This window comes from Sphingobacterium sp. SRCM116780 (genome assembly GCF_021442025.1).
Taxonomy (GTDB): domain Bacteria; phylum Bacteroidota; class Bacteroidia; order Sphingobacteriales; family Sphingobacteriaceae; genus Sphingobacterium.
Genome location: NZ_CP090446.1, coordinates 4209360 through 4267030, shown reverse-complemented (window position 1 = coordinate 4267030; position 57671 = coordinate 4209360). Strand labels below are relative to the sequence as shown.

The 57671-nt window shown below is 35.9% G+C and carries 43 protein-coding genes (1 of these 43 only partly in view); 25 read left to right on the top strand and 18 right to left on the bottom strand.

The genetic code is table 11. The features are described 5' to 3' along the window. The 4 genes from leuB to LZQ00_RS18360 all read left to right on the top strand — a co-directional run. Nucleotides 1–129, top strand: the final stretch of a protein-coding gene (gene leuB, locus LZQ00_RS18375) for a 3-isopropylmalate dehydrogenase (RefSeq protein ID WP_234510713.1). The gene continues 945 nt to the left of window position 1, outside the view; the window shows 129 of its 1074 coding nt (coding positions 946–1074); its start codon lies off the left edge, out of view; its stop codon occupies nt 127–129. A 35-nt stretch (nt 130–164) separates the two neighbouring features. Further along, nucleotides 165–1328 (top strand): 2-isopropylmalate synthase, encoded by a 1164-nt coding sequence (locus tag LZQ00_RS18370; RefSeq protein ID WP_234510712.1) that lies wholly within the window; start codon nt 165–167, stop codon nt 1326–1328. A gap of 147 nt (nt 1329–1475) precedes the next feature. Continuing rightward, complete coding sequence (gene ilvA, locus LZQ00_RS18365; RefSeq protein WP_234510711.1) at nt 1476–2729, top strand: threonine ammonia-lyase IlvA; 1254 nt, start codon at nt 1476–1478, stop codon at nt 2727–2729. 246 nt (nt 2730–2975) lie between these two features. Beyond that, nucleotides 2976–3494, top strand: a complete 519-nt coding sequence (locus tag LZQ00_RS18360; protein WP_234510710.1) for a DUF2911 domain-containing protein — start codon at nt 2976–2978, stop codon at nt 3492–3494. 192 nt (nt 3495–3686) lie between these two features. On the opposite strand, the gene LZQ00_RS18355 is transcribed toward LZQ00_RS18360, so the two are convergent. Then, the gene (locus LZQ00_RS18355) at nt 3687–4373 is read right to left on the bottom strand and encodes a hypothetical protein (RefSeq protein ID WP_234510709.1); all 687 of its coding nucleotides are present in this window, start codon (nt 4371–4373) and stop codon (nt 3687–3689) included. 19 nt (nt 4374–4392) lie between these two features. Then, a complete protein-coding gene (locus LZQ00_RS18350; protein WP_234510708.1) occupies nt 4393–5115 on the bottom strand; it encodes an intradiol ring-cleavage dioxygenase in 723 nt (240 codons plus the stop codon). A 413-nt stretch (nt 5116–5528) separates the two neighbouring features. Here LZQ00_RS18350 and LZQ00_RS18345 point away from each other — a divergent pair, with 413 nt between their 5' ends. The 5 genes from LZQ00_RS18345 (at nt 5529) to nrdF (ending at nt 11700) form a co-directional block, all read left to right on the top strand. Then, nucleotides 5529–7298: a hypothetical protein gene (locus LZQ00_RS18345; protein ID WP_234510707.1), complete on the top strand. Its 1770-nt coding sequence runs from the start codon at nt 5529–5531 to the stop codon at nt 7296–7298. A 580-nt stretch (nt 7299–7878) separates the two neighbouring features. Next, a complete protein-coding gene (locus tag LZQ00_RS18340) occupies nt 7879–8112 on the top strand; it encodes a thioredoxin family protein (RefSeq protein WP_234510706.1) in 234 nt (77 codons plus the stop codon). Between the two features lie 30 nt (nt 8113–8142). Next, nucleotides 8143–8550: a class Ib ribonucleoside-diphosphate reductase assembly flavoprotein NrdI gene (gene nrdI, locus LZQ00_RS18335; RefSeq protein WP_234510705.1), complete on the top strand. Its 408-nt coding sequence runs from the start codon at nt 8143–8145 to the stop codon at nt 8548–8550. Then, a complete protein-coding gene (gene nrdE / locus LZQ00_RS18330; RefSeq protein ID WP_234510704.1) occupies nt 8510–10615 on the top strand; it encodes a class 1b ribonucleoside-diphosphate reductase subunit alpha in 2106 nt (701 codons plus the stop codon). The genes nrdI and nrdE overlap by 41 nt, the downstream gene beginning before the upstream one ends. Nucleotides 10616–10713: 98 nt before the next feature. Beyond that, a complete protein-coding gene (gene nrdF / locus LZQ00_RS18325; RefSeq protein WP_234510703.1) occupies nt 10714–11700 on the top strand; it encodes a class 1b ribonucleoside-diphosphate reductase subunit beta in 987 nt (328 codons plus the stop codon). 65 nt (nt 11701–11765) lie between these two features. Here nrdF and LZQ00_RS18320 read toward each other — a convergent pair whose 3' ends face one another. The 7 genes from LZQ00_RS18320 to LZQ00_RS18290 form a co-directional block, all read right to left on the bottom strand. After that, nucleotides 11766–12950, bottom strand: coding sequence for a glycoside hydrolase family 76 protein (locus LZQ00_RS18320; protein WP_234510702.1), 1185 nt, complete (start codon nt 12948–12950; stop codon nt 11766–11768). Nucleotides 12951–12994: 44 nt separating this feature from the next. Next, a complete protein-coding gene (locus LZQ00_RS18315) occupies nt 12995–14560 on the bottom strand; it encodes a RagB/SusD family nutrient uptake outer membrane protein (protein WP_234510701.1) in 1566 nt (521 codons plus the stop codon). 16 nt (nt 14561–14576) lie between these two features. Beyond that, on the bottom strand, nt 14577–17729 hold the full coding sequence (locus LZQ00_RS18310) for a SusC/RagA family TonB-linked outer membrane protein (RefSeq protein ID WP_234510700.1): 3153 nt from the start codon (nt 17727–17729) through the stop codon (nt 14577–14579). Nucleotides 17730–18086: 357 nt separating this feature from the next. Then, nucleotides 18087–19802: a GMC oxidoreductase gene (locus LZQ00_RS18305; protein WP_234510699.1), complete on the bottom strand. Its 1716-nt coding sequence runs from the start codon at nt 19800–19802 to the stop codon at nt 18087–18089. 1 nt (nt 19803) lies between these two features. After that, nucleotides 19804–20301, bottom strand: a complete 498-nt coding sequence (locus LZQ00_RS18300) for a gluconate 2-dehydrogenase subunit 3 family protein (RefSeq protein ID WP_234510698.1) — start codon at nt 20299–20301, stop codon at nt 19804–19806. 89 nt (nt 20302–20390) lie between these two features. Next, complete coding sequence (locus tag LZQ00_RS18295; protein ID WP_234510697.1) at nt 20391–21041, bottom strand: HAD family hydrolase; 651 nt, start codon at nt 21039–21041, stop codon at nt 20391–20393. 36 nt (nt 21042–21077) lie between these two features. Then, complete coding sequence (locus tag LZQ00_RS18290) at nt 21078–21713, bottom strand: DUF6266 family protein (RefSeq protein ID WP_234510696.1); 636 nt, start codon at nt 21711–21713, stop codon at nt 21078–21080. A gap of 298 nt (nt 21714–22011) precedes the next feature. Between LZQ00_RS18290 and LZQ00_RS18285 the strand changes: the two genes are divergently transcribed. The 4 genes from LZQ00_RS18285 to LZQ00_RS18270 all read left to right on the top strand — a co-directional run bounded on the left by LZQ00_RS18285 (nt 22012) and on the right by LZQ00_RS18270 (nt 26410). Then, nucleotides 22012–22623, top strand: a complete 612-nt coding sequence (locus tag LZQ00_RS18285) for a fumarylacetoacetate hydrolase family protein (RefSeq protein ID WP_234510695.1) — start codon at nt 22012–22014, stop codon at nt 22621–22623. 4 nt (nt 22624–22627) lie between these two features. Continuing rightward, the gene (locus LZQ00_RS18280) at nt 22628–24349 is read left to right on the top strand and encodes a M23 family metallopeptidase (protein ID WP_234510694.1); all 1722 of its coding nucleotides are present in this window, start codon (nt 22628–22630) and stop codon (nt 24347–24349) included. 35 nt (nt 24350–24384) lie between these two features. Beyond that, nucleotides 24385–24846 (top strand): thioredoxin-dependent thiol peroxidase, encoded by a 462-nt coding sequence (gene bcp, locus LZQ00_RS18275; protein ID WP_234510693.1) that lies wholly within the window; start codon nt 24385–24387, stop codon nt 24844–24846. 94 nt (nt 24847–24940) lie between these two features. Continuing rightward, nucleotides 24941–26410 (top strand): glycine--tRNA ligase, encoded by a 1470-nt coding sequence (locus LZQ00_RS18270; protein WP_234510692.1) that lies wholly within the window; start codon nt 24941–24943, stop codon nt 26408–26410. 93 nt (nt 26411–26503) lie between these two features. On the opposite strand, the gene LZQ00_RS18265 is transcribed toward LZQ00_RS18270, so the two are convergent. The 5 genes from LZQ00_RS18265 to LZQ00_RS18245 all read right to left on the bottom strand — a co-directional run bounded on the left by LZQ00_RS18265 (nt 26504) and on the right by LZQ00_RS18245 (nt 35156). Continuing rightward, nucleotides 26504–27952, bottom strand: a complete 1449-nt coding sequence (locus tag LZQ00_RS18265; RefSeq protein WP_234510691.1) for a hypothetical protein — start codon at nt 27950–27952, stop codon at nt 26504–26506. Between the two features lie 62 nt (nt 27953–28014). Next, on the bottom strand, nt 28015–29745 hold the full coding sequence (locus tag LZQ00_RS18260; RefSeq protein WP_234510690.1) for a M64 family metallopeptidase: 1731 nt from the start codon (nt 29743–29745) through the stop codon (nt 28015–28017). A 12-nt stretch (nt 29746–29757) separates the two neighbouring features. Beyond that, entirely contained in the window at nt 29758–30651 is an 894-nt protein-coding gene (locus tag LZQ00_RS18255; protein WP_234510689.1) for an AraC family transcriptional regulator, read from the bottom strand. 258 nt (nt 30652–30909) lie between these two features. Further along, entirely contained in the window at nt 30910–33258 is a 2349-nt protein-coding gene (locus LZQ00_RS18250) for a glycosyl hydrolase family 95 catalytic domain-containing protein (RefSeq protein ID WP_234510688.1), read from the bottom strand. A gap of 2 nt (nt 33259–33260) precedes the next feature. Then, nucleotides 33261–35156 (bottom strand): alpha-L-fucosidase, encoded by a 1896-nt coding sequence (locus LZQ00_RS18245; RefSeq protein ID WP_234510687.1) that lies wholly within the window; start codon nt 35154–35156, stop codon nt 33261–33263. Nucleotides 35157–35379: 223 nt separating this feature from the next. On the opposite strand from LZQ00_RS18245, the gene LZQ00_RS18240 reads away from it, so the two are divergent. Together LZQ00_RS18240 and LZQ00_RS18235 are read left to right on the top strand one after the other, a co-directional pair. After that, nucleotides 35380–36879: a catalase gene (locus LZQ00_RS18240; RefSeq protein ID WP_234510686.1), complete on the top strand. Its 1500-nt coding sequence runs from the start codon at nt 35380–35382 to the stop codon at nt 36877–36879. A gap of 247 nt (nt 36880–37126) precedes the next feature. After that, on the top strand, nt 37127–38299 hold the full coding sequence (locus tag LZQ00_RS18235; protein WP_234510685.1) for a trans-sulfuration enzyme family protein: 1173 nt from the start codon (nt 37127–37129) through the stop codon (nt 38297–38299). A 121-nt stretch (nt 38300–38420) separates the two neighbouring features. On the opposite strand, the gene tpx is transcribed toward LZQ00_RS18235, so the two are convergent. After that, nucleotides 38421–38921, bottom strand: a complete 501-nt coding sequence (tpx, locus tag LZQ00_RS18230; protein ID WP_234510684.1) for a thiol peroxidase — start codon at nt 38919–38921, stop codon at nt 38421–38423. A 185-nt stretch (nt 38922–39106) separates the two neighbouring features. Between tpx and LZQ00_RS18225 the strand changes: the two genes are divergently transcribed. The 3 genes from LZQ00_RS18225 to LZQ00_RS18215 all read left to right on the top strand — a co-directional run bounded on the left by LZQ00_RS18225 (nt 39107) and on the right by LZQ00_RS18215 (nt 42320). Continuing rightward, nucleotides 39107–40324, top strand: a complete 1218-nt coding sequence (locus LZQ00_RS18225; protein ID WP_234510683.1) for an OmpP1/FadL family transporter — start codon at nt 39107–39109, stop codon at nt 40322–40324. A gap of 26 nt (nt 40325–40350) precedes the next feature. Next, entirely contained in the window at nt 40351–41643 is a 1293-nt protein-coding gene (locus LZQ00_RS18220) for an SGNH/GDSL hydrolase family protein (protein ID WP_234510682.1), read from the top strand. A 260-nt stretch (nt 41644–41903) separates the two neighbouring features. After that, the gene (locus tag LZQ00_RS18215) at nt 41904–42320 is read left to right on the top strand and encodes an OsmC family protein (RefSeq protein WP_234510681.1); all 417 of its coding nucleotides are present in this window, start codon (nt 41904–41906) and stop codon (nt 42318–42320) included. 207 nt (nt 42321–42527) lie between these two features. Here LZQ00_RS18215 and LZQ00_RS18210 read toward each other — a convergent pair whose 3' ends face one another. Next, a complete protein-coding gene (locus tag LZQ00_RS18210; RefSeq protein ID WP_234510680.1) occupies nt 42528–44900 on the bottom strand; it encodes an outer membrane beta-barrel family protein in 2373 nt (790 codons plus the stop codon). A 115-nt stretch (nt 44901–45015) separates the two neighbouring features. Here LZQ00_RS18210 and LZQ00_RS18205 point away from each other — a divergent pair, with 115 nt between their 5' ends. After that, a complete protein-coding gene (locus LZQ00_RS18205) occupies nt 45016–46359 on the top strand; it encodes a sensor histidine kinase (RefSeq protein WP_234510679.1) in 1344 nt (447 codons plus the stop codon). Further along, complete coding sequence (locus LZQ00_RS18200) at nt 46334–47011, top strand: response regulator transcription factor (RefSeq protein WP_234510678.1); 678 nt, start codon at nt 46334–46336, stop codon at nt 47009–47011. Before LZQ00_RS18205 ends, LZQ00_RS18200 begins: the two co-directional genes overlap by 26 nt. Before the next feature lie 70 nt (nt 47012–47081). Here LZQ00_RS18200 and LZQ00_RS18195 read toward each other — a convergent pair whose 3' ends face one another. Next, nucleotides 47082–48137, bottom strand: a complete 1056-nt coding sequence (locus LZQ00_RS18195) for a DUF2157 domain-containing protein (protein WP_234510677.1) — start codon at nt 48135–48137, stop codon at nt 47082–47084. 164 nt (nt 48138–48301) lie between these two features. Between LZQ00_RS18195 and uvrA the strand changes: the two genes are divergently transcribed. The 5 genes from uvrA to LZQ00_RS18170 all read left to right on the top strand — a co-directional run bounded on the left by uvrA (nt 48302) and on the right by LZQ00_RS18170 (nt 56015). Beyond that, the gene (gene uvrA / locus LZQ00_RS18190) at nt 48302–51139 is read left to right on the top strand and encodes an excinuclease ABC subunit UvrA (protein WP_234510676.1); all 2838 of its coding nucleotides are present in this window, start codon (nt 48302–48304) and stop codon (nt 51137–51139) included. Nucleotides 51140–51401: 262 nt separating this feature from the next. Then, nucleotides 51402–53282, top strand: a complete 1881-nt coding sequence (gene mutL, locus LZQ00_RS18185; RefSeq protein WP_234510675.1) for a DNA mismatch repair endonuclease MutL — start codon at nt 51402–51404, stop codon at nt 53280–53282. Nucleotides 53283–53291: 9 nt separating this feature from the next. Beyond that, on the top strand, nt 53292–54014 hold the full coding sequence (locus LZQ00_RS18180; RefSeq protein ID WP_234510674.1) for a rhomboid family intramembrane serine protease: 723 nt from the start codon (nt 53292–53294) through the stop codon (nt 54012–54014). Between the two features lie 14 nt (nt 54015–54028). Then, nucleotides 54029–54910, top strand: coding sequence for a rhomboid family intramembrane serine protease (locus tag LZQ00_RS18175; RefSeq protein ID WP_234510673.1), 882 nt, complete (start codon nt 54029–54031; stop codon nt 54908–54910). Next, nucleotides 54903–56015, top strand: coding sequence for an endonuclease/exonuclease/phosphatase family protein (locus tag LZQ00_RS18170; protein ID WP_234510672.1), 1113 nt, complete (start codon nt 54903–54905; stop codon nt 56013–56015). The genes LZQ00_RS18175 and LZQ00_RS18170 overlap by 8 nt, the downstream gene beginning before the upstream one ends. A 3-nt stretch (nt 56016–56018) precedes the next feature. Here the strand turns inward: LZQ00_RS18170 and LZQ00_RS18165 are convergent, their stop codons facing one another. Next, a complete protein-coding gene (locus tag LZQ00_RS18165) occupies nt 56019–57626 on the bottom strand; it encodes a S41 family peptidase (protein ID WP_234510671.1) in 1608 nt (535 codons plus the stop codon). Between the last annotated feature and the right edge of the window lie 45 nt (nt 57627–57671).

The following is a 57671-nucleotide window of genomic DNA, read 5'->3' as shown; positions in this document are numbered from 1 at the left end:
ACTGAAGCAGTTGCTGAAACACTAAAAGCTGGTTGGAGAACAGGCGATATTGCTAATGCAAATACAGCTGCAGATAAAATACTGGGCACACGAGAAATGGGTGCTAAAGTATTAGAATTTATTAAATAGACTGAACAGAGTTTCAAAAATAAAAACATAAAGCTATGTTACACGATCCAAATCATTTATACATCTTCGATACCACACTTCGCGATGGAGAACAAGTACCAGGATGTCAATTAACTACTCCTGAAAAAATCGACATTGCGAAAGATTTGGAGAAACTAGGTGTCGATGTTATTGAAGCCGGTTTTCCTGTATCAAGTCCTGGAGATTTTCAATCGGTAGTAGAATTATCAAAAGCTGTAAATGATGTTATTATTTGTGCCTTAACACGTGCAAATCAAAATGACATCAAGGTAGCTGCTGAAGCATTACAATATGCTAAAAGACCTCGTATCCATACGGGTATTGGTTCTTCAGATATGCATATTAAATATAAGTTCAACTCGACACGTGAGGAGATTTTAGAGCGTGCTGCTGCTGCTGTAAAATATGCAAAGTCACATGTAGAAGATGTCGAATTCTATGCTGAAGATGCTGGTCGTGCAGATTTGACCTATTTAGCGCAGATGGTAGAAGCTGTAATCGCAGCAGGTGCAACGGTTGTTAATATTCCAGATACAAATGGATATTGTTTACCCGATCAATATGGCGCTAAAATCAAATTCTTAAAAGAAAATGTTAAAAACATTGATCAAGCCATTATATCAGCGCATTGTCATAACGATTTGGGATTAGCAACAGCAAATTCAATTGCTGCTATTCAAAATGGAGCACGTCAAGTAGAATGTACGATCAATGGTATCGGAGAGCGTGCTGGTAATACTTCTTTGGAAGAGGTGGCTATGATCTTAAAAGTTCACAAGCAATCTTTCGGTAATTTAACATCCAATATCGACAGTAAAATGTTTACTTATCTTTCACGCAAAGTCAGTGAAATGATGAACATGCCTGTTCAACCAAATAAAGCAATTGTAGGTCGCAATGCTTTTGCGCACAGTTCAGGAATTCATCAAGATGGCTTTCTAAAACATCGTGAAACTTATGAAATCATTCGTCCTGAAGATGTAGGTCTTGAAGAAGCAGGTATTATTTTGACTGCTCGTTCTGGCCGCCATGCCTTAAAGTATCATTTAGAGCGACTTGGTTACACACTAGAAAAAGATGACTTATCAGCAATATACGAGCGATTCTTGATCCTAGCAGATGCCAAAAAAGATATTTGTGACGATGATCTAAGAAGTTTATTCGCAGAAAGAGTTTAATAAAACATTCCTACTGAAACGTCATTGTGACAAAGAATAAATTTCACAAGTAAAAAAGTCAAAAAACTTAATTACTTTTATTCTTAGTCATGATGACGTTTTTTTATTGATAGTGTATCAACTCCCTATTCATAACAACCAAACAATATGAGTTTAGATTTTTCAAATTTACAAATCGACTCAGAAAGCACCTATCATCGTATCAAAGATGTTGTCAATCGTACAGCTTTGCAATACAATGCTTATCTTTCTGAGAAATATGGTGCCGAAGTCTACCTGAAGAGAGAAGATCTACAAATCGTTAGATCCTATAAATTAAGAGGTGCTTATAATAAAATAATTTCACTAACCGAAGAAGAAAAAAGCCGTGGAGTAGTCTGTGCAAGTGCTGGAAACCATGCTCAAGGTGTTGCCTTTTCTTGTAAGAAATTAAATATAAAAGGTGTTATTTTTATGCCAGGACCAACTCCGAAACAAAAAATATCTCAAACAGAGATGTGGGGTAATGGCAATATTGAAATCATATTGACAGGAGACACTTTTGATGATTGTCAAAAAGCAGCTCGCATCTACACAGAACAGAATAACATGACTTTTATCCCTCCCTTTGATGACCTAAAAGTAATCGAAGGACAAGGAACCGTAGCCGTAGAGATCCTTCAGGATTTACCTGATTTAGATGTTATTTTCATTCCTATTGGAGGAGGTGGATTATCCGCTGGAACAAGCTATTATTTAAAGAATAAAAATCCCAACATCAAATGCTTTGGTGTTGAACCGCAAGGAGCTGCTTCCATGCAAGCCGCATTTAATACAGGAAAACCAGTAGAACTTAAAAAGATCAATAAGTTTGTAGATGGTGCTGCGGTTCAAAAGGTTGGCGATCTAACATTTGAAATCAGTCGCCAATATCTAGACACTGTACGTTCTATCCCAGAAGGAAAGATCTGTACTTGTATTTTAGAACTTTACAATAAAGACGCTATCGTCGTAGAACCTGCCGGAGCTCTTTCTGTAGCAGCATTGGAATTCCATAAAGATGAAATAAAAGGCAAAAAAGTAGTTTGTATCATCTCTGGTGGTAATAACGATATCAACCGTATGAGTGAAATTCAAGAATTATCACTCCTATATGAAGGATATAAACATTATTTTATTGTCCGTTTCCCTAATCGTCCAGGAGCGCTGAAGCTATTCGTATCTGAAGTGTTGAGTCCTAAAGATGATATTACTCGTTTTGAATTTATCAAGAAAACAGAACGTGAACGAGGACCAGCACTGATTGGAATCGAGTTAAATAGTCCTGAAGATTACCAACCATTATTGCAAAGGATGACGGATAATAAATTTGAATATATTGAATTAAATAAGGATCAAACTTTATTTGAGTATTTAGTATAAGTTCATTTAATAACAAATGTAAAGAAGGGAATACGCATAATAGCTTATTCCCTTTTCTATTAAAACGTATAGCTGATTTTTAATGTAGAATTCTGGTATTCAACGATATTTGTATTTTATTTCCCTATTCTCGTCATCATATGGATCTATCAAAATATATGATCTGACACACATTTAAAATCTTAATCACCTTATTATCATTTGATTAATAAAAACATTTACGTATATTTAATAAAAAAATACATTATGAAAACAACAACCATTCTATTCATGCTTACACTCGTTTGTTCCATAGCATTTGGACAATCTGATAAAAGTAAAAGACTAAGTCCTCCCGATAGTGTTAAAGTCACGACCAATGATGGTGTAACAGTTGATATCCACTATAGCCGTCCCTCTTTAAAAGGACGTAAAATTGGAGTTGATATCGTTAAGATAGGAGAAGTATGGCGTACGGGTGCAAATGAAGCAACTACTGTAGATTTTGATAAAGATGTCCTCATCGAAGGCAAAAAGCTACCAAAAGGAAAATATAGCTTATATACCATTCCCGGAGAACAAGAAACAATTGTAATTTTCAATAAAACATGGGATCAATGGGGTACAAAATATGATCAAAATCAAGACGCGTTACGTGTTAATGTTTCTAGTGAAACAAGTAATTTAGCACAAGAGCAATTTAAAATTGATGTTGATAAATCTGGTAAAATTGGTTTAGCATGGGGCGATTATTTACTTCCTGTACAAGTCAAAGCGGCTCCCTAATTTGATAATTAGATAGCGCATCTCGTTTCACGAAACAAATTTCAAAACCATATCTTTTGGGGCTTTGTAGGTAAGTCACAAGTTGATTCATTATGAAAACCCTCAAGAGGATTAGTCGTTTTTAAATTTTAAAAAAATAACCATAATATTATTGTAGATAAAGGAAGTTACATCAGGTAACTTCCTTTATTTTTAGAAAGCTATTAAAAGAATTAAACCATTTATAGACAAACATTCCATCTCCACAACTTCAAGATCACTTAAAAATAAACCATCCCCAAAAAACAGAAGACGTTCTTCTACCTCAAAACTTCCATTCAATGGATATGCAAACAATTTGTTGCAATTTTCTGGCAGTAGCATATTCGTTTCTTCTTTTCCATAAAATGCACCAATAAACAGTTGGAATGAAAATTTATTATCCATTAGAATCGGAAGCATCTTATTTTTCTGTTCGAATTGACCTAATGGTAACGAATATTTATGTACGGCATCTGTGTCATTTGATGTTGCTTGAAACACGAATTGTTGAAAAATAAAGCCTTCTTCAAAATTTCCTATTTGATGAATACAAATTGGGAAAGATTGACGTATTGGAATAACGATTAGTTCACCTAGCCCTACAAGATATGATTGATCTCCAATTTGAATTTCAATCGCGTTGAGCAAAGGCAAGATTATCATAATAGTATCTGCTGATGCAGATACTGTAAGTTTACGTTTCGCGATTCCATGCCATTCATTCACATATAATAATTTGCCAATAGCTTCCTTATGTGAAGAATAATAATCTTCATAATTTAAAGTACTTCTTAGCAATCCATCTTCAAAATCAACTTCATTTCGTTGATCTGCGATATACATTCGTGCTTCTCCCATTTAACTTTCCTGTTCGTGATTATGCCTCAACTTTAATGGTGATTTTCATTTCAAATCCAGACGCTATACTTCCTGTAACAGTAGCCATTTCTTTATCTACACCGTCACTAAAAACATTATCTTTACTGTTATAGGTATAACCTGAGATTCCTTTTTTATAGCCATATTGAGAACCATTAGTATTCACATCATCACTTAAACTATCTTGAAAAGCAATTTGCGTCACTAATAGTGATTGACCACTAGCATCATAAATATGGACATGAATATGTGTTGCTCTTCCCATATACCATCCAGGAAAGATGGTTTGAAAATTAACTAAACCATTTTCATCTGTTACTAAGCGTCCGCGACACCAATTTACTGACTGATAATTGCTGGGTTGCATTTGAGTATCTCCATATTGAGAATAGTTACCATCGACATCACAGTGCCAAATATCAACCAAAGCACCCGCCAAGGGATTACAATTATCATTGACGTTTGCAACAGTGATCAAGGCCGCCATATTTACACCTAGATTGTCTCCTTTTCGTATATCAGAGCGTGTATAAGACGAGGGTGTTTTTGTTGGAAATGGGCCAGCAGTTTCAGAGGGTGTTACAGAACAAGAGTTATTAACTGTAACATCTTCCCCATTCTCAAGAATAGCAACACTCTCATTCTTACTACAGGCTGCCCATGCCATTGGACCAGAAAAGGCTAAAAAGGATAATGTTCTAATGAATTGTTTTCTTTCCATAATTTTCAAATTATAATCACAATATTAGAAAAGAGTAGTGTAAACAAATGTAAATAGATGCTAAAGTATGCTAAATAAAAAAACAGAGGCTTAAAATTTAAGACGAAGCTACTTGTACCAGCATCATTGGTATTGGTGAATTTAAAAAAAATGTAAATCGATCGTATAAATCAGTAAGGTGGATATTCCAGAAATAATAAAAACAGTAAACTGTAGAATAATTCTTTACATATCTATTCTTCATTTATAAAAAACAAAAGAATACGGTTGTCTAATTGATTATTAAACACATGAGCAATCTTATTCAATATAGAGAAATTATTTTAATAAAATTAACAAAAATTATCATAAGTTTTTTTTATTCAGTGTGTCTTTTATTATATTTGTTCCGTCATTTAAAAACCTAAACATTGATGAAAAAAATAATCTTGGCATTATGTTGCATGAGTGCATCTGTTACTTTTGCACAAAACGTAAAATCAGAGGATTTAGAATATTCTAAAATCGTTATGCCCACTATTCTAAATCTTGAAAAACCTGTAGATTTGAACATATTACGAGTTTCAAACTCCGATTTTATCAATAAATCAGGACTATTGAATCTTAATTTTGGAAAAACAAATTTTATTAGCTACAATACCAGCAATCCAAAATACATTGCCGTTTTAGAATACACCTACATTGACCCTTATCTATACCACCAAAAAAAGACGCTCAACGAGATCATCATTAAATCGAATATTGAAGCCAAACTTCATTTAATAGAAGCAGGAAAAGGTATTTTTGATACCGAGATAATTAAACTTCAAAATCAGCAAAACGAAAATACCATTGGAAGAGGCTACTATGAAGTTTCTTCTACCATCAACAAATCATTAATTTCTGATGCAGAAGCCGCACCTTTTCTTAAAGACGGCAAGTTTCCTAATCCGGAAAAAGTAATGGAAGTGGAAACAGAACAAATGTTGCGTATTTCAGAAATTGCTAACCGAAAAATAAAGGAAAAAATAACGAGCTCCGAAGAAGACGCTAAAATTGAATTCAATTATTTAAAGGAAGATAAAAATTTTAATTCTTCTGACTTCGATGCTATTTACAACACTGTTAAGCAGAGTTTAAAACCTATCAATGCCAGCCAACTGAGATCAGCTGTAAAAGGTTTAAAAACTGAATTTGACAACTATCAGACTTCTACTGATAAAAAGATTATAAAATACAAGGAAGCTCTTCTGGAAGATATTATCACATTATCTTATCTTACAGATGACTATGGAGATGCCACAACATACGAAGAATTGATGAATGGGGTAAACCCTAAAAATAGACAGATGAGCTGGTTTATGAGAACAAAAAAGAAATATGAAAACAGCAACAACAGACTTGGTCAACCTTTAGCATATAGCCCTATTCCCGATCATTTGTTATCAACATCATCAACTACTAAAGTTTTAACTCAAAGTACTGATGAGCAAGATTATAAGATTGAAAAGTTGAATAAGAATGAGTTTTCGAATTACATACAGTCAACTATCCAACTCAATAATTTGTCGTATCAACTTAAAGCAATTCAGAAAGGAGGATTATTGCCACAACACGAAAATGATATTTTTAATAAAATCATTTGGACAATAATCAATTATAACAACAATTTCAACACATTGCGAGGTTCTGAAAAAAGTATCATTAAAGATTTTGCTAATTTCAGTGGAGCATTTGCAAAAGAAATGAAAGAGAAGAAAATTTACAATTTTAACGACAGTAAAGATGTAATGCTGATGAAAATTAGAGCATACGTTTCTAAAAACATGAAGATTGAAGATTTCACAAAATACATCTCATCAATAGATCAGGCTATTTTAGAAAGAACCAACGAAAAGAAAGAGTATACAAGGGAGGCTTATCGCTCAGCAATTCACATGAATTCGATTGTACAAATGAGAGATCTTTTAGCTGACGATTTGTTTATGGAAAATGAAAGAAAGAGCTTTGAAGACAATCTTAATAAAATCTTGGAAGAACAGGTAAATATTCTTCTCGGTAAAGACGCCAGCTATCACGAGTTTAAAAAATCTATTCGGGTATTCGAAAGCATTAAAAATAAAAGACAATTGTCTAAAGAAGAATATGAGAACTACGAAATACTATTGAATAATGTGATTGCAAAATTCGTTTATAATTTCTAATTAATAATCCCCGAAGAAAAATTCTTTGGGGGTTATTAATTTATTTAAAAACAGTTATTTCATTTCAACAAAATTATCCACAAAATTCACATCAGCCATTCTCTGACTGAAATCTATTCCGAACAATGACAATTGAGGTTTTGTATAAAGAATCGTCGCTATATATTCTTTTTGTTTCCAAGATTAATTGATGCTACATGCAAGGCAGTTGTTATATATATTTTAGTATAATAACATGTCATAATATCGCAAACATTTAAACAAAAACTTAGAATTGTAGTTTGTTTTTGACACAAAAATTAGATTGAAAAAACAATCGTCAAACATGGACATTTTTTAATTTTTAAAGTTATCAACATTTATATATTACTGATCTACAACACAGTATACACATCAATATTGCACAAACGCGTTTTATGACAATCTTTTCCCCAATATGTGGAAAAGTCAAATTACAGCTTCAAATTAAATTTATGATATTTGTTAGAGCTGAGAGAAATATCTTCTCAAACGAGTTAATATCATTCATCCAAACCGGACTTCTTCGGGAAGTGCGATTTACAAATTAAAAGTTATAATCATGGCAAGAATTATCAAATTCGAGAAAAACGATTGTGCACCTTGTGCTCAAGTATCTGCATATCTAGATCAAAAAGGTATTCAATATGAGTCGATCAACCCGTTTGACCAACCTGATTTAGCCGCTAAATTTAAAGTGCGCACAGTACCAACTGTCATCGTTTTGGAGAATGAAGAAATTCAACATCGTATCATCGGTTTTAAACCTGAAGAATTAGCTGCTATCGCATTATAATGAAAATGTAGTATCAAATTTTTATAATCCATGATACATATTTATTACGATAGCAAAACTGGAAACGTGCAACGTTTTATGGACAAGCTTACCCAGATTACGGGCTGGAAAGCACATAAAATAACTACAGATCTTGTTGCTGAAGTATCAGGTCATCTGGTCACTTTTACAACTAATTTCGGACAAATCCCTGTGACTACACTAGCATTTATGAAAGCAAATGCTTCCAAAATCTATTCTGTATCATCAAGTGGTAACCGCAACTGGGGACAAAATTTCGGACTAGCCGCTGATAAAATTTCCGCTGACTTTGACATCCCATTGGCTTTCAAATTTGAATTGTCTGGTACAATGGAGGATATTAACCAATTTATTGACATCATAAAGAACAACTGCGATGGTAGCAAACGAGGTAGCAAAAAACTGGATATTGCTTAACAACGAAATCATGATCAAACATGATGACGAGTTTAGCTTACACAAAGATAAAGAGGCTGTACGTGCCTATTTTTTAGAGTATGTGAACAAGAATACGGTATTCTTCTATACACTAAAAGAAAAAATCGATTACTTAATTGAACAAAATTACTATATCAATTTCTACGAGTGGTTCACCTACGAAGAAATGGAAAAAGTATATAATTTTGTTTTCGCAAAAAAATTCCGCTTTGCATCTTTCATGGCTGCATTCAAGTTTTTTCAGAGTTATGCTTTAAGAGATGATTCTGGAGAAAAGTTCTTGGAACGTTATGAAGACCGCGTGGTTGCAGTGGCATTATTTTTAGCCCGCCAAGAAGGTGTGGAAAAAGCAATTGCATATGCTGAATTGTTTATCAATCAAGAATATCAACCTGCAACACCAACATTCCTGAATGCCGGTAAGAAACGTTCTGGCGAATTAGTTTCTTGTTTCTTAGATGAAATTGGAGATAACCTAAATGGTATTGGTTATGCTGTTGACTCTGCAATGAAGTTATCTTCTATCGGAGGTGGCGTTTCCTTCAACATTTCAAAAATTCGTGGACGTGGTGAAGCCATCAAGGGAGTAGAAGGTCGTGCAGGGGGTGTTCTTCCCATCATGAAAATCATGGAAGATACGTTCTCTTATGCGAACCAATTAGGTCAACGTCCTGGTGCTGGAGCGGTATATTTAAATATTTTCCACTCGGATATCGAAGAGTTTTTAGACTGTAAAAAGATCAATGCGGATGAGAAAGTACGTATCAAATCGCTTTCTATAGGCATCATTATTCCGGATAAATTCATGGAATTGGCGGAAAAAGATGAAACATGCTACTTGATCTATCCACATACGGTGATGCAAGAATATGGTCAGTTCTTAGATGAAATGGACATGGATGAGATGTACGAAGAGTTGATTACCAATCCGAATATTAAGAAGAAGAAGATCAACGCTCGTCACCTGTTAGTGAAAGTTGCACAAACACAAAAAGAGTCTGGCTACCCTTATATTTTCTACAAAGAAAACACCAATCGCGTTCACGCTTTGAATGGCATCGGGAAAGTAAAATTCTCCAACTTGTGTACAGAAATCATGCAAGTTTCAGAAGTCTCTGAAATCAATATTTATGGCGAAGAAGATAAGATCAGGTATGGCATTTCTTGCAACTTAGGTTCTTTGAACATCGCGACCATTATGGATAATAAACGTGTGAAAGAATCTGTAAAATTGGCTATGCGTGCATTAACAATGGTATCTGATGTAACCGATATTAAAATGGTTCCTTCCATCGCCAAAGCTAATAAAGAATTACATTCAGTAGGTCTTGGAGCAATGAATTTACATGGTTACCTAGCGAAAAGCTTTATCATGTATGAATCCGATGAGGCTTTAGATTTTGCGAATGCATTCTTTATGATGATGAACTTCTATTCTTTAGAAGCATCTATGGAGATCGCTCGTGAACGTAAAGAAACATTTGTAGGATTTGAAAAATCAGCTTATGCTGATGGTACTTACTTCGACAGATATACAGAAAGAGATTATTTACCAAAAACAGATAAGGTTAAAGAATTATTTGCAGGTGTACATATTCCAACAATCGAAGATTGGGAAAAATTAAAAGCAGAAGTAAAAGAACATGGTATTTATCATGCGTATCGCTTGGCGATTGCACCAAACCAATCTACTTCGTACATCATGAATGCAACCGCTTCGGTTATGCCAATTGTAGATATTATTGAAGTCCGCGAATATGGAGATAGTACAACTTATTATCCAATGCCTTATTTGACAAATGATAATTACTTCTATTTCAAATCGGCCTACGATATGGATCAATTCAAGGTATTAAAATTAGTATCCGTTATTCAACGTCATATTGACCAAGGTGTGAGTACTATTTTACATACCAATTCAAAAGATAACACTCGTGATTTGTCTAAATACTATATTTATGCACATAAATTAGGTTTAAAATCATTGTACTATACGCGTACACGGAAGTCTTCTATTGAAGATTGTGTATCTTGTTCTGCATAGTTCCACTCAAAGAAAATCAATAAGCTATTCGAAGGAAGATCAATCAACCTCGAATAGCTTTTTCAAAATAAATATCAATAACTCTCGCTGTAAAAATAATGAGCAAACAATATACCGCTGTAAACTGGAATACGCCAGATAATGACTATGCCTTAATGTTTTGGGAACAAAACATTAAACAATTCTGGATTGATACTGAATATATCCCTTCAAAAGACATTGATAGTTGGAAAGGATTAAGCTGGGAGATGAAAGAATGCTACAAAAAAGCATTAGGCGGATTAACGCTATTGGATACCTTACAGAGTCACACAGGAATGCCAAAAATCATCGATCACACCGATTCGCTTCAAAACAAAGCTGTATTGTCGTATATGTGTATGATGGAGGCTATTCATGCTAAATCATATTCCACTATTTTTACAACCGTATCAACAACGAATGAAATCAATGATATCTTTGGTTGGGTAGAGCAAAATAAATTTTTACAATTCAAAGCGTCTACAATTGATTCCTACTACCGCAACTTAGATAAGAAAAATCCTTCTAACGAAGAGCTATTCATGACTCTAGCCGCTTCTGTACTCTTGGAGTCATTCTTATTTTATTCAGGTTTCTTTTTACCGTTATGGTTATGTGGCCAAGGACAAATGGTAGCCTCAGCAGATATTATCAAAAAAATTGTTGCTGATGAATCTATCCATGGTGTTTTCGTTGGATTAATGGCACAAGAGGTTTTCAAAAAACTTAAAAATCAGGACGAAGTAAAACAAAGATTCTTGGTTCTTTTAAATGAATTGTACGAAAATGAATTGAAATACACGGAAGAGATTTATACAGAAGTTGGTTTAACGGCTGAAGTAAAAGAATATGTGCGTTACAATGGAAACAAAGCATTAATGAATCTTGGTTTTGATCCTATATTCGAAGTGAAACAAGTCAATCCAATTGTCTTAAACGGTTTGAATACAGAAACAACACAACATGATTTCTTTTCAAAAAAATCAACGAATTACGAAAAATCTATGGAAATCGTACATTTAAAAGATGATGATTTTAAAATGGATGCTACCGTAAATGTATAGTTAAGATAGCGAATCTATTATAAGTAAAATAGGCTGTTCATAATTTGAACAGCCTATTTTGTTAGTTAGTTATACCCTACCTTAGCTAAGCGGGCATACATTTCTATAAATGCACATTGATCAAGTAATCCTTTCGAATCTTTTCTCCCTTTAAGTGTCCAATCGGTATCGAATAATCCATTTTTATCACGCATATTAAGCCAAGCATAATCGAGGTTTTTCGCAAACATATCTAAATATGTTCGGTTATGATCTTGTTCAAACAAACTGATAAACCCACGCATCATGACTGCGTGGAACCAAAGATTACTATTTTTCAACAAGGGAAAATCATGATCAGCTATCGGATGAAAAAAATATGATTGGCATGCTTTTGCCAGTTGTTGTGCGTCTAATAAGTATTGTTTTTCTTTTGTTAATTGATACAATAAAGCAGCCGCTTGTAACATTTGCCCTGAATTATAGGAATATTTCGCTTTACCTATGTGACCATTCAAACCGATATTATCCCAATACAAACCATCCTTAGTATCTTGTAGCTTCTCTTTTGTCCAGTGGTACAGAAGTTCCCCTTCTTGTAAATATAAGCTATCCTGAGTCGCCCTATACAGTTTCAGCGCAAATACACTAGCAGGAGCATTCGCGCATGTATTCTTCGATTCCTTTTTCTGTTCACACCAGTAGATTCCTCCATCGAGCAGATCATCTTCTCCACTTTTCACAAACGTCCATACTTCTTTGGCTTTAGTAAGATAGGTTTGTTTTTTCGTCGTTAGATAAAGATCCGTTAAGTCGATACCCAACCAGATGTTATCGTCATAAAAGCGATCCGAAGCTGCTGCTGTATTCAAATAAGAAGCATACCCTATTGGAGAGCGCTTTTGATCACGATATTCTTCAAGGCCAACCAACACTTTTTTATCTACTATTTTTTGATATACCTTCTTTTGTTTAGGCAGCTCCATTAAGGCATTTACTGCTGAAAAGCTCCCTGAAAAAGGCCATAGATAAGCATATTTTTTTTGTTGATCAGCTTGTTGATTGTTGTTTAAATAATCAGCCTTAAACTTTTCATCAAAAGGATATTTTTCCAATAGCAATTGATTCTGATCATTACCAAAATAACGATAAACTTGCTGTAACGTTTGTGATGCTCGTTGTTTAAACTGCGATTTTTCTTGTGCACGTAACTGAGTGCAGAAAAATGGAGAAAAAAGCAGCATGTAAATAATAAGCAGTTTAGATTTCATATTCTGATGTAAAAAGGCTGCCCTATTGGACAGCCTATTGTATTTTATTTATAACCTTCGTTTTGAGTTAACTTTGGATTTCTTTGTATTTCATCTGGTGAAATAGGCCAAAGCAAGTCAGACTCTTTAAATACAGCTCCTGATGCATTTTTAGCACCAATAAGAGGTACAAAATCAATTTTTCCAGCTTCAGTAGTAGAAATCACAGGGAACATCTTCGTTCTTGCAATATCATCCCACATTTTAAACTCTAATGGAAATTCTCTTAAACGTTCTATCCAACATTCTTTTACAAAATTATCTGCTGATAAACCTTGAAGTTCGGTTGTAAACTGCGCAACAGTTTTTCCTTCTGTATTTGCACGCGCTTTAACTTGTGCCAAATAGCCCGCTGCTTCGGCAGTCACACCACCACTTTTTGCAATACCCTCAGCCGCAATTAATAAAGCCTCTGGATAACGGTAGAAATTCCAGTCTTTTGTTCCCTTACCCGTAGTCAATACAGCTTCTTCGTCATAATAATACCAAACACCTGCATCTGTAGATTCCCATTTCTTTCCTGTTTTCGGATTGGTATACGACCAATGGAAGAACTGATTCGGTTGAATACGCAAATCTTTTGGATTATACACATTCAAGAACTGTTTCGTAGGACCGAACACTCTTTCAAAGATGGAGTATTTGTCAAACATAGAAACTGCTGAAGAGTTAAAAGCATACGTCGGCCACCAACCACTATTGCTAATGGTACCATCGTATTCTTGGGCATAAATCACTTCATCCAAATCATCCGTTTTCCTTAATTTATTAAAAGCACTATTAGTTGTCAAATCCGTATTAACAGTCATACTATGTGGTGAATTGACCACTATTTTAGCTGTTTCTGCGGCTTCAGCATATTTACCCTGTTGTAAATACACGTTTGCTAACGTCATTGCAGCAACAAATTTTGTAATACGATGACCATTGCTGGCAAACTTAATCGCTGGCAAAGCATTAACAGCTTCTTTAAGATCTGTTTCAATTAAAGCATATACTTTTGATGCTTCAGATCTTTCTAGATACAAATCATCTTCTAAAGACTCATAAGCAGTTGTAGACAACGGAATAGCCCCAAAGGTCTTTACTAGATAAAAATAGTTATACGCTCTAAAGAACTTAGCCTCAGCCAAAAGAATATTTCTATCTGCGTCTGACATACTAATTTCAGGAATATATTTTAATCCCGCATTGGCAATATTGATCGCTTGAAAGGATTCATCCCAAATCGTATTCATGTTACCCGAAATCAAATTTGTATTATTTTGACGGGTTAATTCCCTCGAAAACAAACAAACTCGCTCTTGACCTTCATAACTATTGGTAAAGTAACCTGTTAACATGGTGTTGAAAGATGCTGTAGGCCCTGTATAAGCACTACCAGCATTCGAATAACGTTGTGGAGCACCTCTTCTATACAAACTATTCACAGTAGCCTCAGCTTGAGCCTCTGTTTTATAAAATGCGGACAACGCAACGGTTGACTTAGGCTCTTCTTCTAAAAACTTATTACAGGATGTTGTTAATGCCAATCCAGCTAATAACAACAAAAACAATCTATTTTTCTTCATTGGATTTTTTCAAAAATTAAAATGTAACATTAAGACCTAACGTAAAAGTTTTCGCTCTTGGATAAGCGAAAAAAGTCATATTTTGGCCAAATTTACTTTCCCCTTGTGAAGTACTTTCTGGGTCATACCCCTTAAATTCACTTGAGGTAAATAAGAATGGGTTATTAGCATTAGCATAAATGCGAAGACCAGATAATCCTATTCTTTTTACAGCATCAGGTTTGAATGTATAACCTAGCTGTATCATATTTACCCTTAAATACGAACCGTCAACTACCCAAGCATCATCCACATTCGTATCTTGACCAGCATGTCCACCATTGGTTAAATAAATTGCCTGTTGCATAGTATTTGGATTTGTTCCATTATAGGCATCTGTTAAGATCTCTTTTAAACCATTCGTGATGCCAAAACGGTCATACGTAGAATGGAAAAACTGTTGCATGACATCTACCCCTTTTACAAATTGCAAATCAAGTGTCAGATCAAAATTCTTATAGCTCAAATTATTGATAAAACTTCCGGTCCAATCAGGAAGACCCTTACCAATAATTTCTTTCTCTGTCGTACGTTTTGGACGACCAATTTGTGAGATTGTTGCATTACCAGCATCGACATCTGCTTGTGTGTAGATACCCAATCTTCTATAACCATAGAAGCTATTCAGGTTTTCTCCAACTCGGATGATACTGTTTGCACCACCAACCCAACTATTCATTAAAATATCGGCATTATTATCACCTAATTTTAACACTTCGTTTTTGTTATAATTCAGATTTATAGTTGATTTCCATGTGAAATCTTCATGATTAACGATAGTACCATTAATCATCACATCTAAACCTTGATTTTGAACCGATCCAATGTTTCTCATCACAGAACTAAAACCTGTTGCTGTTGGTAATGGTGCTTCAAGTAATAAATCTGTTGTCTTTTTCTTGTAATAAGAAACATCGAAACTCAATCTATTTTGAAACAGGCCTAATTCTACTCCAAAATCAAATTGTGCAGTTTTCTCCCATTTCAAATTAGGGTTTTCAATTGTGCTCACAAAAGAGTAAGGTTCTCGATTACCGTTTAATAAAATTGTTCCTGATTCCACATTTGCTAAAGATCTATAGGGATCAATTTCAGAATTACCTGTTAAGCCATAACTGGTATGTAATTTCAAATTACTGATCAAACTATTATCCTTCAAGAAATCTTCATTGGAAACATTCCAAGCAAAACCTGCTGATGGGAAAAAAGCATATTTGTTATTTCCCCCAAATTTAGAAGAACCATCGTAACGGCCTGTAACCGTTGCTGAATACCGATTGTCATAGGAATATGCTGCTCTTAAAAAATAAGAGTTCATTGCCCAAATCAAATTATTTGAATAAGGTGCAGAAGGTATTGTACCTATACCCATGTTATAATATTGGCTTAAATCATCTTGAAAGCCTTCTGTTCTTGAGCCATCATAATCATAGGTACGTCCTTGCCAAGACAATCCTGCCATCGCATTGATACGATGCTTATCAAATTGCTTATTATAAGTCAAATAGGTTTCTTCTTGCCAATATAATGTATTGGTGTGATTGATCTCTGCCCATCCGTTAGGAGCAGAAATATTATTCAATAAAACAGAAGAATATCCTCGATATGTTTTTTGATGATTATCAACCCCCAATTGCGTTTTTAAATCAAGTCCATCTAACAAATGAAATGTCAATGCCGCATTACCAAAGATCTGTGTATTATAACGCATCCGCTTTTGTAAATCCAAAATCATAGCAGGATTGGACATCCCTTCAAAACCAAACGTTTCTGATAATGTAGAAGAAGAAGATGTTGTATAATTTCCGTTTTTATCACGTACAGGATACCATGGCAACATCTCGATCATCGTTCTGCGGGCATCCTGTCCTCCACCATCTTCTGGTGTATATTGTCCCCAAGTATGATTCACGGTTAAATTTACTGCTGTTGAAAGCCAAGAAGTAGGTTTAGAATCATAAGCCATCTTTGCATTTACACGCTTATTCCAAGTATTATTCACTACACCTTGTTGGTCAGTATAATTTAAAAAAGCACCTACCGAAGATTTATCATCTCCTTGTTGAATATTCAACTGATGGTTGTGAGAGATAGCCGTCCGAGTTGCCTCTTTTTGCCAATCGGTATCATACAGCGGGTTACCTGATGCATCAAAATAATCGGGATCATTAAACCATTTCGAACGATCTAAACTCCAAGTTTTTCCCTGATATTTATTTTCATTCTCTAAACCGATCATAAAGGCATCCGTCCATTCTTGCGCATTCAAAACATCCATATAACGCTGTACAGAACTCACCCCAACCGATCCTTGATAACTGATTGTTTTTCTACCATCTTTATTACCACGTTTTGTTGTCACCAAAATAACACCGTTGGCACCACGTGCCCCATAAATAGCAGCAGAAGAAGCATCTTTCAACACTTCCATACTCTCAATATCATTTGGATTTAATAATTGAAAATCATCCATCACAACACCATCCACCACATACAATGGATTGGACGAAGAGTTGATCGTTGATACACCGCGGATAACAACACGGTTGCCATAGGCTCCAGGTTGACTGGAATTGGAAAAAATATTAACTCCAGAAGCCTTACCTCTTAAATTTTCTAAAGCACTGAAATTTTGAGCTTTGACCATATCGGCACCTTTAACCATAGCTATAGAGCCTGTGACATCAGATTTACGCATGGTACCATAACCAACTACGACCACCTCGTCCAACTGATCTTGAGCGGATTCCAGACTGATTGTTAATTCCGATGTGCCACTTACCTTAATTTCTGTAGATTTATAGCCAATAGAAGATATGGCAAGGACGTCTCCAGTCTTCGCATTTAAACTGAAATGACCATTCTCATCGGTCTGTGCAGCTGTTGTTGTTCCCTTTACGGATACCGTTACACCTGACACTGATTTTCCAGTGCTCGCATCTACTACTTTCCCCGTTACTTGTCCCTGCTTCTTAACAAATTCCTTTGTGTTTGAACGGTTCAAATGTGCTACAGAAATGACGGACGCTGCATTGGCCTGTTGCAACGATCCAGCAATAACAGCTAATGAAAAGAATAATTTTGATCTTTTCTTGAGCTGCAAAAATGTTCTTGCGTCAATTTTGTTCATGTTTAGTGGTTTTATAATTTATTTAATCGTTTTAGCTTGATAGATTAAACCTTCTATTATGAAAAGTGTCTTTTAGGTTAATAGGTTTTTGGTTTGATCTTCTTAATTATCTTATTTAATATATATGTGTTTTTGAGAGAAAAAACTAAATATAGTTTATAGAGCACTATAAGTCTTAAATCGTTTTAGCACAATAACTTAAAAACGATTTAACATATACGTATGTCGCTCAATTATATATTAGGAAACTTCCCTTTTGGTTTGGTATCTTAATTTAGTAAATTAATGATTGGTTTAAATTATGATTTTTATTTTGAAAGTTTAAATTTTTTATAAAAAAATTTAAACTTTCAACTACTATATATTTCCTTTTTTCATTTCCTGAATAGCATAATCAACTGCACGAACCGAAAAAGCCATATAAGTTAACGAAGGATTTTGTGTTGAGGTAGAAGTCATTGCGGCACCATCTGTAACAAAAACGTTAGGTACGGCATGCATTTGGTTCCATTTATTAAGTATAGATGTCTTCGGATCTAACCCCATACGAGCTCCTCCCATTTCGTGTATATCAAGACCAGGAGCTTGAGAGCCATCATCACGTCGAATATTGGTAAACCCAGCTGTTTTAAACATATCTTCCATCGTATCGAGATAATCTTTTTTCATTTTCGCATCATTATCATCATAATCTACGGCGATATGTAACAACGGAACACCCCAATCATCTTTTTTCTTAGTATCTAGAGTTATTTGACCAGATTCTTTAGGAATGGTTTCTCCCATCATATGCGAACCGACTTGCCAATTCCCTAATTTAGGGTTCAACAAATTATTTTTTAAAGATTCACCTGCTCCACTACGATCGGTATCTGAACCTCGATTGGCACCAAAACCAGCGGCATAACCGCGTAGAAAATCTGTTTCTTGTTTATGCAGATTTCTAAATCTTGGAATATAACCTCCTCCTGCAGGATTGCGCCCTTCAGTTGTGTAATCTAACAGGCCTTCATATTCGGCATAAATACGTGCACTATAGTTATGAAAAGCAACGTATTTACCCAATACACCCGAATCATTACCTAATCCATTTGGAAAACGATTAGAAGTTGAATTCAATAAAACTAAATTGGTATTGATCGCTGCCGCATTAACAAAAATAACACGTGCATAAAAATCAATTTCCTCTTTTGTATGCGTATCGATCACTCGAACACCAACCGCTTTTCCTTTTTGTTCATCATATAATATAGAGTGAACAACAGAAGAAGGACGTAAAGTCATCTTCCCAGTTTTAGCAGCCCAAGGCAGTGTCACTGCATTTGAACTAAAATAGCCTCCAAACGGACAACCACGCTGGCATAAAGTACGATTTTGACATTGCACACGCCCTTGATCAAAATGAATTTGATTAGGTTTAGAGAGATGTGCACATCGAGCCGATATTACTTTTCGTTCTGGATATTTGGAAGCTAAGGTTTGTTTGAAATACTTTTCAACCATATTTAAGGGATACCCCGGTAAAAACTCACCATCAGGTAATTCGGGCAATCCATCTTTATCTCCTGCAATACCAGCAAATCGTTCGACATAATCGTACCAAGGTTTTAAATCGGCATAACGAATAGGCCAATCCACAGCAAAGCCATCACGAGCAGGACCATCAAAATCAAAGTCAGACCAACGTTGTGTTTGTCTTGCCCATAACAAAGATTTCCCTCCTACTTGGTAGCCACGAATCCAGTCAAATGGTTTATCTTGCACATAAGGATGCTCCTTATCTTTTACAAAAAAATGTGCGGCATCTTCATGAAAAGCATAACATTTACTAACAATAGGGTTTTCTTGTTGAACCGCATAAGGCATCTCATTACGATGTTCAAATTCCCATGGATTCATATTAGTGGTTGGATAATCTTTAATATGCTTCACATCACGACCACGTTCCAAGACCAATGTTTTTAGTCCTTTTTCACACAGTTCTTTCGCAGCCCATCCACCACTAATTCCCGAACCAATAACAATCGCATCGTAGGTTCTGTCTTTTTGACTATCTATATTTAAATTTGCCATTTTATGCCTTTAACTTCACTGCTGCCTCGTACTTACCAGGAATCAATTTATAAATCAATTTGTTTTTCATCACATATTCAGAATTTAGGTAACCTTGAATAGCACGTTTTTTGAATATATTGAAAAAAGCTACCTCATCTCCTTCTTTCTGACTTTCTAATGTTGTCAAAGATCGTAGGATATAATCTGGAGTTCCTGAACGGTATTGATCTTTCAAAAGATGCATCCCTTTTAGAAATAAATCTTGATTTTCAGGACTTTCACAATCATCCACCATTTTCATCACGAACAAGTGTAAATTAAGCTCCAATCCTCCAGGTGAATCTGTTTTAGGAATTAGAATTTCAACTAGTTTTCCAAGAAAATCTTCATCAGTAGCAGATAACTTAATATTTTTAAGGACAATCGATGCTCCTCCCTGCTCGCGAAGACAAGAAGGTAATAAGGCAATTCCTCCTGCTATAATAAATAACTGCTTGACAACGGTTCTTCGGTTCATAATGGTTTTTTTACTCCTGTAATATTAAAGATAATATTTTAAAAACAACAAAGCTAAAACGATTAATTTTTTTCAAAAGAAGAATAAATCTATTGTAACATCGCTTTAAATTCTTCCAAATCGAATAGCAAATGATCAACAAATCCTAACCGATCACGCTCTGTCCTATGTTTAGTTACTGCAATACATGTTAATCCCGCATCCTTACCAGCTCTTGAGCCAGTGGCTGTGTCCTCTATGGCAACAACTTGCTCATGAGTAAGCCCAGATAAAGCTAAAGCTTTCAGGTAACATTCAGGTTTTGGCTTCGGATCGAGCACATCTTCTCGCGTAACAAACCAAGTAAAATGTTGCAATAAACCATAATGCGCTAACATTTTATCCACACTAGGTCGAAAATTGGAAGTCACTAAACCGATCTGAATATCCTTTTCTACTAAAAATTCTATGGTATCTTTTGCATAGGGCATGAGCGGTATACTGAGCATATCTTGATTCGCATAATTTTCTCGGGTACTTTTCCACATAAAATCCTCGCGTGCTTCTATCCCCCAAAGCTCTTTCATCGTCTGCAAATTACGCACTAGTGTATGCCCAGCAAAATGTTGAATCCATATCTCAAAGTTCAAATCAATAGCAAAATTCTCTTTTAAAATAGGTTTCCAAGCTTCAAAATAAAAACGCTCTGAATCCACCAACGTCCCATCAAAATCAAAAAATACAGCTTTTAAATCTTTCATGTGCTAAAATTAGAAAAACAAACGGTCAATTCCTATTTAGACGACTCCACAATAAACCGAATCGGAAAGTTGATCAAGATAAGAATTCCAAATACCCAAATAAACATGAATTGGTTTATTATTATTCATATAACTTGATAACGCTATCGTGCAGGTTCCTTGATTGACTTCTGCTTCCCCAATTTCCAGTTGTGCTAAGTTATCCTCTTCAATAAAAGCAACGTTCATTTTATATATTTTATCTGCATATTCAGGAAATGTTATCCAATTAAACCGTAAAAAATTACCTTCTCTTTCTACCGAGCAACCCATTGGAGGATAGAGCGATCCTCTAAAAACGAGTACCTTTTCCGGATTGACATAATATTGGGAATCAACAGCCATCTCCATTGTTTCCATTAAAATATGCCGTTGAGCAGTTTGAAATGCACCAATACGACTACCTTTTGGAGCAATATGACGATAACCATATTTAAGAACTGGTGCTATTGATTTAACGAAATTGTTTGCAACCTTCATTTTCTGCCTATTCATTAATACGGCTTCACTTGGTGGATTGTTATTTTTTACCCGTGCCCCTCGAATAATATGTTGTCCATTCAGTTCATAGCCATAGATCGAGCCCACTTTTCCTTTAAAAGATCCGTTCGGACCATTCTTTTGAATTGCCATAGATTTAGTTTTATTTTTTATAATTGGTTATAGAAAAACGGTCATTCCTCTAGTACCAAATATATACAAAATTCACTATTAATCCAGGCATAATTAGCCCTTTAATTAGTATTAGTAGGGGTTTAATAGGGGTATACCCCTATTAAACCCCTATAAATACCCTCTTAATCCCTATTTAATAGTGATGTTAGTAGCAATTTGACAAGAATCACTTTTGAAATAGTTCTTACATTTACTAAGTTTGCATATCTCGCACCAATTCACATATAATCAGGTGCTTTAATTAATACATATCAACATGAAAGTTATTGCCATAGGCCGCAACTATATAGATCACGCAAAAGAACTCAACAATCCTATTCCTCAACAACCCGTTGTTTTCATGAAACCCGATACCGCTTTATTAAAAGACAATAAAGATTTTTATTATCCGGAATTTTCAACTGATATTCATTATGAAGCTGAAATCGTACTTCGAATCTGTAAGGAAGGAAAACACGTCACATCAAAGTTTGCAAGCAGTTACTTCGATGCGATAGGATTAGGAATAGATTTCACAGCACGAGATATACAACAAAAACATAAAGAAAAAGGTCTCCCATGGGAGTTGGCAAAATCTTTTGATGGTTCTGCAGTTATTAGTTCTTTGATCCCTAAAGAAGAATTAGGAGATCTTAAAAATCTAAATTTTTCATTAACAAAAAATCAAGAAATCGTACAACAGGGAAATACAAAGGATATGATCTTCTCTTATGAAGAGCTCATCGTCTATATTTCTAAGTTTATTACACTTCGTAAAGGCGACCTGATCTATACGGGTACACCTGCAGGAGTAGGTCCAGTTGCTATTGGCGATAAACTTGAAGGTTTTATTCGTGAGGAAAAAATGTTTATCTGTCATATCAAATAGTCCCATGAAGAAATTAAGCTGTATAATAGGTTTGCTTGCTTCTACTCTAACGATAACACAAGCACAAGATATCATTAAACACCGTCAATATCCGCAAAATTATTTTAGACGTCCTATGGATATTGCTCCCCAGGCATCTGGTTCATTTGGCGAGCTTAGGGCGACTCATTTCCATGGGGGAGACGATTACCGTACACAGCAAAAAATTAATATTCCGGTATATGCTGCGGCAGATGGATTTGTTTCCCGTATACGCGTACAAATTGGTGGAGGAGGCAATTCTGTTTACCTCGATCACCCTAACGGCTACACTTCCGTTTACCTGCATTTAGAAAGCTTCAATGAGGAATTAAATGCTTTTATTAAATCGGAGCAGTATAAACAAAAGAAATTTGAGATTGATGTCTTTTTAAAACCAGGACAATTCACCCTCAAGAAAGGACAGTTGTTGGCCAATTCAGGAAATACAGGTGGTTCCGCAGGACCGCATCTCCATTTTGAAATTCGCGACACCAAACTACAGCTACCCTTTAACACACAGTTGTTTGGGCTCACTTTTCCAGATGAAACCAAGCCCATTATTCGCGGTTTGACCGTATATGATCTAGACGATCCTATTTTCAATGAAAATACACCTAGGCGTCATCAAACAGTCAAAGCGTTAACCAACGGTAATTACAGCCTATCAAGTACATCACCAATCCCAGTTAATGGAAAATTTGGTTTTGGGATCAACACGGTCGATAAACGGAAAGGAATATCCTTTAGTTATGGCGTTTATTCCATTGAATTATTTTTAGACAACAAAACGATCAGCACTGTATTGTTTGAAAGTATACCTTTTGATAAAACACGTGCTATCCATTCCTATATCGATTATCCCTACTGGGAAAAATCAAACGTGAGGGTACAAAAAAGTTTCAGACAATCCGGAAATCCAATTGACATCTATTATAACATGGATAATAATGGCATCATGGAACTTAAAGATGATCAAGTGCATCAAGTGCGATATGTTGTCAAAGATGTACAAGGAAATGCCACTGAAATAAATTTCAATGTGCAGCGCGATGCAAATTATACTGTCAGAAGAACACCTTCTACAGCAGGTAAATACTTTAATTTTTTATTGGACAATGTGTATCAGACTGGCAATGTCAAAATATCCATACCAAAAAACACCCTGTATGACAATTTAAATTTTGAATATTCAGAAGGAGCAAGTCCTGTAAATGGCTATTCTCAACTTCAAAAAGTACACAATAAATATACACCTGTGTTTGGTTCATATACATTGAGCATCAGACCAAATAGCAACCTCACAAAAGACCTCTACAGTAAAGCCCTCCTCGTATCGACAGAAGATGGAGCTCAAGGAGGAAAATATGAGAATGGTTTAGTAACGGCTTCTGTACGTAGTTTTGGAGACTTCTATATTGCCATCGATGACGTTGCACCTACTATTACTGCACGTAACCTTGTAAGCAATAAAAATGTTGCTGCACAAAAGCAAATTGATTTCACTATTTCCGACAACTTATCTGGTATTCAATCTTTCAATGCTTATATTGATGGAGACTGGGTGTTGATGAAATATGATCCTAAAAACCGTCATATCTGGCATACTTTTGAACCAAACCTTCGAGAAGGAAAACACAATTTGAGACTTGAAGTAAAAGATTGGAAAGATAATGTAAATGTTTACGAGGCGAGTTTCACCAGATAATCTGTATTTTATACATTAGAACAATACGATAAGCGATGGCAACACTAGAGGTAGGACAGAAAGCTCCTGCAATAACAGCAAAAAATCAAAATGGAGAAAGCATTTCTTTATCCGACTATATCGGAAAGAAAGTCATTTTATATTTCTATCCAAAAGATAATACACCAGGCTGTACAACAGAGGCCTGTAATTTTAGAGACAATTATCAATCGTTGAAAAAAGACGGTTTTGAAATTATTGGTGTCAGCATTGATGGAGAAGCTTCGCATCAAAAATTCATGACAAAACATGAACTTCCTTTTCAGTTACTCGTGGATGAAGATCAAAAAATAGTGAATGATTATGGTGTATGGGTAGAGAAAAATATGTATGGTAAAAAATATATGGGTACAGCACGTACAACCTTTTTGATTGATGAAAAAGGAAATATTGCGCATATTATCAAAAAAGTGGACAATAAAAATGCTTCCCAGCAAATTCGGGATTTATTACAATAGCATGGAGTATGGAGCATTGCAGACGTAGTACTCCATACTACAATCTACATACTATTATCTAAAATCTAAATACTAATATTTATATTTGCTACTTATGAGCAAACAAACAGACGACTTCTTTAAAAGTATAGTATCGCATGCAAAAGAATACGGTTTTGTATTCCAATCAAGTGAAATATATGACGGCCTAAGTGCTGTGTATGACTATGGTCAGTTGGGATCAGAGTTAAAAAATAACTTAAAAACCTATTGGTGGAAATCCATGGTGCAATTGAACGAGAATATTGTTGGTATCGACGCCGCTATTTTCATGCATCCCACAACTTGGAAAGCTTCGGGACATGTTGATGGATTCAACGATCCGATGATTGACAATAAAGATTCTAAAAAGCGCTACCGTGCAGATCAATTGATCGAAGATAAAATCGCTCGTTATGAAGCCGATGGTAAAACAGATAAAGCTGCAGCTTTATTAGAAGCTTTGAATGTGGCTTTAAATGCTGATGATCTTGCTGGTTTAAAAACCATTATTGAAGATCATAATATTGTTTGTCCTGTTTCAGGAACAAAGAACTGGACAGATGTTCGCCAGTTCAACTTAATGTTTGCCACCCAGATGGGTGCCATGGCAGATGGAGCTGAACAAGTATACTTACGCCCAGAAACTGCTCAAGGTATCTTTGTCAACTTTCTGAATGTTCAAAAAACTGGCCGTATGAAAATTCCTTTTGGAATTGCTCAAATCGGTAAAGCCTTCCGTAATGAAGTTATTGCCCGTCAGTTCATCATGCGTATGCGTGAATTTGAACAGATGGAATTGCAATTCTTCGTTCGTCCAGGAACAGAAATGGAGTGGTATAACAAATGGAAAGAAACTCGTCTTAAATGGCATTTAGCCTTAGGTTTCAATTCTGAGAACTACCGTTACCATAATCACGATAAATTGGCGCATTACGCAAATGCAGCTGTAGATATCGAGTTCAACTTCCCATTTGGATTTAAAGAGGTAGAAGGTATCCACTCCCGTACAGATTTTGATTTGAAACAACATCAAGAGTTTTCTGGTAAAAAGATGCAATATTTTGATACCGAGATCAATCAAAACTATATTCCTTACGTGATCGAAACTTCGATCGGCTTAGATCGTTTATTCTTGACCGTATTGTGTAACTCGTTGGTTCAGGAAGATCTTTCTACAGCAGAGAAACAAGATTCGCGTGTTGTGTTGAAATTCCCTCCAGCGATAGCTCCAGTAAAAGCAGCCATCTTGCCTTTAACAAAGAAAGAAGGTCTTCCTGAAAAAGCACGTGAAATCATGGCTGTATTGAAATTGGATTACAATATCCAGTACGATGAGAAAGATTCAATAGGCAAACGTTACCGTCGTCAAGATGCGATTGGTACTCCTATTTGTATCACAGTAGATCACCAATCATTAGAAGATAACACGGTAACGATTCGTCACCGTGACTCGATGGAGCAAGAACGTATTGCAATTGCTGATTTAGAAAAATTTGTTCATGATTTAGTCGGTTGGAACTCCTTATTAAAAAAGATTCTATAGCATATAAAAAAAGAGATTGGTTTTTGTTGAAACCAATCTCTTTTCTTTTACAGTAATTTGTTATTGTAAAATCTGGAGAATTGATAACTTTCTTTAAAAATCAACATCTACCTTACCATTCCAAGTTTCGTTTTTTAAGATCGTAAATCCTTGTGTCTGATCAATTCCTTGTAGCAACAAACCCTTAAAAAGAACTTGCATATTGTTTTTAATATCCGTACCTAATTCAAACTTCCGAATGACTACTCCTTTATCAAATACTTTCAGTTCATACTTAATTGGCTTGTTTATCACTTGGTATCCCATAAATTGATTGAAGTAAAAACTTTTATTTAAGGTTGTAAAATTGGGTTCAATCTTTAAAATTGCATGATCAAGTTGACTATTACTACTTATACCAAACGGATAATAATAAAAACCAGGATGTTTTTGTTGAATAAGAATACTATCTATATGACTCAGATCTGTTACATCACTAAACGTGACTTTAATCTCACTATACATACGATTCAATGTTAATGTCCGCTCGAGTGACTGATTGACCTGAAACGTATCTCTTACAGCATAAATCTCCGTTTCTTTTTCAGTAAATGAATTACTAACATAAAAATTATTCCAGACAGCACTATTCGTGAAAGTGATGGGACTAATGGAATTTTTTGTCAACAAACTTAAGTAATAAGTACCCATCGGGAGATCTAACTGAAAAGTTTCTTGTGCTGTAACAGCACCCTGTTTTACCAATTCATGAGTTTCTGCGTGATAGATATGGTAATACAACTTATTCTGTGCCACCGACCCATCTTCCCCTCCAGTGATGAGCAAATTGTCGATTCTAAACATACCTGTACTTTCGTTATAAGTATTGTTCAATGGTCTTTTACCTTCATACAAACTTAAACGAATCCAAACCTCTGTTTTTCCTTGAATAGCAAGTTGCGTTAAAGATTGAACAACTGGTAGTTTTGCAGCACCAGTAAATGCCAAATCAACAGGATAATGGATCGTATCTGATAGTTTTGTGTAAGAAAGACCTTTATTAGTCGAATAATCGATCAATAAAGCCCGAGGTCCTGTGGCGGAACTATTGGCATCTAATGTCAAATTGCTAAATGATTTTATGTTTTGACAAGGAATTTTTAATAAGACTGTTTGCGCCGCTCTAAAGCTGATTGCTTTTCCAGTAGTAGGCCATCCTGCAACAAAACTATAATCAATTTTACCACCATTATAATCAATCTTGGCCAGTGGATTAAAAGCAACGATCGGGTCAGTATTGCTGAGATCAAAATTCCATTGAAACAGGGTTTCTTCCTTCGAGCCACTCGTCTTCTGTGTAGAGGCTAAGTTTCTAAATCCACTAGGTGTTTTTAATGGGGTAACAATCGTTTCAAAATCCTTAATTTTGAACTTTACGGAGAACACATTTCCTTCTAATTCATCTGTGATTTTCTGATTCTTTTGACATGCAAAAGTGACAGCTAATACGCAGATAATTAGTAATGAAAATATGCTCCAATTAAATTGGGCATGTTTTTTCATAAAATAACTTTATAGTTAATAATTGGCTTAATAACTATAAAGTTACTTATTAAAAATGTAAATTAAAACTCTGGTATTAAAATTTCTAATCTCTCGCTCCGACAAGTGGTTAATTTATCCACTTTCACCACATATATTTTAGATTCACTATTAGATCTGTCCATGAAAAAAATATTGTTACTACCTTTAGGGGGCACATATTCTCCATTAAATTCATCCCACTCATACAACGACGTACCATCTTCTTTACACCATAAATAATTGTAACGATCATCTGGTTTATCTTTCAATGTGATACGAATTTTATTTAGTTTCTTATCTAGTTTGACGGTGGCACCTATTGGCCTTTCAATTTCATCAAATACTTGTAATAAAACTTTATTGCGTACGGATTTTTTATCTTTCCAAACACTCTCCACATAATAAGCCGCATTTGCTTTCACATGATTTACCGTAACATTTGTTCCTGTTAAGATAGGGGTTGTTGTATCAGCATCTGTATACCAATTATAACGCAATCCTCGACTTGCATTTTTGACACTCAATACCTGTCCTCCGTTAAAACAAGTTTGCAGCGTATCTCCCCAAGTAGATAAAGGCGCTGTTGGTGGATGGTCATTTTCATTCATAATAGACCATTCTTTTTCATAAGTATGCTTCTGGTGAGATTCATTACGAACCAATAAAGTGGTATCTTTCACAACAGCTTTTAATCTATTTGTCCCCAAAGTAAGCATGCCTGGATTCAGATAAATAGAGTCTATATCTTGTCCAATCAATTCCTCATTCAAATACCATTTAACCTCTAGTGTGTTGGGTGAAGGTTTTAATAGTTTTAAAGAGAAAGCTTGGATAAGATCCGTATCAACAACGGTTCCCACTTGCGGTTTTGTATTTACGATAGGATTTGTTTTATGGTGAATCGTTTCGACAAAAGTTTCTTGACACACTGCACAAAAAGGTGCCACTAAGTATTGCATTTTACAAAACTCGTGAGGCCTAAACCAGGTTGATTTTGATTCTTTTCCACCATAAGAATAAACTCCGATATCCTGAGTTCCAATCCAACGTTTCCAGGGAACCTTTGTCGGATCAGACTCTTGTGTACGATTCGGTCCTTCTATCGCATATTGATTTCCTGCCCAATATTCGTCTGCTAAAATAGCAAAGGAATGTCCGATCTCATGTACGGCAATATCATTACTCATAAAATTAACTGTTGCTGTAGCGTATTTTCCTCCAGAACCACCATAAAAAGGAGAATTCACCAAGATAACAACTTGTGTATAATTTGGAATGTGCGTTTTTAAAATCTCCTCAATAACCTCATTCTTCTGAGGAACCACTAATCGGTGCAATCCACCATTATCAAAACTACTTCCAAAGATTGTATTCGGTGATGTAATTGGAACTGGGTATTTCTTCGTAAACTGGTTAAATCGAGCAGGAAAATTACTCAAGTCTATATCGCCATGCACACAATCAGTTGCCTGACCAGCATGTGTCGCTCCAGACTCCTTTGATATGGTTTTTATTGCAAATACATTAAAGTAATTGCTGTACTGACGAAAAGGTTCTGTTTGAAAAAAATAAGTCGTGAAGCGTTTCGCATCCTCTTCAAAATCCGTCAATTGATTTTGTGTATAACCATCACCAAGGATAACGAGGTTGACAATGTCTTTGCTCGTACCTTGGTACTGTAACGTATCCACCTCATATTTTTGAGCAAAAATGGACTGAAACAATAATAAAAAGAGAACGGTAAAAACTAAGGGTAGAAAATTGGTTTTCATTAAAGGTATTGATTAGTTAATATCTTTTATTTTATGCTGAGCAAGGTATTCACTTGGAGATTGCTTCGTAATTTTTTTAAATACCCGATTAAAATTCACGACATTATTAAAGCCAGTCTTAAAGGCCACATCCGATACGTTTTCCGAAAGCTCATGAATAAGCATCTTACACGCTTGTTCTATCCGGATCTCATTCAGAAAGGTAATATATGTTTTTCGGGTATGTTTTTTAAAATATTTACAAAAAGCATGAGGAGTCATATGCGCAATACCTGAGATATCTTCCAGCGATATTTTGTCCGCAAAATGCTCAAATGTATATTGAAAGATTTCGTTAATCCGAATACCCTCTGCATCGGAATATTTTTTTTGAGGAATTCCAGTATAAAGTGAAGTCCAAAGATCAACTTTCTCACTTAAGTAATCAATTAGACCAATAAAACCAGTTAGTCGATCTAGCCCCTCAGCTTCATTGATCTGAAGAAATTTTCGCTTGATGGAAGAGCCTGGTTCAACATCCAGTTTTTTACTCACACTAATGTTTTCTAAAAAAAAACGGACTTGCCCTAATTCGGGAAGTTGTAAAAAATCTTTAAAATTATTGTAATCAAAAAAAACATGAATAGCATGAATCTGTTCCTGATCTGTTGATTCGCTCATCGTTTCCGTCAATAGCTCTGTTCTTTTAAACATATGCGGTTCATTTGCATCAACGATATAAATTTCATCTTCTTTAAACTGATGTGTAAAATTACCAATCAAAAAAGTACCCTGCCCTTTTAATATGTAGGTCACTTGAATTTCTTTATGCCGATGATAGTTATTATAGAACTCAAGCAAAAGATCTTCTTGCACACAAACTGAACCTTGGTTCGGCACAGGAACGGTAAATTGAACAACTTTCATCTCAAAAACCAACTATTAAAAACATATATTGTTTAATTATTCAAATTTAAACAATATAGTGGACAATAAACGTAAATCATTTTATAATTTATTTTTGACGTTTCGAATGAAAATGAACCTAATCTTTCTTTCTTCTAAATTTGAGAAAGAATCGCGTACACAAAAACTAAAAAAAAGAAGCGTAAATAGACTATAAAATAAAAACAGGTTGTGAATTCAATGAAATTCACAACCTGTTTACAAAATTGTATTTATAACCTATTTTATCTGATAATCCTGATATACTGCTCCATTAAGAATTTTTACGACAGATTTGTTCTCCCCCCTTATTTTATAATCGACAACCTGACCATTCTTCCAGGAGATATCAACAGTATAATTACCTCTAGCCTTCAATCCTTTTACCGATCCCTCTTTCCACGCTTTAGGTAAAGCTGGTAATAGGTGTATAAAACCTGCATGACTTTGAATCAGCATCTCTGCAATCCCTGCTGATCCACCAAAGTTTCCATCAATCTGAAAAGGAGGATGCGCACAAAACAGATTCGGATAAGTCCCTGCTCCCACTCCCTGGTAAGTCGTTTCATTAACAAAAGCTGGTTTTAGCAATTGTCTTAATATTTCTAAGGAATGGTCTCCATCTTGTAGTCTTGCCCAAAATAAAATTTTCCAAGCACGCGACCAACCAGTACCTTCATCACCTCGTACTTCCAATGTCTTACGAGCAGCATCAGCCCATGCTTTATTCTTCTGAGGAGAAATGAAATTAGCAGGATACAAACCATACAGATGAGAGACATGACGATGTTTGGGTTCCGTTTCCTCATAATCGACTAACCACTCTTGCACACGGCCACTTTTACTCACGATCACAGGAGGAGGAATTTGATTTAATTTACCTTTTAATTGTTGAACAAATGGATCATTCATCTGTAAAAGGCTATCAGCTTGAATCAAATTACCATACAATTCACGAACAATTTGATTATCGATCGTTGGCCCCATAACAACCGAAGCTGATTTTCCATTCGGAAGACGAAATCCATTCTCAGGAGATACCGACGGTGAAGTTACTAGCCAACCAGTCTTGGGATCTTTCACCAAAGTAAAATCGTAAAATTCCGCAGCACCTTTTAAAACAGGATAAACCTCTTTTAAATATGCTTTATCTTGTGTAAATAAATAATGATCCCATAAATGATTACACAACCAACCCGAAGCAGTACTTGATCCCCAAGAAGCATTTTCTCCTGGTGCTGAGTACCCCCAAACATTGGTCATCATATACACAACCCATCCTGGTGCATTGTAATAAGCTTTAGCTGTTTTCTCACCTGTTTTTGCAATACGCTTAATGAGTGCAATAAATGGATTATGGTATTCTGATAGGTTATTAACTTCTACACCCCAATGATTCATCTGTGCATTGATATTCAAATGGTAATCCCCATTCCAAGGAGTTTGAATCTCATGAGCCCATAAACCTTGTAAATTAGGGGGCAATGCATTCACCTGTTCAGGTGCTGTACTGGAAAGACTTAAGTAACGTCCAAACTGAAAGTATAAAGTCGCTAATCCATTATCCAAGGCAGGGTTTTCAAAGAACTGCTTTAAACGCTGATCCGTAGGAATATCAAACTTAGGTTTTTCATCGGTGATTGTTAAATGAACGCGATCAAATTTCTTTGTATATGCTAATCGATGATTGGCATGTCGTCTTTTCTCACTCGTATTTTCAACCGCAGCTATATTCTTAGCAATTACTTCTTGCGGATTCGATCCATAATAATCTGTACTTGCAGTAAAAAGAACAGTTGCCTCATCAGCACCTTTCAACACGAGCTGTTTACCATTGTCGGTAAGATTTCCACCTTTGAACACGATTTTCACTTTACTGGCAAACTGTAGATTCTTGCCTCCTTTACCATCAGGTAAAGAACCCAACAATGTTATTTCACCATCCTTAACTTGATAAGAATCGATATTTTCTGATCTTTCTAAAGCCACAGTAAAACCGATACTTTTTTTCTTTGAAGCAGTGAGATGAATAACACCCACATTTTGATCAAACGAAGTATAATAAGTTCTGTTATAAGTGACACCATCAGCTGTAAAGGAAGTTTTAGCCGTTGCATTTCCAATATGAAGCGATCTTTCGTAATGCAAAACGTCTTTTGGATTGATGTCGTAATTGAATTTTAGAAAACCAAAATTCTGATAGCTTCCATAAGGAGCATTTGCTCCTGATCCAAAAGCCGATCCTTGTCCACTACAGACAAAGTTCTGATTGACCAATTGCTCTGCTTCGTCGTTCTTCCCTGCAATCAGTAGCTGTTGAATCCTATGAACACTTTTATAAGCTTCATAATTGTTGGGATCTTCTGCAGATCCTGACCACATGGATATTTCATTCAGTACTAACGATTCCTTTTGAATCCCCCCATCAGGCATCATACCAATCAATCCATTTCCTAAGGGTAACGTCTCTTCCCAACGATTAGCAGGTCGATCATACCACATGATCAATGGATCCTTTTTTTGAGCAAACGCTTGAAAGGATGTGATCATGATCAAACTGAATAACGTTGACTTCGTTATAAATTTCATTTTTACTTCGAGTATAATTCGAATTCTGCTATTGTGAATAGATTTTTAGTTAACGTTTCCGTTGGAACAAATTTGATATATTTTGCTTGCACTGATGAGTCAAACATAACCTGTTGTAAAATCGGATTCGCTTTGATATTCGAAAATTCACCCTCCTTTAACAGTTCCCATTTTTGCTTATCTTGACTTGTATAGATTTTATATTTTGTAGCCGTACCTTCTATTTTACCATCTTGACGAGGTAAATAACCAAATCCTGAAATTTCTTTTTTCAATTCAAAAGTAAATCCATCAGAATCAGCACTCAGTGCGGCAAAAGTTTGACCATTCTCGTCATGCGCTTTTATTAATTCTGGAGAAGTTTCAACAATAAATTGATCGCTGGATAATTTATTTAAACCTGAAGCAGTAAAAGCAAAAGGTTCATTATATTCTTTATACAAGCCAAAATCGCTCACAGTAATGGCAACAGGAGCAAATAAATGAAGACGTAATTGTTGTATGGTCACAGGTTTATCCAATTTCAGCAATCGATTAGCTCCAATACTCGTTGCCTTAGCAAGGAAAACCCATGCTCCATCTACTTTTTGTTCAATAACAACACTATCCAAACGTTGACCTAATTTAATATTTTCTCTGATCTGGATAATATCAAAAGTTTGTTTCCCTTTTAAGGTAATGTCTAATGTTGCTTGATGCTCTTGATCATTTGTAGCCCAGTAGCTGTAGCGATCATTATCGAGGATATACTGCGTTCCATATACTTTTGTTGCATGGCCGCGGATAGAGGAAGCCTTTATTTGAGCGCCTTTTGCCAGGTTCGTTTCAAAAGTCTTTTTCACCTTTTTTCCAAATCCTTCAAGAGATTTGACATCATTTTCATGCAGTTGTCCAGATGGCATAGGTGCTAACCCTAGATTCATATTGGCACCACGTCCTACAGATTTTAAATAGATTTCGAATAACTGATTTGGTGTTTTTACCTGTGCGTCTTGTTCAGAGTGATAAAACCATCCTGGTCTTTGTGGAACATCACATTCTGCAGGAATCCAATATTTGCCATTACGAACCCCAGAAGTTAATGTTTTATCATTCATATGACCTGGAACAGGTTTTTGCCCATCTACACCTTCTGGTGTAAATGTTGCCCAAGAAGTTTCTCCTGCAAAACCTTTTTCATTTCCTACCCAGCGCATATCAGGACCAATATCACTAAAAATCATAGCCATTGGCTGTAGTTTTCGAACAATAGGCCATGTTTTATCTTCCCAAGCATAATAAGTACTACGATCAATCGTTCTTTTCTCCCTTAATCCCCCATAATATCCATCTCCTCCATTTGCACCATCATGCCAAGACGTAAACAATTCTCCATAATTAGACATCAGTTCCGTCAACTGTGCACGATACGCATCTGCATATGCAGCCGTACCATAACGTGTATCGTTACGATCCCATGCGGACAAATACACCCCAAACTTCATATTATTGGAGTGGGCAGCAGTCATAAATTCTTTGACCATATCACCCTTACCATTTTTCCATGGAGAGGAAGCAACACTATAAGTTGTAGTAGCCGTTGGCCAAAGACAGAAACCATCATGATGTTTAGTCACGCTGATCAACCCCTTAAAACCTGCCGAAGCCGCTGCCCTTGCAATTTGATTCGCATCAAAATTCGATGGATTAAAAATTTCAGGGTTAGCGTCCCCATATCCCCATTCTTTATTTTGAAACGTGGTTGGTGTAAAATGAATCAAGCAATAGGTATCCATTTCATGCCATTTCAACTGTCGTTCCGATGGAACAGCACCGTATGGTTTGGGTGGATCTACCTTTTTTGCAGGAAGAACACCAGAATTGACTAAAAACAAACTAGAAAGAAGGAATGTTAACATAGTATAACGAAGAAAAAGGTTTAAAGGCCTAAATATAGTTTTATTTTAGGGTAATTAAAATTGAACTAAGCTATTTTCTTTAATCAATCAATTGATTATATTTATAAATACAACAACAAGTGATAATCAAGATCTATATCTCATCAAAATTATCAATGAGATAATAACATGATTTTCAGTTAAATTTGTTCTAAAGCAAAAGAGAATTAACACCAATATGAACATGGAAGATAACAAGAACAAAAAAATTACGACTGCGTCGGGAGCTCCAGTTGTAAACTACCAAGACAGCATGACAGTTGGTCCAAGAGGTCCAGTCTTATTGCAAGATTATTTTCTACATGAAAAATTAGCACATTTTAATAGAGAGCGAATTCCAGAACGTATTGTACACGCGAAAGGATCTGGTGCTTATGGTACTTTTACAGTCACTAATGATATTTCTAAGTATACCAGAGCAAAATTATTTAATGGAATTGGTAAACAAACAAAACTATTTATCCGTTTTTCAACAGTAGGTGGAGAAAAGGGTTCTGCAGATTCTGAAAGAGATCCACGTGGTTTTGCCGTTAAATTCTACACTGAAGATGGCAATTATGATTTAGTAGGGAATAACACACCTGTTTTCTTCATCAAGGATGCGAAGAAATTCCCCGATTTTATTCATACACAAAAAAGAGATCCGTATACAAACTGCAAATCGGCTACCATGGTATGGGATTTCTGGTCTTTAAATCCAGAATCGCTACATCAGGTCACGACATTGATGTCCGATCGGGGTACTCCTTTTGGATACCGTCATATGCATGGTTACGGAAGTCATACCTATTCCATGATCAATGTCAATAACGAACGTGTTTATATTAAATATCATTTCAGAACACAACAAGGTATCAAAAACTTGACTGGCGCTGAAGCAGATGAAATGCGGTCAAAAGATATGGACTACGCACAACGTGATCTCCATACAGCGATTGAAAATGGTGATTTTCCAAAATGGAAATTATATATTCAAGTGATGACCGAATCGGAAACCAAAACTTTCCGTTGGAATCCTTTTGACTTAACAAAGGTATGGTCTCAAAAAGAATATCCATTAATTGAAGTCGGTGTGATGGAGCTAAATCAAAACCCGAATAACTATTTCGCACATGTTGAACAAGTTGCTTTCGCTCCGGCACACATTGTAGATGGTATCGGGTTCTCTCCTGATAAAATGTTGCAAGGACGTATTTTGTCCTACCCAGATGCACAACGTTATCGTTTAGGTGGGAATTATGAGCAAATTCCCGTTAATCAATGTCCATTTATGACGAATAATTATCAACGTGATGGCCAAATGACCGTCAATGGTAACCAAGGTTCTGAACCTAATTATTTTCCAAATAGTTTTGATGGAAATTATGAAGATCAATCGTATAAAGAACCAGCGCTACAATTGGACAGTTTAGTTGCCGATAATTATGATCGCAATGCTCCTGGAGAAGATGATCACTATACACAACCAGGTGATCTATATCGTTTATTGGACGCCGAACAGAAACAACATTTAATCGAAAATATTGCAGGAGCCATGTCAGGGATTGAGGGACCAAAGAAAATGGAAATCATCAATCGTCAATTGTGTCACTGGTTTAGAGCAGATATTAATTTAGGAATAGGCGTAGCAAAAGGTCTTGGTCTCGATATGGAGGAGCTAAGTAAACATATGCCGCAACGATAAGGATTATATTTTTTACAATTTATGTAACAAGCTCTGTATCTTACGATATGGAGCTTGTTTTATTTTATGAATACCATAGCTTCCCAACTTATTGTTTACACATAGCTATCCTCAATCGATTTATTATATATTCTTCCTATAAAATCTTCTTTAGCTGTTTGAAGTATACATAATCGTCAAAATAATGATCAAAAAAATCAAAATTTATTAAACTAGCAAACAAACATTTACGTAAATTTGGCCTATCATGAACAAAGATCAATCTAAAATTATACGCGAACAAGCCGATCGTTCTGCAACACGTGAGCATTCCGTTCCTTTATACTTAACTTCCAGTTTTATTTTTGATAGTGCTGAGCAAGGAAGAGCCATTTTTGCTGAAGAAGAGCAAGGGATGGTATATTCAAGATATGCCAATCCAAATACTTCCGAACTGATCAATAAAGTATGTATCCTAGAAGAGGCTGAAGCTGGTTTATCATTCTCTTCGGGTATGGCAGCTGTCTTTGCATCTTTTGCAGGTATTATTGAAAGCGGCGATCATATCGTTTCTTCACGTGCTATTTTTGGGTCGACACATCAATTATTTACACAGTTATTTCCTCGTTGGGGAGTAACCACTACTTATGTTGATGCTGTTAATCCTGAAGAGTGGGAAAAAGCCATCCAACCGAATACAAAAATTATCTTCCTTGAATCACCATCCAATCCAGGATTAGAATTAGTGGATTTAGAATGGTTAGGTTCTCTGAAAAAGAAATATCCGAATATCATACTCGCAATCGATAATTGCTTCGCAACACCTTACCTACAAAAACCATTAAGATATGGATTTGACTTATCCATCCATTCTGCAACCAAATATATGGATGGGCAAGGTCGTGTATTAGGAGGATTAGTTGTAGGTAAAAAAGACTTGATTGATAAATTAATGTTTTTCATTCGCCATACTGGCCCTTCTCTATCACCATTCAATGCTTGGGTTATTTCCAAAAGCCTAGACACTTTAGGTTTACGTATGGATAGACATTGTAGCAATGCATTAGCACTTGCAGAGGTATTGGAAAAGCATGCTGAAATCGAAGATGTTAAATACCCTTTTCTACCTTCTCATCCGCAATACGAATTAGCGAAAAAACAAATGAAAGCTGGAGGTGGTATCGTCACTTTTATTGTAAAAGGTGGACAAGAAAGAGCATTTCGATTCTTGGATGAGTTGAATATGATTTTGTACACTTCTAACTTAGGAGATGCACGTTCTATCGCTACTCATCCAGGGTCAACGACACATTCTAAATTATCAGAAGCAGAACGAGTGAATCTGGGTATTCAACCAGGAAGCATTCGACTTTCGGTGGGTCTTGAAGATCAAGAAGATATTATTCAAGATATTCTGCAAGCCTTAGAAAAAACAAAATAAATTTACAGAGACGATGCTACAAAAGTTAGATACAACTTTTATAGCATTCCTGAATATACACAAAAAACAAAAGCCAGTTCAAAATTTTGAGCTGGCTTTTGTTTTATGAAAGCTAATCCTATTATTTCAAAGAAGCTAAAGCCGCTTCATAATTTGGTTCTTCTGTTGTTTCTGCGACTTGTTCTTCATAAAGAACTTGTCCATTTTCATTTAGAGTAATGACAACACGGCTTAGTAATCCAGCCAAAGGACCATCTGCGAATCTCAACTGATAAGCATCAGAAAAATTAGTATCCTTATACTCAGATAACGTCACCACATTATTCAATCCTTCTGCTGCACAAAAACGTCCTTGTGCAAATGGTAAATCTTTAGAAATACAAAGTACTACTGTATTTTCCAAGTCTGCAGCTGATTTATTAAAAGCACGAACAGATGCCGCACATGTCCCTGTATCCACGCTTGGGAAAATATTTAAAACAACTTTTTTTCCTTTATAATCTGTCAATGATTTATCAGACAGATCTCCTGCTGTTAATTTAAAATCGGGAGCTGCACTACCTATAGCAGGTAAATTTCCTACTGTTTTTACAGATCCGCCTTTGAATGTTACTGTTGCCATAATTATTTTTTTTAGCAATTTAATGATTTCATTCTAATCTTACCACAAAAATTACAATTATTAGTGTCAATATTTACGAAATAAATATTTATCAATAAATGCCAAAAAAATATCAATAAATAACAAAAAATTACTATGTTAGCATTATAAACTCAAACACAATATATAAACCAAATTACATGTATATGAAGAAGTTATTAATTGCGTTGCTTTGTGCATCCCCTTCATTACTTTTTGCACAGGGGTCCCAAGTCAACCTTCAGAGTCCTAAATCTGTGGGTATGGGTGGTGCAGGTTCTGCCTACTTTACAGATGAATCTTCGATATTTTATAATCCAGGGGCACTTGCAAAAATGGATCATAATGCGATTTCTGTTGCCGCAAATGCGGTCATGTATAGATCAGCTTTTCAAGCTACTGGAAGTTCAGTAGTCAACCATACGAAAAGTCAAGTAACACCTCCGTTTTCACTTTTTGCAACCGTAGGTCCTAAAAACTCATGGTGGAAAGCGGGTATAGGCGTATACACTCCTTATGGGGGCGCTGTTGATTGGGGGACAGAGTGGACGGGTAAATTCAGTCTAGTGAGCTTAGCATTACGTGCTATTTATATACAACCAACGTTAAGTTTCAAACTAACTGATAATTTCAGTATCGGTGGTGGATTTGTTTATAACATCGGATCTGTCGATCTTCAAAGCGCTATTCCTGTTTATTTCCAAGATGGATCTACGGGATTGGCAGAGTTGAAAGGAACAGGTACTGGTACTGGATATAATGTAGGTGCTCATTATAACTTAACGGATGAATTTGCTATTTCCATGAGTTATCGCTCAAAAGTTATTACGAAACTGAAAGATGGGGATGCTAAATTCACTGTCCCTGAAGCTGCTCAAGGAACATTTCCTGCAGACAGTAAATTTAGTGCCGAGTTACCGTTACCATCCACTTTCGCTGTAGGAGTAACTTTCCCAATTAGTGAAAAGGTGAAAATGGCCGTAGATGGAACTGTCATCAATTACGATATCTATAAAGAATTGAATTTCGACTACAGCGGCGCCAATACCCCAGATACACATTCACCAAAAAACTATAAAAAAGCAGGTTCTATTAAAGCAGGTATTGAATATCTTGCATGTGAAAAACTACAATTACGTGTAGGGGGCGGATACATAGCAACTCCTGTTAGTAAAGATTATGTTTATCCTGAAACTCCAGATAACAACCGTTTCTTGGTGTCAGGAGGTTTTACCTATAATATGTCTGAGAAATTTGACTTGACAGGATCTTTTGCCTATCAAAGAATACTTCCCCGTGAAGCGAATAACGTAGAAACTCATTTATCAGGAACATATGTTACGAATATTTACGCTCCAGGAATTGCGTTAAGTTACAAATTTTAAGCATTTATAACTAAAATGTTATCATCATGAAAAGAAATAAACTATATATAGGAGTTGCAATTGCTATACTCAGTATTACGGCATGTAAACCGACTCTAGATGAATTTACGCCATCTGCGGGTACAAAGGCAGACTTTAGCAAGTATATTGCTATCGGAAACTCTCTTTCAGCAGGATATGCAGACGGAGGGCTATATTTAGAAGGCCAAAAAGTCGCTTTCCCATTATTAATTGCTCAACAACTTCAAAAAGTTGGAGGAGGTGAATTTAAATCTCCTTTTTTTAGTGAAGAACAAGCAAATGGATCTGGATATATTCGTCTAAAAGCATTGGTTAATGGTCAACCAGTAACAGAACAGGTAACGGATAAATTAGCTTATCGTTCCCCTTCTCCAAAACTATTGACAAAATACACCGATCCCATCAACAATTTAGGCGTACCAGGTATGCGCATGGACATGGCTTTTGCACCAGGCATTGGTACAGCTGCTGGAAACATGTATTTTGAGCGTCTGTTACCAGAAGGAACATCCCCATCGATGAACTATTTCACGTATTCAACTGCTCAAAATCATACTTTTTTCACATTTTCGTTAGGAAATAATGATGTTTTGGGGTATGCGACAAATGGTGCTGTTACAGAAGGTCCAACAACAACATTAACAGCTCTTCCTTTATTCTCAGCACTGCTTAACAATTATGTAACAGCTTTGACTGCTAAAGGTCAAAAAGGAGTATTAGCAACGATTCCTGATGTAACTTCTGTTCCTTATTTTACCACAGTAACACGTGCAGTACTATTAGCAGTAGTTAACGCTGCTAGCACGACAAAGGTGACCGATATTTATATCGCAACTAAAACAGGCCCTCGAGCAGCAACTGATAAGGACTTCTTTGTATTACCTTTTTCATCAGCAGGATTGTTAGGGGTACCAAATGCCAATCACATTCCTTATGGTTTACATCCTTTAAATCCTGTTGCAGATAAATATGTTTTAGATATAACAGAAGCAGCAGAGGTAGTGGCGCGTGTGAATCAATTCAATGCCGCAATCCGAAGTACAGCCACAGCAAAAGGGCTAGCTCTTGCTGATGTGAATGCATTTCTAACAGCCGTTAAAAATGGTATTAAGATCGATGGTTTAGCTGTAAGTGCTAAGTATATTACAGGAAATGGTTTTTCATTAGACGGTATACACTTAACGCCTATTGGAAATGCGTTGATGGCCAATGTATTTATTGAAGCCATAAACAAAACATATACAGCACAAGTTCCAAGATTAAATATTGCTGATTTTAGAGGTGTAAAGCTTCCTTAAGCTTAGAAAATAAAGAATTTATAAGGGGATAGTCATTGATGGCTATCCTCTTTTTTGTTATTAATTTCCATTCTTGTGCATGATCTTCTCCTAAACTCTTCCAGTGATGCTACCTATTTTTTGTACAATACAACTTTTAAAGATTTTTCATCCAAAAATAACCTTCCATAAAACTTAATAACTATTACTATCCTGTGTGCTCAAGCGTTTTATTTAACGATAGTCATTTCGTACATTTGCTTATACAAGGAAATGCAATCATGAAAGTAACATTAAGTCGCCAAAATAAAGCTGTACATTTTGAAGCAGCCAGTGAAACATCCAATGTAAAAGTAAATATCGACGGTTCCGAAGCTATTGGGGGTGAAGGAAAAGGTGTGCGTCCGATGGAATTGGTATTGATGGCTTTGGGCTCTTGTAGTGTATTTGATCTCTATAGCATTTTGGCCAAACAAAGACAACAAGTTGATGATATTCAAGTCGAAGTCGAAGGAAAACGCCGTGAAGAAATTCCAAATATTTTCACCGATATCCACATTAGTTTTTACTTAAAAGGAGACATTGATGAAATTAAAGCACAAAAAGCAGCAGAATTAGCGGTAAAGAAATACTGTTCCGTACATGATATGCTTGCTGCAGGAGGTGTTCAAATTACCTATTCATTGAAGATCAATTAATTTTTTGATCAACTTCTCTTAAAAGGAATCTCTTAATTTTTGCTAGACCAAAAGTTGATAAAAAAGTAATATACTTTAAAAAGGCTGAATGAATAATCGTTTACAACAGTTATTCATTCAGCCTTTCTTCATAACGCAATATTCCGAAAATAACCTGCTGACCTATTAAATCGAAAATCTGCTCCGTCAATGCCTTCAGACAAACAACTACAAGCGTCCTTGTTCTTCTGTTCGAGCGGGTTGATTACTACTCTTGATTTTTTGATTCCCAAAATGATAACGTAGTGTCAGATTTACCTTTCGCGTATCTCGATAATCTTTATAGTAATTATTTTGATCAGCATATAAAGACGAAACCTTAATCTGCTCTGTTTTAAAAATATCCATGAAAGAGAGATTGACTTCTAACCGTTTATGCAAGAACTTCCGATTGGTCATCAGGTAAGTACTGGAATAACCCGTAATCTTAAAGGGCCCCTGTATTGTCGGAGAAGTAAAGGTATTTCCGATTTCCAGATTCCATCCTGAATTTTTATCCAAGGTATATGTGGAACTGATATTACCATTCCCGATCCACACCTTATTTTTGTGTAACTGATCAGCTTGATCTTGATAATAATTCTCATTATACATCGCTTCTAATTGTGTATTTAAACTCCATGTCTTTGTAAATTGAAAACTCTTACTGAGATCGAGTCCTGCTCCCTGTCCTTTCTTGATATTGGTATAATGATACATCAACTGATGACTGCTATTATCCTGAATGGAAATTTCCATCGAAGGCCATTTTTCATAACGATAAAATAAATCCACATTCCAAGCATTTTTTGTGAGCGTAAGATTGAGGTTATGAATAATGGTCGCACGTAGTCGAGGATCCCCCTGAAAATAAGCAAAGAGATTGTAATATGATTTGGCAGGATTCAACCAAGAGTAGGCTGGCCTACTGATACGTTTACCATAAGAAAATCCCCATTGATATTCTTTTTCCGTATTATATTGCGCATAAAATGTAGGAAACAATGCCCAATAGTTTTGATGGTTCTGATCTGCAGGCTCAGTAACGACACCATTAAGAACCGTATTTTCAGTACGTAAACCCGCCTTCCAGCTCCATTTCTTCCATTTATAACTCATCGATGTATATACTGCGAAATTCTGTTCATCATAATCAAAAACATTACTTTTATCTGGACGTTCTTGCACACTCCCTGATACATCATCCGAAAATAATAACGTACTTTTCGTTGTCACATCACTGAATTTTCCCCCAAACTCAACCGCTAAATCCTTAATATTTGCGGTAAAATCTAGCTGTGTAGAGAATAATTGATTTTTATTATCATTATTACTGATAAAACGTGTGCTCGTAGGCTCCTGGTCTTTAAACTTCAAATCAGTCAACACATCCTGATTATTACCTTTTCGACTTGTGGTAAAATAAGACGACCAATTTACACTCCAATTGGGATTTATTTTTTTATTAACCTGTAAATACAGATTGTTGATCTTATTGGATTCCAAATGATCATTCTTGGTTAAATATGAGGACTCTGGCACATGTGCTTTATCGTAGATTACAGTTGGCACTTCATATAATCCTGTAGATTTAGGGCCATAGTATCCATTCAATCCCATGTTGATACTCCAAGTCGTATCAGGCGTATATTCCATTGAAAACACATAACTATTTTGATTCTTGTTTTCATCGATACGTGTCATCGTACTTTCCCAAGATGCTTGTTCATTGGGATAATAGACAAAGTCTGTTCCATAACGCGCATACGTCCCTCGACCGTAATTATAGGTTCCTCGAAAGTTGAATTTTTCATTTTTATAATATTGGGTCAATCCAAATAGCTGTTTACCATAATTACTTTGCTCAGCCAATGCTAAAAGAACACCACGATAACCGTAAAGTTGCGATTTGAGGAGTTTGATATTAATGATTGTACTTCCCTCAGCCTCATATTTTGCTGGTGGATTAGTAATCACTTCAATGGATTGCACATCAGATCCAGTGGTATTTTCTAATAAGGTTTTCAACTCATCTCCTGTTAACATAACTTTTCTTTCATTGATCAAGACCACAATTTTTTGATTACCCCGAACAGAGATGGTGCTCCCGTTTACCATCACCATAGGTGTTCGCTTTAAGATATCCCAGCTGTTCAACGATGATAAATTGCTGTTTTGCACATTAAATTCTAAGCGGTCGACCTTACGAATAACCTTTGGGCGTGCACCCGTTACTTGGGCTTCTTCAAGTGTAGTCGCATTTGGAACCAACGCGATTGACCATATCGCTTGTACAGTATCTCCTCGAAAGTAGATCTCTTTACTTTGATAGTTCAAATGTGATAGGGTCAAGTAATATCGGCTATTATTCTTGATAGAAAGATCAAACCTACCGGTTACACTGGCTTTGGATTCTTGAACAGGTTGATAAGCACTGTCCAATAAAACGATTGTTGCATCGGCCAATGGAACTCCAGCTTGTGTGAATACCATACCTGATAATTGCTTAACTTGTGCTTGTGCAAGAAATGGTACTAATAAAAGACCTAATAAATACTTCATGCGATTTCTATATTGATAGCACAAAAGTGCGTCAAGCACATGGAACCCATGGTTAATGAAAGGTTAATGAAGGGTTAAAGCATCATTTCTTCAAAATCTGCAAGTATATTTGTATATGGAATTAAAGCCTAGAAATTATATTTTTATTGCACTCTTTCTTGTTCTTATAGGAATTCAAGCTTATTTATTATTGAATTCTTTTCAGTTGAAGAAGCGTGAAATCTATTCCTTAACAAAAGAAAAATTAGGAAAGATCGATGACCATGATGCTCTTTTTGATAACGATTTACTCAATAATCAGGATGCCACAGCCTACTATATTGAACTGGCGCAAGGAAAAATCATCGCTCAAGATCTTAAAAAGATCTATGAAGAAAAAGCAAAAAGATCCGAACAAGTACTCACCCACTATGTGGATAGTCTTTTTGCTCCATTCGGTTATCAGGTGAAGCTACAAAAAGTCATCCTGCGGATCGATTATAAAAATTTAAATAAAACGCTCATTGATACACCCATAATTGTCTACAAAACAACAGGAGTTATCCAACAGCCAATAGAACTATCTTCAAGCACATGGACTACCGCTAAAACCGTTAATCAGTTAACCAAGGAAAAAAGTGTTGAACTGAACAAAGAAGAAAACATGGACAGCTTTCTTGTCCTCCGAAAATCAACGTTTGAGGTTGTCAATCTAAATTGGATTGTCTTTAAGGAACTTATTTTTCTTCTATTGAATACGTTCTTCATTTTACTAGCTTTATTGTTCCTGTTTTATAAGACCTATCAAAATTTACAAAAACAACAAAAGCAAATTATTGTACTACATGATATCGTAGATAATATCTCACATGAATTAAAAACACCAATTGCGACATTAAAAATTGCTTCTAAAACAATGCGAAAACTTCCTGATGTCGCTATTATCGATGTTTTTGACCGTCAGATTGATCGATTGGAGCAAACCTTGCACCCTTTAATGGAAGGAGAAGAAATGGCTGTAAATAAAGCGATAACCAGCTCGAAAGTGAACGCCATTTTATCCGATTTCCAACTTACCCATACCAATATTCAGTTTAACGTAAGCACATCACTGAAAGAAGCGATTCCCATCAATGATGCTGATTTTACAACAGTGCTTTTAAACTTACTGGATAATAGTATAAAATATGGTGGTACCCAACTGGATATCGTACTGGGGCTTCGAAATAACCTATTTACGCTTCAGGTTAGCGATAATGGTTTAGGAATAGATCAAGCCGAAATTCCTTATATTTTTGAAAAATTTTATCGGATACAAAAAGATAATATTCATAACAGCAAAGGACTAGGACTAGGACTTTATCTCGTCAAAAAGATTGTTGATCATTATCGAGGACAGATACACATCGACAGTAAACTTAACCAGGGAACCACTTTTACGATTACATTACCCAATGAATACGAAACTTTTGTTGGTTGAAGATGATTCCGATTTCGGATTTATGCTACAGCATTATCTACAACTTTCTGGATATGATGTCAACTGGATTAAAAACCCAATGGAAATTGTTGGTTTTGAAAGTAACCTCCTACCCTATGATTTGTTGATTATAGATGTCATGTTACCCATTAAAAGTGGCTTCACCTTAGCACAAGAAATCAATCAAGTTTTTCCAAAACTGCCTTTTATCTTTTTAACCGCTAAAGAACAAAAAATAGATAAATTGACTGGACTGAAAATAGGTGCTGATGATTATATCACCAAACCCTGTGACCCTGAAGAGCTGGTCTTGCGGATTCAAAATATCTTAAAGAGGAACAAAAAGCAAGACCCAACAGCACATATAGCAGTAGGAAGTTATCAGTTCTATCCCGAGCGACTAATTTTAAGTCATGCTTTGGAGCAAATCAAACTCACAGAAAGAGAAGCGCAGCTGTTGTTATTTCTCAGTGAACGAAATGGATTATTGGTGACCAGAGAGGAAATATTGGAACAGGTATGGGGAACCAATGATTTCTTTAATGGACGAAGCATGGATGTTTTCATTACTAGGCTTCGTAAATACCTCAAGCATGATCCAAAACTACAAATTATCTCTTCCCGAGGAGTCGGATTTACGATTCAGTTTTAATCCATTCAAAAAGCTGAATCGTAGATATTAGTGTCTTTCAGATTCTGTATTATCCTATTCTAAATACTGGCTACCCACCTCTTCTTTCTTCTCTTTTCTGCCATAATTGTTCTGCCCAACGCCCTACGAACCAAAATGAAATCGCCAGAATAAGAAAGAAGATCGCTCGGTTGATATTATCCCAAAGATATTCGACATAACGAGTATAGACATTCAGCACAAAAAACACAAAGCCAATTTCTCGCGTAGTGTTATCTTTCATTTTCAATCCATAAATGACCAACCCAGCAGACACTCCTGTTGATAATAATCCCCAGTAAAATATATGAAGCTGCCGTACCAATGTCCATTCATAGAAATCCGAATAATTCCCAAAAATAGAAAGCGCCCATAATGAGATCATCAAATACAATAAACCAATCAAATAACTCAACGGTTGAAATTCCATCAATTTCTTAAAACGAGGTTGTACAAAAACAGCTATTAATGTCAATAAGAATCCAAAAATGGTAAAACGAAGTGGATAGTTCATTCCCCAGAATTTAAAACCCCAATCGCTATGATAAGCTGTTTCCGTTGCAAACCAAATACCTAAAGCGATCAGCATAAAAATCCAAATCAGTTTTGACTGTAACCGATGCGCGAGATAGCCATAGATGAGTACAGACAATAAGAATAGCAAAGAATAATGCATACTATCTTTATCCAATACCTTCCCTAAAAACCCAATACAAGCCGCTGTAGCAAACACGCCAATCAACATCATGGTTTCGATAGAGAGATTTTTGTTTGGAAATTTTGTTTTGTAACGAAACCCCAAGGTGTAAAATAAAACCGCTAATGCCGCGAAGAACAAACAAAATAAGATATTAGGTGCTTCATAGAGTGTATCGACAAATTTGAGAAAGGTCGTATCTGTCATCAACGAAAAGACAGCAAAAACTAAAGAAGCCAAAGCAATCCAAAAGGCATACCTGGCTAAACGCTTCCAATCGAAACTTTTCACATCAATCGCATCAATCATAGCATGAGCAGTCGATTCATCGATAATTTTTTCCTGCTGCCAAAATTGTATCGCTTCTTCTAATGATTCCTTTTCTTGTTTACTAACGTCTAATTTCTTCATAAATACAATGTCAGCAAAGTACAAATTATACTTTTCATTTCCAGTATACATTTGCACTCTTATGACAATTATATCAACAGCATCACAACTAAAATTCATTAAAAATCAGTAATTTTGCATGTTTTGCAGAAATTCATCTGCGTTAGGAAGAATACAACGGTTACATGACAAAGAAAATCACACCTGATTTAGGTGAACAAAGTGAAGTTCAAGTATTTGGAGCACGTGTCCACAACCTCAAAAATATTGATATTTCTTTTCCCAGAAACGAATTGGTCGTCATTACAGGCTTAAGTGGCAGTGGTAAATCATCATTAGCATTTGACACGATATATGCGGAAGGACAAAGACGCTATATGGAGACATTTAGTGCCTATAGCCGTCAGTTTTTAGGAGGCATGGAACGCCCTGATGTCGATAAGATCTCTGGATTGAGCCCTGTTATTTCTATCGAGCAGAAAACCACCAGTAAGAATCCCCGCTCTACAGTAGGTACCATTACTGAGGTGTATGATTTTATGCGCTTATTATTTGCACGTGCCAGTGAAGCTTTTTCCTATGTTACTGGAAATCGCATGCAACGCATGTCTGATGATCAGATCGTTGACCGCATTTTGACAGATTTTGACGGACAGGCACTTCATATTTTAGCTCCTGTTATCAAAGGTCGTAAAGGTCACTATCGCGAATTATTTGAACAGATTCGCAAACAAGGTTATGTAAAAGTGCGTGTAGATGGAGAAATCCTCGATATAACACCGAAAATGCAGGTCGATCGTTATAAAATCCATGATATTGAGATTGTTGTCGATCGTCTAAAAATAACTGCAGATGATAAAAAACGTTTGCAGACTTCCATTGTACAAGCCATGAAGACGGCAAAAGGAATCATCAAAGTCGCCAACCAAGAAAATCAAGAACAATTCTTCAGCCGCTATTTGATGGATGCCGAATCTGGTATTTCTTATGATGAACCGCAACCCAATACCTTCTCCTTTAATTCCCCTTATGGTGCTTGTCCAAAATGTGATGGTTTAGGTTATATTTTCGAAATTGATAAAAATACTGTTATACCAGACCGTAAATTAAGTATTTTGAAAGGTGGTTTAGCTCCTTTAGGGCCTGCTAAGGAAACTTGGAATTTTCAAGTATTGAAAGCTGTTTCGAAAAAACTTGATTTCTCTTTGAGTACTCCTTTGGAAAAACTAACAGAAGAGCAGATTGACATCCTACTTTTTGGATCCGAAGAACCCATTTCAGTATCCGTTTCCTATGGTACCTATGAATCGAGAGAATACCGAATTGAATTTGATGGTATTTTTAAAATGTTAGAAGACCAATCTGGTAAATCAAGTGATGATATGGCTTCTTTAGATGATTTTCGTTCGAAGATTGTTTGCCCAACCTGTACAGGCGCTCGATTAAAAAAAGAATCCCTACATTTTAAATTTGGAGGTAAAAACATTTATGAACTTGCGCGTATGGATATTAAATCCCTATACGAATGGTTTTCAAATGTAAACGCAACGTTAGATGAACGTCAACAGATCATCGCTACCGAAATATTAAAAGAAATACAGTCACGCTTAGGATTTCTATTGGATGTTGGGCTGAATTACCTGACTATCGATCGTTCTTCAAAAAGCCTTTCTGGAGGAGAAGCGCAACGTATTCGATTGGCAACACAAATAGGTTCACAACTGGTCAATGTCTTATACATCTTAGATGAACCCAGTATTGGTCTTCATCAACGCGATAATGAGCGATTGATCAACTCTCTAAAAAACTTACGCGACATTGGGAATTCTGTTTTGGTTGTCGAGCACGATAAAGACATGATCTTAAATGCCGACTACGTAATCGATATGGGACCAGCTGCAGGTGTCAATGGCGGTGAAGTCGTTGCAGAAGGAACACCAAAAGATATCTTAAAATCGAATTCTTTAACGGCAGCTTACTTAAATGGTAAGAAAGCAGTACCCACACCAGAGGTAAGAAGATCAGGAAACGGAAAGACATTATCACTCAAAGGAGCTACTGGAAATAATTTAAAAAATGTTTCTGTTGACTTTCCACTAGGAAAATTGATTTCAGTTTCTGGTGTTTCAGGTTCTGGAAAATCCAGTTTAATCACAGGAACATTGTATCCAATTCTGAATAAATATTTTTTCCGGGCAAAAGCAACACCCCTTCCCTTCAAAAGTATTGAAGGGTTAGAGCATATTGATAAGGTGATCGAGATCGACCAAAGTCCAATCGGTCGTACCCCTCGATCCAATCCTTCTACTTATACAGGTGTATTTTCAGATATCAGAACCTTGTTCGTACAATTGCCAGAAGCAAAAATCAGAGGATATAAGCCAGGGCGATTCTCATTCAATGTCAAAGGAGGACGTTGTGAAACCTGTCAGGGCGGAGGAATGAAAGTTGTCGAGATGAACTTTCTCCCAGACGTACAAGTTCCTTGCGAAACGTGTCATGGCAAACGCTATAATAGAGAGACCTTAGAAGTTCGATTTAGAAGCAAATCCATTTCTGATGTGCTGGATATGAGTGTGGATGAAGCTGTTGTTTTCTTTGAAAACATCCCAGCCATCTACCGTAAAATAAAGACATTGCAAGATGTTGGATTAGGTTATATCACATTAGGGCAATCATCGACAACACTGTCAGGAGGTGAAGCACAACGGATTAAACTAGCCACCGAATTATCGAAAAAGGATACCGGGAATACGTTTTACATTTTAGACGAACCCACAACAGGTTTACACTTTGAAGATGTACATGTTCTCATGGATGTGATCAATCGATTAGTCGACCGAGGAAATACAATCTTAATTATTGAGCACAACTTAGATGTCATTAAATGTGCAGATTGGGTGATTGATATCGGTCCAGAGGGTGGAAAAGAAGGTGGAAAAATATTATTTTCAGGAACACCAGAAGATCTGATCAAAAATAAAGAAAGTGAAACTGCTCGTTTCTTAAAAATAGAAATGTAGGGTTGGTAGCAAGCAAGTATAGCGTACCGAGATCGTGATCAAGCGGAAAGATTTGTTTTCAACACATGAACAAATCTTTCCGCTTTTTGCAATACTAAATTAGTTTGAACCTAGTCGTATTCTCTATCATCAATAGCGATCTTATTTTGTTTAGCTATCCAAAATCAAAATAAAAGTAAGAAGTTCAAATCACTGTAATTTTATACCATAAGTTTCTAACGGATTAAAATCATTCCTCATTAATTTCGTAACTTCGCCGTATATGTCGGATATTATTCAATTGCTACCAGATAATGTTGCTAATCAAATTGCAGCGGGGGAAGTCGTACAAAGACCAGCTTCTGCAATCAAAGAATTGATTGAAAATGCTATTGATGCTGGGGCTGACAAGATACAATTGATCATCAGAGATGCTGGAAAATCATTAATTCAAGTGATTGATAATGGTTGTGGAATGAGCGTAACAGATGCACGTCTTTGTTTTGAACGACATGCTACGTCCAAAATTCGTAAAGCAGAAGACTTGTATGCCATTCGCACAATGGGATTTCGTGGAGAAGCGATGGCTTCTATCGCCGCCATTGCACATGTAGAATTAAAGACACGTCGCATTGAAGATGAGTTGGGGACTGTCGTCGAGATAGAAGGTTCTAAAATCATCCATCAATCGCCAGAAGCAGTAGCTGCTGGCACCAATATTTCTATAAAAAATCTCTTTTACAATATACCTGCACGCCGTAACTTTTTAAAAAGTAACTCGGTCGAGATGCGTCATATTATTGAAGAATTTCAACGAATCGCATTAGCGAATCCTGAAATCTTTTTGACCTTACATAGCGACGGCAATGAAATGTTTCATTTACCTGCAGAGACATTGAAACAACGTATTGTCCACCTTTTTGGCAACACCTACAATCAGCGTCTCGTACCTGTAGAAGAAGACACTTCAATCATTAACGTACATGGATTTGTTGGAAAACCTCAATTTGCAAAGAAAACACGTGGTGAGCAATTTTTCTTTGTTAACAAACGGTTTATCAGAGATCATTATTTGAATCATGCAGTTATGAATGCCTTTGAGGATATTCTTGCTGCAGAAACATTTCCATTGTATGTGCTCTTCATCGATATCGATCCTTCCAAAATCGATATCAATGTACATCCAACCAAAACGGAAATCAAATATGAAGATGAAAAAGCAATTTATGCTATCATTCGATCTGCAGTTAAAAGATCATTAGGTCGTTATAACATCGCTCCATCACTTGATTTTGAGCAGGAAACAGGCTTTTCTAATATGATTACGCCAAAACCATTGGACGAAATCATTGTACCAACAGTAAGTTTTAATCCTGATTTCAATCCGTTTGAACCTGATCAAGCGACGAAAAACACGTTTTCACGGTCGGATAATTATATGGCAGGTTTTGAAAGAAAATCCGCTATTCCTCAAAACTGGGATACCTTATATCAGATTACAGAACAAGATGAATCCTTGCAATTGCCGCTGATCAAACATGAACAACAAGATGAGCCCGTTCGTCAGATACAAGGGGTAAATAGCCAAGCAACAACGAAGCAGTTTTTTCAAATTCACAATCGCTTTATTATTTCCCAGATTCACTCTGGGGTGATGCTGATCGACCAACAAGCAGCACACGAACGCATCTTATTTGAACAATTTAAATTACAACTTGATCAACATAAAGGATTAAGTCAGCAGAGTTTATTTCCACAAAGCATTGATTTAAGCTCTGCAGACAATGAATTGATGCAAGATCTTTTAGAAGATATTCAAAGTTTAGGATTTCAAATTCGATCATTTGGCAAAAACAGCTATATCATCGATGGTGTTCCTGCAGACTTAGGGACAGGGATTGATGAACGAAAAATTATTGAACAGATATTAGAAGATTATAAAAATAATCAAACGGAGTTCAAGATAGAAAAGCGAGAGAATTTAGCTAAAAGCTTAGCCCGTAATGCTGCCATTAAACCTGGCACACCGTTAGACAACAATGCAATCGCTGAACTAATCGATCAACTTTTTGCTTGCGAATCTCCAAATGTTTCTATATTTGGTAAACCCATATTAATCACAATAACTTTACAAGAACTTTTAGAAAAGTTTGGTAAAAACTAAGATAACTTTATGAATAGCGCTAATCCTTTATCAAACTTAACTACAGTAACGAAAAACTTATTGATAATCAATATTGTTTGTTTTGTAGGTTCGATGATATTTACAAACTCAACAAGACTTTTTGGAGTGTTCTATCCTGATTCTCCATTTTTCAAAATTTGGCAGGTCATCACCTATATGTTTATGCATGGAGGAATCACGCACATATTTTTCAATATGTTTTCTTTAGTGATGTTTGGTCCTATCGTTGAACAAGTATTGGGTGCTAAGCGTTTTCTGAATTTCTATTTATTAACTGGAATTGGAGCATTAGTTCTTCAATTTGGTGTTCAGGCATTTGAAGTATATCAAATAGCAGGAACAATACATCCAGGCAGCAGTTTGCAATTCGATATGATTGCTGGAACGGTTTCTACAAATAACCCAAGTATATCGCAATCCGGATTTGATACACTTGTTTCCATTTATAATACACCTTTAGTCGGTGCCTCGGGTGCTATTTTTGGATTATTGTTAGCTTTTGCTTATCTATTCCCTAATTTAAAATTAGCCTTATTATTTATTCCTGTTCCTATAAAAGCTAAATATTTTATTCCAATCATGATCCTGATTGAAATATATTTAGGGTTCTCAAACTCCGGAGATTCAGTTGCGCACTTAGCACATGTGGGGGGGGCTTTGTTTGGTTATCTATTGTTGAAAGCTTGGGGTATTAAAAAAGGAATATATTAATTATCTTTATAACCATGGGGGAAAATTCGTTCAAAAGCTTTATTAGGACAACCTTCGGTTCTGACTCACCTATTCCATATATTATCAGTGGACAGGTAGCGCTATTTGTCCTAATTTATGTCTTTGATCTCTTATTTGAACTCAAAATCATCGAGATTCCTCTTTTTGCATTAACAATTGAAAAACTAAGTTTACCAACGAGCTTTCAAGCTTTCATCCAACAACCTTGGTCTTTGGTCACTTACAATTTCTTGTATACAGGACTTTTCAATATTGCATTTGATTGTTTGTGGTTATATTGGCTAGGCATTATCTTTTTCAATTTCCTGAACAAAAGGCAATTCCTATTCATTTACATCATTTCAGGAATTATTTCGGCACTCATTTTTTTAATTTTTTCGAATCTAGCTGTTTTCCAAAAAGCACAAAATCCAGATTTATATACAGGATCTTGCACCTTAGCTGCAGTTCTAGCCGCGACGGCAACCTTAGTTCCCAAATATGAACTCCGATTATTACTATTTGGAAATGTCAAGTTAAAAACCATTGCAATTATTTATTTTGCCATACAGTTTTTATTCTTCATCTTAACAAATAGGCCTGCTGCTATTGCTTACTTTTGTAGCGTCTTGTTTGGTATGGGTTATATTTATGCCTTACAATCAGGTATGGACTGGTCTAAGATTTTCACCAAGAGAAAAAAAGGACCAGTAAAAATGAAAGTCGTTGTGGGACGTGGCGCGCATCCATCACAACCTCATCGTTATGATTTACCCAACCAGGATCAGATCGATCAGATATTGGATAAAATATCCTTATCGGGTTATGACAGTTTAAATTCCCATGAAAAGGAAGTTCTTTTCAAAGCAAGTAATAACAATAAAATAGATGGTTAGGCGCACATTCTTAAAAAAAAGATTGGGTTATTTAAGTAAGACTGTTTTCCTGTTCAACGTTCTTGCTATTGTAGCCTTATTGATTAGTTATTCTGCATCCTTCATTAATCCGAAAACATTCTGGCCCATTGCATTTTTTGGATTAGGCTATTTACCCATTCTGATCATCAACATTGGATTTATTGCTTATTGGCTATTGCGAAAACCTAAAATAGCGACCTTTTCACTTTTTGCAATTCTTATTGGTTGGTCCTTGTTAACCAAACACTGGAACTACCATTCATCGACTTCGATGACGACAAAATCAAAAGAGCAGATACGTGTATTGAGTTTTAATGCCCATTTATTTAAGGATATAAATGATTCCAAGAAAAACTTTAAAGATGAAGCCTTAAAAATATTGGATAGCATCCAACCAGATATTGTCTGTTTTCAAGAATATTATAGCAGAATAAAAGGCAAATATGTGATTTCGAATGAATTCAAAAACAAGCTTGGCTATAACTATCATTATTTTGCTGAAAGTGCCAAAAATGATTATGAAGCTTATGGTATGACCATTTTCTCAAAGTATCCCATTGTAAATTCGGGGAATATCCTGGATAACGATTATGGGATAAACCGCATCTCTTATGCTGATATACAGAAAAATGACAGCACAATTCGCGTGTATAATGTCCACCTGAGATCATTTGCACTTCAAAATGAAGATAAAGAATTCATTCAAAATCCGTCAAGCAAAATCGAGTCAGACGATCATGCTAGTCGTCGCGTAGGCAGAAAGTTAAAGAATGCATTTGAATTTAGAAGCGAGCAAGCAAGTTCTTTGAAAAAACATATGAATGCCTGTACTATACCTTATATTGTCATGGGAGATTTTAATGACACTCCAATGAGTTATTCAGTGAATCTCGTGAGTAAAGGACTTCATAACGCTTTTAAGGAAAAAGGTACAGGTTGGGGCGTTACACATTATGAAATGTTACCCATCTTTCAAATTGATTACATTTTTGCAAGTACCAATTTTGAAATATTAAGCTATCATATCATCAAGAAGAAATTATCTGATCACTACCCCATCTGGAGTGATTTAAGATTAAACTAGTCATTAATGCATCAGCATTGGAACTCCCAATGAATGGAAAGCTCCAGCAATAAAATGATCTCTCCTATTCTTAATTTTAAAATAAGCCTCTCTTCCAAAATAATAACGACCGACTAATGCTTCTATATCGGACTGGATGATTTCATGTAAGCGACTTGCCTCACCTTTGTTAACAGTGATTCCCTTTTTAAGTAAAAAAGAAATAAAGGCATTAAACTCTGCCTCAGGTAAGTGATAGCCACTTAAAAAATTCTCAATAGAATAAGCAGGTAGTTTCCTCGTAAAACGATCATATACAAACTCTTCTATACTATTGGAGTGATATATTTCTCTATATTTTGAACTCACTTCATTGGAATCAATAGGAATCACGACATCCGGTTGAATACCTCCTCCACCGAAGAGCATCTTCCCTTTACTTGTTGTATACATTTCATGTGTACTGAACTCGGTATCCAATGTCCAAAGGTCAAAAGTGGTCATGTATTTGGACTGATCATAATTTGCTCGTGTGTATTTACGTTGAATACATCGACCCAAAGGCGTATAATAACGTGCTACGGTTAAGTTTACGGCAGAACCGTCGGCAAAATCAAATTGTTCTTGAACTAAACCTTTTCCATAAGATCGACGACCGACAATAGTCCCTCGATCCAAATCCTGCAAAGCTCCAGTGACAATTTCACTCGCAGAAGCCGTCTCTTCATTGATCAACACAATGATTCGTCCCTCATTAAAGTCACCAGCCTCTTCTGAAAAATAATCCCTCCGCAATTCGTTCACTCCTTCTGTATACATCAACAAGCGCTTCTCTTTGAAGAACGCACTTGCGAGATCAATCGCAGCATGCAGGTATCCACCTCCATTGCCTCTAAGATCAAGAATCAGATCCTGTGCTCCTGCCTTTTTCAAATCACGCAACCTAACCTTGAAATCTTCTGCTGTCTGATGGCCAAAACGTCTGATTTTGACATACGCTATTTTTGGAGCAATCATATAAGAGGCATCTAGCGTACTCACTTTGACTTGATCGCGAACCACTTTTAAGGCTGTGGTTAAGATCTCCTTATTTCTTTTGATAATAATCTCAACGGTAGACCCCTTTTTACCACGGATTAATCTTTCTACATCCTTTTCCTTTACTTTTATTCCCGCAATATTCTGATTTGCAATTTTAATCAACCGATCACCGATCTTCATTCCTGATTTTTCCGCAGGTCCCCCTGCAATCATCCCGACCACAAAAAGAGTATCATTGAGATTAAAGTATTCGACACCTATCCCTTCAAAAGTGCCTTCTAACGCTTCCGTTTGTGCTAAGCGTTCATTGGGTTTTAGAAAAGTTGAAAAAGGATCTAATCGCGTAATAATATGCTGAATAGCTTCATCTTGAATGGTATCCAGATTCACTTTATCGACATAATTATCAGCAATCAGGTTAATTAAATATTGAACTTTTTCGGAATTCCCAGTCAATCCTCCAGTCAGTAAAGAGGTTGGTTGGTTGTTTCCTTGTTCATCGGCATACTTCTGCCCCAACAACAAGCCTAGGAGTAAAACTCCAGCATATGTTGCCGCCACAAAAATATTCCGTTTTATACTTCCTTGCATATGAAAAGATGCCTCAAAAATAGTAAGTTTTCTCCTTAAAACCAC

Coding starts and splice junctions, on each gene's coding strand:
- LZQ00_RS18285 (WP_234510695.1), top strand. CDS start 22,012: ATGAAAGTTATTGCCATAGGCCGCAACTATATAGATCACGCAAAAGAA.
- LZQ00_RS18240 (WP_234510686.1), top strand. CDS start 35,380: ATGGAAGATAACAAGAACAAAAAAATTACGACTGCGTCGGGAGCTCCA.
- LZQ00_RS18245 (WP_234510687.1), bottom strand. CDS start 35,156: ATGTTAACATTCCTTCTTTCTAGTTTGTTTTTAGTCAATTCTGGTGTT.
- nrdF (WP_234510703.1), top strand. CDS start 10,714: ATGAGCAAACAATATACCGCTGTAAACTGGAATACGCCAGATAATGAC.
- LZQ00_RS18305 (WP_234510699.1), bottom strand. CDS start 19,802: ATGGCAAATTTAAATATAGATAGTCAAAAAGACAGAACCTACGATGCG.
- LZQ00_RS18215 (WP_234510681.1), top strand. CDS start 41,904: ATGAAAGTAACATTAAGTCGCCAAAATAAAGCTGTACATTTTGAAGCA.
- LZQ00_RS18260 (WP_234510690.1), bottom strand. CDS start 29,745: ATGAAAACCAATTTTCTACCCTTAGTTTTTACCGTTCTCTTTTTATTA.
- nrdE (WP_234510704.1), top strand. CDS start 8,510: ATGGTAGCAAACGAGGTAGCAAAAAACTGGATATTGCTTAACAACGAA.
- LZQ00_RS18310 (WP_234510700.1), bottom strand. CDS start 17,729: ATGAACAAAATTGACGCAAGAACATTTTTGCAGCTCAAGAAAAGATCA.
- uvrA (WP_234510676.1), top strand. CDS start 48,302: ATGACAAAGAAAATCACACCTGATTTAGGTGAACAAAGTGAAGTTCAA.
- LZQ00_RS18280 (WP_234510694.1), top strand. CDS start 22,628: ATGAAGAAATTAAGCTGTATAATAGGTTTGCTTGCTTCTACTCTAACG.
- LZQ00_RS18220 (WP_234510682.1), top strand. CDS start 40,351: ATGAAAAGAAATAAACTATATATAGGAGTTGCAATTGCTATACTCAGT.
- LZQ00_RS18360 (WP_234510710.1), top strand. CDS start 2,976: ATGAAAACAACAACCATTCTATTCATGCTTACACTCGTTTGTTCCATA.
- LZQ00_RS18250 (WP_234510688.1), bottom strand. CDS start 33,258: ATGAAATTTATAACGAAGTCAACGTTATTCAGTTTGATCATGATCACA.
- LZQ00_RS18300 (WP_234510698.1), bottom strand. CDS start 20,301: ATGAACCGAAGAACCGTTGTCAAGCAGTTATTTATTATAGCAGGAGGA.
- LZQ00_RS18205 (WP_234510679.1), top strand. CDS start 45,016: ATGGAATTAAAGCCTAGAAATTATATTTTTATTGCACTCTTTCTTGTT.
- LZQ00_RS18290 (WP_234510696.1), bottom strand. CDS start 21,713: ATGGCAATTCAAAAGAATGGTCCGAACGGATCTTTTAAAGGAAAAGTG.
- LZQ00_RS18170 (WP_234510672.1), top strand. CDS start 54,903: ATGGTTAGGCGCACATTCTTAAAAAAAAGATTGGGTTATTTAAGTAAG.
- LZQ00_RS18320 (WP_234510702.1), bottom strand. CDS start 12,950: ATGAAATCTAAACTGCTTATTATTTACATGCTGCTTTTTTCTCCATTT.
- LZQ00_RS18175 (WP_234510673.1), top strand. CDS start 54,029: ATGGGGGAAAATTCGTTCAAAAGCTTTATTAGGACAACCTTCGGTTCT.
- LZQ00_RS18350 (WP_234510708.1), bottom strand. CDS start 5,115: ATGGAAAGAAAACAATTCATTAGAACATTATCCTTTTTAGCCTTTTCT.
- LZQ00_RS18210 (WP_234510680.1), bottom strand. CDS start 44,900: ATGAAGTATTTATTAGGTCTTTTATTAGTACCATTTCTTGCACAAGCA.
- LZQ00_RS18340 (WP_234510706.1), top strand. CDS start 7,879: ATGGCAAGAATTATCAAATTCGAGAAAAACGATTGTGCACCTTGTGCT.
- LZQ00_RS18180 (WP_234510674.1), top strand. CDS start 53,292: ATGAATAGCGCTAATCCTTTATCAAACTTAACTACAGTAACGAAAAAC.
- nrdI (WP_234510705.1), top strand. CDS start 8,143: ATGATACATATTTATTACGATAGCAAAACTGGAAACGTGCAACGTTTT.
- LZQ00_RS18165 (WP_234510671.1), bottom strand. CDS start 57,626: ATGCAAGGAAGTATAAAACGGAATATTTTTGTGGCGGCAACATATGCT.
- LZQ00_RS18315 (WP_234510701.1), bottom strand. CDS start 14,560: ATGAAGAAAAATAGATTGTTTTTGTTGTTATTAGCTGGATTGGCATTA.
- ilvA (WP_234510711.1), top strand. CDS start 1,476: ATGAGTTTAGATTTTTCAAATTTACAAATCGACTCAGAAAGCACCTAT.
- LZQ00_RS18370 (WP_234510712.1), top strand. CDS start 165: ATGTTACACGATCCAAATCATTTATACATCTTCGATACCACACTTCGC.
- LZQ00_RS18235 (WP_234510685.1), top strand. CDS start 37,127: ATGAACAAAGATCAATCTAAAATTATACGCGAACAAGCCGATCGTTCT.
- LZQ00_RS18345 (WP_234510707.1), top strand. CDS start 5,529: ATGAAAAAAATAATCTTGGCATTATGTTGCATGAGTGCATCTGTTACT.
- tpx (WP_234510684.1), bottom strand. CDS start 38,921: ATGGCAACAGTAACATTCAAAGGCGGATCTGTAAAAACAGTAGGAAAT.
- LZQ00_RS18200 (WP_234510678.1), top strand. CDS start 46,334: ATGAATACGAAACTTTTGTTGGTTGAAGATGATTCCGATTTCGGATTT.
- LZQ00_RS18270 (WP_234510692.1), top strand. CDS start 24,941: ATGAGCAAACAAACAGACGACTTCTTTAAAAGTATAGTATCGCATGCA.
- LZQ00_RS18295 (WP_234510697.1), bottom strand. CDS start 21,041: ATGAAAGATTTAAAAGCTGTATTTTTTGATTTTGATGGGACGTTGGTG.
- LZQ00_RS18225 (WP_234510683.1), top strand. CDS start 39,107: ATGAAGAAGTTATTAATTGCGTTGCTTTGTGCATCCCCTTCATTACTT.
- bcp (WP_234510693.1), top strand. CDS start 24,385: ATGGCAACACTAGAGGTAGGACAGAAAGCTCCTGCAATAACAGCAAAA.
- LZQ00_RS18355 (WP_234510709.1), bottom strand. CDS start 4,373: ATGGGAGAAGCACGAATGTATATCGCAGATCAACGAAATGAAGTTGAT.
- LZQ00_RS18195 (WP_234510677.1), bottom strand. CDS start 48,137: ATGAAGAAATTAGACGTTAGTAAACAAGAAAAGGAATCATTAGAAGAA.
- LZQ00_RS18265 (WP_234510691.1), bottom strand. CDS start 27,952: ATGAAAAAACATGCCCAATTTAATTGGAGCATATTTTCATTACTAATT.
- LZQ00_RS18255 (WP_234510689.1), bottom strand. CDS start 30,651: ATGAAAGTTGTTCAATTTACCGTTCCTGTGCCGAACCAAGGTTCAGTT.
- mutL (WP_234510675.1), top strand. CDS start 51,402: ATGTCGGATATTATTCAATTGCTACCAGATAATGTTGCTAATCAAATT.